This window comes from Yoonia sp. 67-2 (genome assembly GCF_035117555.1).
GTDB lineage: Bacteria > Pseudomonadota > Alphaproteobacteria > Rhodobacterales > Rhodobacteraceae > Yoonia.
Map to the genome: position 1 here is coordinate 500624 of NZ_JAYKPK010000001.1, position 57671 is coordinate 558294.

52 protein-coding genes and 1 tRNA gene (1 of these 53 cut by a window edge) are annotated in these 57671 nt (G+C 60.3%); 19 read left to right on the forward strand and 34 right to left on the reverse strand.

Annotated elements, in window-relative coordinates; genetic code table 11:
• Positions 1-126: 126 nt before the first annotated feature.
• From VOY09_RS02600 to chvE, 7 genes are all read right to left on the reverse strand, one after another.
• Complete coding sequence (locus VOY09_RS02600; protein ID WP_322892444.1) at positions 127-1635, reverse strand: aldehyde dehydrogenase (NADP(+)); 1509 nt, start codon at positions 1633-1635, stop codon at positions 127-129.
• 11 nt (positions 1636-1646) lie between these two features.
• On the reverse strand, positions 1647-2564 hold the full coding sequence (locus VOY09_RS02605) for a dihydrodipicolinate synthase family protein (RefSeq protein ID WP_322892443.1): 918 nt from the start codon (positions 2562-2564) through the stop codon (positions 1647-1649).
• Between the two features lie 9 nt (positions 2565-2573).
• The gene (locus tag VOY09_RS02610; protein ID WP_322892442.1) at positions 2574-3488 is read right to left on the reverse strand and encodes a Gfo/Idh/MocA family oxidoreductase; all 915 of its coding nucleotides are present in this window, start codon (positions 3486-3488) and stop codon (positions 2574-2576) included.
• A complete protein-coding gene (araD, locus tag VOY09_RS02615) occupies positions 3488-5230 on the reverse strand; it encodes an L-arabinonate dehydratase (RefSeq protein ID WP_322892441.1) in 1743 nt (580 codons plus the stop codon). The genes VOY09_RS02610 and araD overlap by 1 nt, the downstream gene beginning before the upstream one ends.
• 21 nt (positions 5231-5251) lie before the next feature.
• Positions 5252-6481 (reverse strand): multiple monosaccharide ABC transporter permease, encoded by a 1230-nt coding sequence (mmsB, locus tag VOY09_RS02620; protein ID WP_322892440.1) that lies wholly within the window; start codon positions 6479-6481, stop codon positions 5252-5254.
• Complete coding sequence (gene mmsA / locus VOY09_RS02625) at positions 6478-8016, reverse strand: multiple monosaccharide ABC transporter ATP-binding protein (RefSeq protein WP_322892439.1); 1539 nt, start codon at positions 8014-8016, stop codon at positions 6478-6480. Before mmsA ends, mmsB begins: the two co-directional genes overlap by 4 nt.
• An 82-nt stretch (positions 8017-8098) precedes the next feature.
• Positions 8099-9148 carry a multiple monosaccharide ABC transporter substrate-binding protein gene (gene chvE / locus VOY09_RS02630; RefSeq protein WP_322892438.1) on the reverse strand — a complete coding sequence of 350 codons (1050 nt, stop codon included), beginning with the start codon at positions 9146-9148 and terminating at the stop codon, positions 8099-8101.
• Positions 9149-9287: 139 nt separating this feature from the next.
• Between chvE and VOY09_RS02635 the strand changes: the two genes are divergently transcribed.
• Both VOY09_RS02635 and VOY09_RS02640 read left to right on the forward strand, forming a co-directional pair.
• The gene (locus VOY09_RS02635; protein ID WP_322892437.1) at positions 9288-10202 is read left to right on the forward strand and encodes a LysR family transcriptional regulator; all 915 of its coding nucleotides are present in this window, start codon (positions 9288-9290) and stop codon (positions 10200-10202) included.
• A gap of 93 nt (positions 10203-10295) precedes the next feature.
• Positions 10296-12341 (forward strand): NADH:flavin oxidoreductase, encoded by a 2046-nt coding sequence (locus VOY09_RS02640; RefSeq protein WP_322892436.1) that lies wholly within the window; start codon positions 10296-10298, stop codon positions 12339-12341.
• 72 nt (positions 12342-12413) lie between these two features.
• Here the strand turns inward: VOY09_RS02640 and VOY09_RS02645 are convergent, their stop codons facing one another.
• From VOY09_RS02645 to VOY09_RS02665, 5 genes are all read right to left on the reverse strand, one after another.
• A complete protein-coding gene (locus tag VOY09_RS02645; RefSeq protein ID WP_322892435.1) occupies positions 12414-13145 on the reverse strand; it encodes a peptidase in 732 nt (243 codons plus the stop codon).
• 32 nt (positions 13146-13177) lie between these two features.
• On the reverse strand, positions 13178-13975 hold the full coding sequence (locus VOY09_RS02650) for a transglutaminase family protein (protein WP_322892434.1): 798 nt from the start codon (positions 13973-13975) through the stop codon (positions 13178-13180).
• Entirely contained in the window at positions 13975-14916 is a 942-nt protein-coding gene (locus VOY09_RS02655; RefSeq protein WP_322892433.1) for an alpha-E domain-containing protein, read from the reverse strand. Before VOY09_RS02655 ends, VOY09_RS02650 begins: the two co-directional genes overlap by 1 nt.
• A 1-nt stretch (position 14917) precedes the next feature.
• Positions 14918-16342, reverse strand: a complete 1425-nt coding sequence (locus VOY09_RS02660; RefSeq protein WP_322892432.1) for a circularly permuted type 2 ATP-grasp protein — start codon at positions 16340-16342, stop codon at positions 14918-14920.
• A 96-nt stretch (positions 16343-16438) separates the two neighbouring features.
• Entirely contained in the window at positions 16439-17758 is a 1320-nt protein-coding gene (locus VOY09_RS02665; protein ID WP_322892431.1) for an ATP-binding protein, read from the reverse strand.
• A gap of 41 nt (positions 17759-17799) precedes the next feature.
• Here VOY09_RS02665 and VOY09_RS02670 point away from each other — a divergent pair, with 41 nt between their 5' ends.
• Positions 17800-18726: an MBL fold metallo-hydrolase gene (locus tag VOY09_RS02670; RefSeq protein WP_322892430.1), complete on the forward strand. Its 927-nt coding sequence runs from the start codon at positions 17800-17802 to the stop codon at positions 18724-18726.
• 69 nt (positions 18727-18795) lie between these two features.
• Positions 18796-18870 (forward strand) — tRNA-Asn (locus tag VOY09_RS02675).
• A gap of 112 nt (positions 18871-18982) precedes the next feature.
• Here VOY09_RS02675 and VOY09_RS02680 read toward each other — a convergent pair.
• The 3 genes from VOY09_RS02680 to VOY09_RS02690 form a co-directional block, all read right to left on the reverse strand.
• Positions 18983-21247, reverse strand: coding sequence for a TRAP transporter fused permease subunit (locus VOY09_RS02680; RefSeq protein WP_322892429.1), 2265 nt, complete (start codon positions 21245-21247; stop codon positions 18983-18985).
• 111 nt (positions 21248-21358) lie between these two features.
• Positions 21359-22339, reverse strand: a complete 981-nt coding sequence (locus VOY09_RS02685; RefSeq protein WP_322892428.1) for a TAXI family TRAP transporter solute-binding subunit — start codon at positions 22337-22339, stop codon at positions 21359-21361.
• 245 nt (positions 22340-22584) lie between these two features.
• On the reverse strand, positions 22585-24951 hold the full coding sequence (locus tag VOY09_RS02690) for a methyl-accepting chemotaxis protein (protein ID WP_322892427.1): 2367 nt from the start codon (positions 24949-24951) through the stop codon (positions 22585-22587).
• A gap of 183 nt (positions 24952-25134) precedes the next feature.
• Between VOY09_RS02690 and VOY09_RS02695 the strand changes: the two genes are divergently transcribed.
• The 3 genes from VOY09_RS02695 to VOY09_RS02705 all read left to right on the forward strand — a co-directional run bounded on the left by VOY09_RS02695 (position 25135) and on the right by VOY09_RS02705 (position 28355).
• The gene (locus VOY09_RS02695; protein ID WP_322892426.1) at positions 25135-26001 is read left to right on the forward strand and encodes a DMT family transporter; all 867 of its coding nucleotides are present in this window, start codon (positions 25135-25137) and stop codon (positions 25999-26001) included.
• Positions 26002-26162: 161 nt separating this feature from the next.
• Positions 26163-27305 carry an OmpP1/FadL family transporter gene (locus VOY09_RS02700; protein ID WP_322892425.1) on the forward strand — a complete coding sequence of 381 codons (1143 nt, stop codon included), beginning with the start codon at positions 26163-26165 and terminating at the stop codon, positions 27303-27305.
• Between the two features lie 114 nt (positions 27306-27419).
• Positions 27420-28355, forward strand: a complete 936-nt coding sequence (locus tag VOY09_RS02705) for a DMT family transporter (protein WP_322892424.1) — start codon at positions 27420-27422, stop codon at positions 28353-28355.
• Here the strand turns inward: VOY09_RS02705 and lpxB are convergent.
• The 12 genes from lpxB to pyrH all read right to left on the reverse strand — a co-directional run bounded on the left by lpxB (position 28278) and on the right by pyrH (position 39969).
• Positions 28278-29414 (reverse strand): lipid-A-disaccharide synthase, encoded by a 1137-nt coding sequence (gene lpxB, locus VOY09_RS02710; protein ID WP_322892423.1) that lies wholly within the window; start codon positions 29412-29414, stop codon positions 28278-28280. The genes VOY09_RS02705 and lpxB overlap by 78 nt on opposite strands.
• Positions 29411-30289: an LpxI family protein gene (locus VOY09_RS02715; protein WP_322892422.1), complete on the reverse strand. Its 879-nt coding sequence runs from the start codon at positions 30287-30289 to the stop codon at positions 29411-29413. The genes lpxB and VOY09_RS02715 overlap by 4 nt, the downstream gene beginning before the upstream one ends.
• Complete coding sequence (lpxA, locus tag VOY09_RS02720; RefSeq protein ID WP_322892421.1) at positions 30289-31071, reverse strand: acyl-ACP--UDP-N-acetylglucosamine O-acyltransferase; 783 nt, start codon at positions 31069-31071, stop codon at positions 30289-30291. Before lpxA ends, VOY09_RS02715 begins: the two co-directional genes overlap by 1 nt.
• The gene (gene fabZ / locus VOY09_RS02725) at positions 31071-31532 is read right to left on the reverse strand and encodes a 3-hydroxyacyl-ACP dehydratase FabZ (RefSeq protein WP_322892420.1); all 462 of its coding nucleotides are present in this window, start codon (positions 31530-31532) and stop codon (positions 31071-31073) included. Before fabZ ends, lpxA begins: the two co-directional genes overlap by 1 nt.
• Before the next feature lie 67 nt (positions 31533-31599).
• Positions 31600-32127 (reverse strand): OmpH family outer membrane protein, encoded by a 528-nt coding sequence (locus tag VOY09_RS02730; protein WP_322892419.1) that lies wholly within the window; start codon positions 32125-32127, stop codon positions 31600-31602.
• A complete protein-coding gene (gene bamA, locus VOY09_RS02735; RefSeq protein ID WP_322892418.1) occupies positions 32127-34433 on the reverse strand; it encodes an outer membrane protein assembly factor BamA in 2307 nt (768 codons plus the stop codon). Before bamA ends, VOY09_RS02730 begins: the two co-directional genes overlap by 1 nt.
• A gap of 111 nt (positions 34434-34544) precedes the next feature.
• A complete protein-coding gene (rseP, locus tag VOY09_RS02740; protein WP_322892417.1) occupies positions 34545-35879 on the reverse strand; it encodes an RIP metalloprotease RseP in 1335 nt (444 codons plus the stop codon).
• Positions 35880-35883: 4 nt separating this feature from the next.
• On the reverse strand, positions 35884-37053 hold the full coding sequence (gene dxr, locus VOY09_RS02745) for a 1-deoxy-D-xylulose-5-phosphate reductoisomerase (RefSeq protein ID WP_322892416.1): 1170 nt from the start codon (positions 37051-37053) through the stop codon (positions 35884-35886).
• Positions 37050-37853 carry a phosphatidate cytidylyltransferase gene (locus VOY09_RS02750; RefSeq protein WP_322892415.1) on the reverse strand — a complete coding sequence of 268 codons (804 nt, stop codon included), beginning with the start codon at positions 37851-37853 and terminating at the stop codon, positions 37050-37052. Before VOY09_RS02750 ends, dxr begins: the two co-directional genes overlap by 4 nt.
• 2 nt (positions 37854-37855) lie before the next feature.
• Positions 37856-38581, reverse strand: a complete 726-nt coding sequence (uppS, locus tag VOY09_RS02755; RefSeq protein WP_322892414.1) for a polyprenyl diphosphate synthase — start codon at positions 38579-38581, stop codon at positions 37856-37858.
• Between the two features lie 24 nt (positions 38582-38605).
• Positions 38606-39169 carry a ribosome recycling factor gene (gene frr, locus VOY09_RS02760; protein WP_322892413.1) on the reverse strand — a complete coding sequence of 188 codons (564 nt, stop codon included), beginning with the start codon at positions 39167-39169 and terminating at the stop codon, positions 38606-38608.
• 74 nt (positions 39170-39243) lie between these two features.
• Positions 39244-39969 (reverse strand): UMP kinase, encoded by a 726-nt coding sequence (gene pyrH, locus VOY09_RS02765; RefSeq protein ID WP_322892412.1) that lies wholly within the window; start codon positions 39967-39969, stop codon positions 39244-39246.
• A 103-nt stretch (positions 39970-40072) separates the two neighbouring features.
• Here pyrH and miaA point away from each other — a divergent pair, with 103 nt between their 5' ends.
• The 3 genes from miaA to VOY09_RS02780 all read left to right on the forward strand — a co-directional run bounded on the left by miaA (position 40073) and on the right by VOY09_RS02780 (position 43613).
• On the forward strand, positions 40073-40966 hold the full coding sequence (gene miaA, locus VOY09_RS02770; RefSeq protein ID WP_322892411.1) for a tRNA (adenosine(37)-N6)-dimethylallyltransferase MiaA: 894 nt from the start codon (positions 40073-40075) through the stop codon (positions 40964-40966).
• 63 nt (positions 40967-41029) lie between these two features.
• Positions 41030-41845 (forward strand): helix-turn-helix transcriptional regulator, encoded by an 816-nt coding sequence (locus tag VOY09_RS02775; RefSeq protein WP_322892410.1) that lies wholly within the window; start codon positions 41030-41032, stop codon positions 41843-41845.
• A gap of 106 nt (positions 41846-41951) precedes the next feature.
• Positions 41952-43613 carry an ABC transporter substrate-binding protein gene (locus VOY09_RS02780; protein WP_322892409.1) on the forward strand — a complete coding sequence of 554 codons (1662 nt, stop codon included), beginning with the start codon at positions 41952-41954 and terminating at the stop codon, positions 43611-43613.
• 6 nt (positions 43614-43619) lie between these two features.
• Here VOY09_RS02780 and VOY09_RS02785 read toward each other — a convergent pair whose 3' ends face one another.
• Positions 43620-44186, reverse strand: coding sequence for a lytic transglycosylase domain-containing protein (locus tag VOY09_RS02785; RefSeq protein ID WP_322892408.1), 567 nt, complete (start codon positions 44184-44186; stop codon positions 43620-43622).
• A 152-nt stretch (positions 44187-44338) separates the two neighbouring features.
• Here VOY09_RS02785 and VOY09_RS02790 point away from each other — a divergent pair, with 152 nt between their 5' ends.
• Both VOY09_RS02790 and VOY09_RS02795 read left to right on the forward strand, forming a co-directional pair.
• The gene (locus VOY09_RS02790; protein ID WP_322892407.1) at positions 44339-44839 is read left to right on the forward strand and encodes a single-stranded DNA-binding protein; all 501 of its coding nucleotides are present in this window, start codon (positions 44339-44341) and stop codon (positions 44837-44839) included.
• 6 nt (positions 44840-44845) lie between these two features.
• On the forward strand, positions 44846-45151 hold the full coding sequence (locus tag VOY09_RS02795) for a hypothetical protein (RefSeq protein WP_322892406.1): 306 nt from the start codon (positions 44846-44848) through the stop codon (positions 45149-45151).
• A 152-nt stretch (positions 45152-45303) separates the two neighbouring features.
• Here the strand turns inward: VOY09_RS02795 and aroB are convergent, their stop codons facing one another.
• Positions 45304-46413 (reverse strand): 3-dehydroquinate synthase, encoded by a 1110-nt coding sequence (gene aroB / locus VOY09_RS02800; protein ID WP_322892405.1) that lies wholly within the window; start codon positions 46411-46413, stop codon positions 45304-45306.
• The gene (locus VOY09_RS02805; RefSeq protein WP_322892946.1) at positions 46410-46967 is read right to left on the reverse strand and encodes a shikimate kinase; all 558 of its coding nucleotides are present in this window, start codon (positions 46965-46967) and stop codon (positions 46410-46412) included. The genes aroB and VOY09_RS02805 overlap by 4 nt, the downstream gene beginning before the upstream one ends.
• Before the next feature lie 150 nt (positions 46968-47117).
• Between VOY09_RS02805 and VOY09_RS02810 the strand changes: the two genes are divergently transcribed.
• The 4 genes from VOY09_RS02810 to VOY09_RS02825 are packed head-to-tail and all read left to right on the forward strand — an operon-like array spanning position 47118 to position 51064.
• Positions 47118-47264, forward strand: coding sequence for a hypothetical protein (locus tag VOY09_RS02810; protein WP_322892404.1), 147 nt, complete (start codon positions 47118-47120; stop codon positions 47262-47264).
• A gap of 46 nt (positions 47265-47310) precedes the next feature.
• Positions 47311-48777 carry a hypothetical protein gene (locus VOY09_RS02815; protein ID WP_322892403.1) on the forward strand — a complete coding sequence of 489 codons (1467 nt, stop codon included), beginning with the start codon at positions 47311-47313 and terminating at the stop codon, positions 48775-48777.
• 14 nt (positions 48778-48791) lie between these two features.
• Positions 48792-49712 (forward strand): tyrosine recombinase, encoded by a 921-nt coding sequence (locus tag VOY09_RS02820; RefSeq protein ID WP_322892945.1) that lies wholly within the window; start codon positions 48792-48794, stop codon positions 49710-49712.
• 50 nt (positions 49713-49762) lie between these two features.
• The gene (locus VOY09_RS02825; protein ID WP_322892402.1) at positions 49763-51064 is read left to right on the forward strand and encodes an HlyC/CorC family transporter; all 1302 of its coding nucleotides are present in this window, start codon (positions 49763-49765) and stop codon (positions 51062-51064) included.
• A 48-nt stretch (positions 51065-51112) separates the two neighbouring features.
• On the opposite strand, the gene VOY09_RS02830 is transcribed toward VOY09_RS02825, so the two are convergent.
• The gene (locus VOY09_RS02830; RefSeq protein ID WP_322892401.1) at positions 51113-52612 is read right to left on the reverse strand and encodes a helicase HerA-like domain-containing protein; all 1500 of its coding nucleotides are present in this window, start codon (positions 52610-52612) and stop codon (positions 51113-51115) included.
• Positions 52613-52996: 384 nt separating this feature from the next.
• Here VOY09_RS02830 and VOY09_RS02835 point away from each other — a divergent pair, with 384 nt between their 5' ends.
• Complete coding sequence (locus VOY09_RS02835) at positions 52997-53593, forward strand: invasion associated locus B family protein (RefSeq protein ID WP_322892400.1); 597 nt, start codon at positions 52997-52999, stop codon at positions 53591-53593.
• Position 53594: 1 nt separating this feature from the next.
• On the opposite strand, the gene VOY09_RS02840 is transcribed toward VOY09_RS02835, so the two are convergent.
• The 3 genes from VOY09_RS02840 to lpxD all read right to left on the reverse strand — a co-directional run bounded on the left by VOY09_RS02840 (position 53595) and on the right by lpxD (position 56190).
• The gene (locus tag VOY09_RS02840) at positions 53595-54806 is read right to left on the reverse strand and encodes a beta-ketoacyl-[acyl-carrier-protein] synthase family protein (RefSeq protein ID WP_322892399.1); all 1212 of its coding nucleotides are present in this window, start codon (positions 54804-54806) and stop codon (positions 53595-53597) included.
• Positions 54806-55066: an acyl carrier protein gene (locus VOY09_RS02845; RefSeq protein WP_322892398.1), complete on the reverse strand. Its 261-nt coding sequence runs from the start codon at positions 55064-55066 to the stop codon at positions 54806-54808. Before VOY09_RS02845 ends, VOY09_RS02840 begins: the two co-directional genes overlap by 1 nt.
• Before the next feature lie 62 nt (positions 55067-55128).
• The gene (gene lpxD / locus VOY09_RS02850; RefSeq protein WP_322892397.1) at positions 55129-56190 is read right to left on the reverse strand and encodes a UDP-3-O-(3-hydroxymyristoyl)glucosamine N-acyltransferase; all 1062 of its coding nucleotides are present in this window, start codon (positions 56188-56190) and stop codon (positions 55129-55131) included.
• A 252-nt stretch (positions 56191-56442) separates the two neighbouring features.
• Here lpxD and VOY09_RS02855 point away from each other — a divergent pair, with 252 nt between their 5' ends.
• Both VOY09_RS02855 and VOY09_RS02860 read left to right on the forward strand, forming a co-directional pair.
• A complete protein-coding gene (locus VOY09_RS02855; protein WP_322892396.1) occupies positions 56443-57012 on the forward strand; it encodes a YcbK family protein in 570 nt (189 codons plus the stop codon).
• Positions 57013-57186: 174 nt separating this feature from the next.
• On the forward strand, positions 57187-57671 hold the 5' end (the start) of the coding sequence (locus tag VOY09_RS02860) for a putative monovalent cation/H+ antiporter subunit A (protein ID WP_322892395.1). It continues 1774 nt past the right edge of the window; 485 of the gene's 2259 nt are visible here — the first part of the coding sequence; the start codon lies at positions 57187-57189; its stop codon lies off the right edge, out of view.

The following is a 57671-nucleotide window of genomic DNA, read 5'->3' on the forward strand; positions in this document are numbered from 1 at the left end:
TCTTATTTTCAGCCTTCACAGAGAAGACGACGAGAACGACGAACAAACCGCCGATAATAAAAACCCACTGGCGGCTTCGTCGGTCCCAATCTGACATCCCCCCAAAGGCTGACAAAGCGCGGTTTGTCAGCCTTGCGGCAGCAGCCCTTCCGGCAGGTTCTGGTAGCACACCGGCCGGAGGAACCTCCGGATTGACAGCGTCCCGACTGATGTCGCGCCGAAATTGGTCGAGGCTGGGTATGGCCCGCCATGCACCATGCTGTCGGCCACCTCCACCCCGGTCGGGAAGCCATTGGCCAGCACGCGGCCTGCCTTGCGTTCCAGCACCGGCATCAGCCCTTTCGCCTGCCCGATATCGCCGTCATCCAGATGCAGGGTACAGGTCAACTGCCCCTGCAGGGACCGCGCGATCTCGTCCATTTGGGCGGCATTGCGGGCGCGGATAATGAGGCCAAGCGGGCCGAACACCTCTTCCGCCAGTGTGTGATTGGCCAGCCAGATATCGGCGCTGACGTCATAAAGACCGGGATTGGCATTGCGCCCCGCGCTTTCAGCGGCCAGCAAAGCGGTCACACCCGCACTGCCTGCCACGACGTCACTGCCCTTGCGATAGGCGCTGGCGATGCCATCCGACAACATGACTTGCGCGCTGACCTCTTGCAACGCAACAGTTGCTGTCGCTGCGAAAGCATCGGCATCCGGACCGTCGATCAGGATCGCCAGGCCGGGATTGGTGCAGAACTGCCCTGCCCCCATAGTCAGACTGCCCGCCCAGCCTTTGGCAATCACCTCGCCGCGTGCGGCCAAGGCCTGCGGTAGGATGAACATCGGATTGACGCTGCCCAATTCGCCAAAGAACGGGATCGGCTCTGGCCGCGCGGCGCAAAGATCGAACAAGGCGCGCCCGCCGCGCAGTGACCCGGTAAAGCCGACAGCCTTGATCAGCGGATGCGTGACCAGCGCGCCACCCATCTCATGCGCGCCGCCTTGGATCAGCGAAAATACCCCGGCATCCAGCCCGCAGGCGGCAACAGCCGCCGTGATCGCATCGCCGACCAATTCGCCGGTACCTGGATGGCCCGGATGTCCCTTGGCCACAGCCGGGCAGCCAGCGGCCAGCGCCGCCGCCGTGTCACCCCCCGCCACCGAAAAGGCGAGCGGGAAATTCGACGCGCCGAACACCGCCACCGGGCCGATCGGGCGCTGCATCATCCGCAGTTCCGGCCGGGGCATCGGCTGGCGGTCGGGCAAGGCCGGGTCGTGGCGTTGATCCAGATAATCGCCCTTGCGAATATGATCCGCAAACAGGCGCAATTGCCCGGTGGTGCGGCCGCGTTCGCCAGTCAGCCGCGCCTCTGGCAGACCGGTTTCCTGCGCGCCGATTTCGGTGATCGCATCGCCGCGGGCGTCGATTTCTGCGGCGATCCGCTCCAGAAAATCCGCGCGCTGATCACGGCTGGTGGCGGCATAGCTTTCAAACGCGGCCTCTGCCGCCTCGGCGGCTTCGGCGACATAGGCGGGGGTGCCTTCGCTGAAGTCATGCGCCGGGCCATTGGCCGGGGTCGATGTGAAACGGGCGTCACTCTGAACGCGGGCACCGGCGATCAGATGCGCGCCATGTGGAATATGTGTCATAGTGTAGTCCTTTATTTGCCCCAGCGCAGGGCGATCAGATCGAGTTCACCGGCCAGATCCAGCAGGCGGGTCCGGGTCCGGTCGCTGAGCGGTTTCAGCGGGTGCCGGACGTAATCGGATTTGATCACGCCACCAGCCTGCATCACGGTCTTGGCCGCGCGCAACCCACATTGCCGGTTTTCATGATTGATCAGCGGCAAGCAGCGTTTCCATTGATCCAGCGCCGCATCCGTATCACCGGCGCGATATTGCGTCACGATGGGCCGGATCTGTTCGGGCAGCAAGGCCGATGTCATCGTCCCGGTGCAACCGGCATCCAGATCGGCCAGCAATGTCACCGCCTCTTCGCCGTCGAAGGGCCCGACGATATCATCACCGCCCGCCGCGATCAGCGCGGCGAGTTTGTCGGCGGCAAAGGGCATTTCCAGCTTGAAATAGCTGACCTGTTCCAGTTCCCGCGCCATCCGGGTCAGGAACGGTACCGTCAGCTGACAGCCCGACAAAGGCGCATCCTGCACCATGATCGGGATGTTGATCGCCTCTGAAATGGCCTGAAAATGTTCGAAAATCACCGGCTCCGGCGGCACGATCCCGACGCCATGATAGGGCGGCATCACCATCACCATCGCCGCCCCCAGCGCCTGTGCATCGCGGGCGCGTTTGACGGTGATGTGGGTGGCAAAATGGCTGATCGTCACGATCACCGGCACCCTTCCTGCCACATGCTCCAGCGACAGCCGCATCAGATCGGCGCGTTCGTCATCGGACAGCACGAATTGTTCGGAGTAATTCGCCAGAATGCAGATCGCATCGACGCCTTGGTCGATCAGACAATCCAGCACCCGGCGCATACCGTCATGATCGACGGTGCCATCGGCGTGAAACGGGGTTGGGGCGACCGGCAGGATACCAGTTAAGGGCGTTTTCATCACAAATCCTCAGAATTCAAAAGGGTCAACAAGAACGCGGTCACCGATCACGAAACAATCGGTGACAAGGTCCATCGGGCGGGTATCGAGTTCCGACTGGCCTGCGCGAACAAGCTCCGCCATGCGGGCATAAAGCCGGGGATATTCCCCGCTCAACGCGGCCTCGGGGGCGGCCTGTGCGGCGCCGTCAATCGTCATATCAGCACCGCCATTGTGCAAGGCCAGCGTGCCGGCATCGGTCACAATCTCGATCGTCCATGTTTGCGGGCCTTCCTGACGCCAGTCGAAATCAGCGCTGATATTGTCGGAAAATGCCAGCTGGGCGGCAATCGGCGTGTCCCGGTTGGCCGGGATTTCTAGCCGCGCCTGCAACAGATGCACCGGATCAGGCAAAATCTCGGTCAGGATCGACAGGGCGTTGATGCCGGGGTCAAAGACGCCCATGCCGCCGGTCTCGAACACCCAATCCTGGCCGGGGTGCCATTTGCGGACATCCTCACGCCAGGTAATCTGGCCTGAGAGCACCTTTTTTCCAGCGAGCCAGGCTTTGGCAGGCTCCACCATTCGCGCCTCGCGGCTGTGCCATGTGGCGAAGATACCAACGCGGGCGCGCCGCGCGGTTTCGGCCAGCACCTCGCAGGCTGACAGCGTTGCAGCGGGCGGTTTTTCCAGCATGACATAGCGGCCTGCGCGCAGTGCCGTCAGCGCATAATCCGTCCGCGCCACCGGCGGCAGGCAGAGCGATACCACGCGGATATCGCTGCGTGCGTCCAACATTTCTGCCAGATCGGCGAAGGCTTCGACGCCGTCCACACTGCCGTTGCGCGAAACCGTGGCGACCAGATCCCAATCGGGCGAGGCCTGCAAAGCAGGCACATGCTGGTCCAGCGCGATCTTTCCTATTCCGACCAATGCAATTTTCATCAATGCGAATCCCGGCCAACCGGCGCGCCACGGCAGCCTTTGAGGAACCCCAGATCAGCGCCGGTATCAGCGCCTTCCACATGCTGGCGGTGCAGCCAGGCATATCCTGTATTTTCCTGCCCCGCCGGTGGTTGCCATTTTGCCAGACGCGCCGCCAGTTCGGCCTCTGACACATCCAGATGCAACCGGCGTTCGGCAACATCCAGCGTGATCATATCGCCGTTTTGCACCACCGCCAGCGGACCACCGGCCGCCGCCTCTGGCGCGGTATGCAGCACCACGGTGCCATAGGCAGTGCCCGACATCCGCGCATCCGAAATCCGGACCATATCGGTGATGCCTTTCTTGAGGATCTTCGGCGGCAGACCCATATTGCCGACCTCGGCCATACCGGGATAACCCTTTGGCCCGCAGTTTTTCAGCACCAGCACGCAGGTTTCGTCGACATCCAGATCGGGATCATTGATCCGGGCTTTGTAATCATCGATATCCTCGAACACGACAGCGCGGCCCTTGTGTTGCAACAGATGCGGCGAGGCGGCTGATGGTTTCAGCACCGCTCCCGCTGGGGCCAGATTGCCGCGCAGAACGACGATCCCGCCTTGGGCGGTCAGTGCCTTTTCCACCGGCAGGATCACGTCCTCATTATGGTTTTCGACATGGCGCAGTTCATCCGCCACCGGCCCGCCGGACACTGTCAGCGCATTTTCATGCAGCATCCCCGCCTCCATCAGGCGGCGCATGACGACGGGCAGACCACCGGCGTAGAAAAACTCCTCCATCAGATATTTGCCCGATGGCATCAGATTGACGATTGTGGGCACATCGCGCCCGCAACGATCCCAGTCATCCAGCGTCAGATCGATACCGACGCGGCCCGCGATGGCCAGCAGATGGATCACCGCATTGGTAGAGCCACCGATGGCGGCATTGGTGCGGATCGCGTTTTCAAAGGCGTCTTTGGTCATCACATCGGATGGTTTCAGATCATCCTTGACCATCTGCACAATCCGGCGGCCCGACAATTGCGCCATCACCCGGCGGCGACTGTCCACGGCAGGGATTGCAGCATTGCCGGACAAAGCCATGCCAAGCGCCTCGGCCATGCTGGCCATCGTGCTGGCGGTGCCCATCGTATTGCAGGACCCGGGCGAGCGGGACATCGACGCTTCAGCCTCCAGAAACGCCTCTGGCGTCATCTCGCCGGCTTTGACCGCCTCGGAAAACTTCCACAGATGCGTGCCAGAGCCGACACGTTCACCCCGGAAATAACCGTTCAGCATCGGCCCGCCGCTGACCACGATGGACGGCAGGTCCGTCGAAGCGGCCGCCATCAGCAGGCTCGGCGTGGTCTTGTCACAGCCCGCCAGCAGCACACAGCCATCCATCGGCAGACCGCGCATCTGCTCCTCGATCGCCATCGCGGCCAGATTGCGGAACATCATCGCCGTCGGGCGAAAGCCGGATTCCGACGCCGAAAATGCGGGCACTTCTACCGGCAGGCCACCGGCCTCGTAAATCCCGGCGCGGACCTTTTGCGCCAGATCGGCCAGATGCGCATTGCAGGGCGTGAGTTCCGACCAGGTGTTCATGATCGCGATCACCGGGCGGCCATCGAACATATCATGTGGGATGCCCTGATTTTTCATCCAGCCGCGGTGGTAAATCTGGTCGCGGCCGGTGCCGCCGAACCATTCCTGTGTGCGCAGCTTGCGGGGCCAGATTGCGGGGGTAAATGCCATATCTTTGATCCTGCCTATGCGCTAAACGCGTTTGCTTTTGTTGTAGACGTCGAAGATCACAGCGGCGAGCAACACCAGACCCTTGATCATCTGCTGGTAATCAATACCGATCCCCATCAGGGACATGCCATTGTTTAGCACCCCCATCAGGAAGGCCCCGACCACGGCGCCGACGATCTTGCCCACGCCACCCGACATTGACGCACCGCCGATAAAGGCCGCTGCGATCACGTCGAGTTCCAGCGCGAAACCCGCCTTGGGTGTCGCCGTATTCAGCCGCGCGGCAAAGACCAGACCCGCCGCCGCCGCCAGCACGCCCATATTGGTAAAGGCCAGAAAGGTCAGACGTTCGGTCTTGATCCCGGACAACCGTGCCGCCTTCACATTGCCACCCACGGCATAGATCTGCCGCCCAATCACCGTGTTTTCGGTCAGGAAAGCATAGATGATCGTCAGCACACCCATGGTTAGCAGCACATTTGGCAGACCCCGGAAACTGGCAAGCTTGTAGGTGATGAAAATCAGCGCGGCCGCGACGACCGTATTGCGGATGACAAAGAAGGTGAAAGGTTCTTCCTCGGTTCCATATTGGCGGTTGCTCGCACGTTTGCGCAGGCCGAGTGTCACGATGGCACCCGCCGCGACAATGCCCGCCACAATCGCCAGCACGTTGACAGCGCGCGCACCAAACAGCGCGGCCAAGCCCAAGCCCCAGCTTTCGGGAAACGGATCAGCGATAAAGCCCGTTGCGATGACCTGAAATTCGCGCGGGAACGGGCCGATGGATTGCCCTTGCAGCAGCCACAAAGACAGGCCACGAAACACCAGCATACCCGCCAAGGTCACGATGAACGATGGAATCTGCCAATAGGCGATCCAATAGCCTTGCACCGCGCCGATGACACCGCCGGTGATCAGGCAGATCACCACCGCCGGGAACAGCGGCATGCCCATCGACACGATCAGCACCGCCGCCAGCGCGCCCACAAAGCCCATGACCGATCCGACCGACAGATCGATATGACCCGCGACGATGACGATCAGCATCCCCAGCGCCATGATGATGATATAGCTGTTCTGCAACAACAGGTTGGTGATATTCACCGGGCGCAGCAAAGTGCCGTTGGTGGTGATCTGAAAGAACACCATCACCGCGATCAGCGCCAGCAACAGGCCATATTCGCGCAGGTGATTGACCAGATAGGTTTTCATATCGGTGCCGGGGCGTGCAGTTTCGGTTATGTCGGTCATGCCGTGCTTCTTTCTGTATGGGTGACGATCATCGACATGATGCTTTCCTGACTGGCCTCTGCGGCTGTCAGTTCGCCCATGAATCGTCCTTCGTTCATCACGTAAATCCGGTCGCACATGCCCAGAAGTTCCGGCATCTCGGATGAAATCATCACGACGCCTTTGCCTTGGGCGGACAGATCATTGATCAGCCCGTAGATTTCAAACTTGGCCCCGACATCGATACCGCGGGTCGGTTCATCGAGGATCAACACCTCTGGCCCCGAGAAAAGCCATTTCGACAGGACGACCTTTTGCTGATTGCCGCCTGACAGGTTCATCACCTTCTGAAACACGCTGGGCGCACGGATATTCATGCTTTTGCGATAGGTCTCGGCGACCTGCGTCTCGCGCGCTTCGTTCAGCAAGCCATTACGCGCAACGGCGTTCAGATTGGCCAGCGTGATATTGCGCTGAATTGAATCGTCAAGGATCAGCCCAAGCGATTTGCGGTCTTCGGTTACATAGGCCAGCCCTGCGGCAATCGCTTCGCTGACATTGCGCAGGCGGACAGGTTCACCGCGCATCCTGACCTCGCCCTGAATATCGCGGCCGTAGGAGCGGCCGAAAATGCTCATCGCCAGTTCCGTGCGCCCTGCCCCCATCAGCCCGGCAATGCCGACTACCTCGCCTTCGCGGATGTTGAAGGATACATCACGGATGGCAAAGCGTTCGGGGAAATCGGGATGCCGCACGGTCCAGTTATCGATCTCCATCAACATCGGCCCGGCGCGGCGCGGACGATCAGGATAGCGCGCCGCCATATCGCGGCCCACCATGTCGCGCACGATGCGGGCTTCGGTAATCTCGTCTTTGTCGGCATGCATCGTGGACACAGTCGCACCATCGCGGATGACGGTGATCGTATCGGCGACCCTGCGGATTTCGTTCAGCTTATGGCTGATGATGATCTGTGTCACACCGCTGGCCTTGAGTTCCAGCATCAGGTCCAGCAGCGCGGCACTGTCGGATTCCGACAAGGCGGCGGTCGGTTCATCAAGGATCAGCAGGCGCACATCCTTGGCCAGCGCCTTGGCGATTTCGACCAATTGCTGTTTGCCGACGCCCAGCTTTTCAACCCGGGCCGTGGGCGCATCGCTCAGCCCGACACGGGCCAGCAGATCACGGGTGCGGCTTGTGGTTTCATGCCAGTTGATGCAGCCTTTCACCGCGATCTCATTACCCAGAAACAGGTTTTCTGCGATGGACAAAAGCGGCACCAAAGCCAGTTCCTGATGGATGATGATGATCCCGCGCGCTTCGCTGTCCTGAATCGACTTAAACTCGGCCAGCGCGCCGTCATAATGGATTTCACCCTCATAGCTGCCTGCGGGATAAACTCCGGACAGGACCTTCATCAGGGTGGATTTTCCGGCACCGTTTTCGCCGACAACGGCGTGAATTTCACCTTCGGTGACCGATATCGACACATCATCCAGTGCTTTCACACCCGGAAAAGTCTTTGATATCGCGCGCATTTCAAGCAGGGGCTGCATGTTCTTGGCCTTTTGCCAGCGGGGGGCAGTCTGCGCGACAGGCGCGCAGACCTTCCATTTCAGATGTCAGTGATGTGCGGGATTACTGCAGTTGCTCTGCGGTGTAATAGCCCGACCCGACCAGGACTTCTTCCCAGTTGGAGTCATCGACCGACACAGGCTCCAGCAAATAGCTTGGGACCACAAGTTCACCATTGTCATAGGTTTCGGTGTCGTTGATTTCAGGTTCCGACCCGGACAACAGCGCATCCACCATGCCCACGGTCACGCGGGCCAGCTCGCGGGTGTCCTTGAACACGGTCGAATATTGCTCGCCGGCCTGAATGGATTTGATCGACGGGACTTCCGCATCCTGACCGGAAACGATGGGCATCGGCAGATCGCCGGACCCGTAACCCACACCTTTCAGCGAAGACAGAATACCGATCGACAGACCATCATAAGGCGACAGCACACCATGCACCTGATCTTCGGTGTAATGGGCCGACAGCAGGTTATCCATCCGGGCCTGCGCCACAGCACCATCCCAACGCAATGTGCCGACCGTATCCATGCCCATCTGGCCGGATTTGATCACGACATCGCCCGCATCAATCGCTGGCTGCAGGATCGACATCGCGCCATCATAGAAGAAATAGGCATTGTTATCGTCAGGCGAGCCACCGAACAATTCCACATTGTAAGGGCCTTCGCCAAAGCGTTCTTCGAGCCCGGCCATCAGCGATGAGGCTTGTTGCACACCGACCTGAAAGTTATCGAAAGTCGCATAATAGCTGACATACGGGCTGTCGCGGATCAGCCGGTCATAGGCGATCACCTCGACGCCGGCGAAATGGGCGTTTTCCAACGCGTTCGACAGGGTCGTGCCGTCAATCGCGGCGATGACCAGCACGTTGACACCATTGGTCACCATGTTTTCGATCTGGGCCAGCTGGTTGGGAATGTCATCTTCGGCATATTGCAGGATCGTGTCGTAACCGGCTTCTTCGAACTGGGCGACCATTGCCTGCCCGTCCGAGATCCAGCGTGCGGATGATTGTGTTGGCATCGCGATGCCGATCAGACCTTCGGCCATAGCACCCGTGGCCAGACCCGCCCCGATCACGGAGGCGGTTATCAATTTCAATGTCATGTCGTGCTCCTCCCAGAGACCTGCTGCGACCCGGTTACACTCATATCAGATGGGGCAGCGTCGATAGGGATAAGAAGAATTGACATGCGTATCAAATCATAAGATTGATAAAAAGCATTACATAAATGGTATGACGTTCATGTCTTTGGCCCGATTCAAACCCTCTGCCCTGCGTCTGCTGTTGCGGGTCGCCGAAACCGGCAAGCTGCAACTGGCGGCAGAGATGTTAGCCATCTCGCAGCCCGCCGCATCACGTATCCTGGCCGAAGTCGAAACCGAAATCGGCGCCCCGATCTTTGAACGCCTGCCGCGTGGCATGTTGCCCACCGATCTGGGCACCTCTGTGCTGCGGCGCTGTGCCCGAATTCTCGCCGCATATGAGGATATGGACGGTGAAATCAGCCGCTTGCGCAGCGGTCAGGCGGGCAAAGTGCGGATCGGTGCGGTCACCGGCCCCGCTGTCGGCTATGTCATGCCCGCCCTGCGCCGGATCTGGGCAGAGGCCCCCGATATCGAGGCGACCGTGCATGTCGCCCCTTCCGTCGATCTGGTGCGCGGGCTGGAAGAACGGCATTTCGATTTCATCATCGCACGCCTGCCCATCGGCCATGACGCGACTGATCTGGACCTCACCCCCGCCCGCAGCGAACGCGTGGCCTTGCTGGTGCGCCGGGCCCATCCGCTGGCAGGTCAGCCCGGCTGCAGCATGGCCGATCTGCGCGGCCATGAATGGGTGATGCAGGAACGCGGTGCGCCGATCCGGCAGGCGGTCGAAAACGCCTTTTCCCGCGCCGGTCTTGGCCTGCCGGGACGGGTGATCAACAGCTCTTCCCTGCTGGTCGCGCTGGCCGCCTTGTCGCAAGGCGATGCGATCACCCCGCAAGCGCAGGAAGTTGTGGATCTTCTGACACATGAGCATCTTGGCATGGGGCTGGTCACCTTGGATGTGGCCCCTGATATCATGGTGGAACCCTATTTCATCATCCGCCACCGGCACCATACCGCCACGCCTGCTGTCGCACAGGTCTATCAGCATGTGCTGGCGCATCTCTGACGCCGGTTATCGCGGCTGCAGTGTCGCTGCCGGGGCTGGACATCAGGCCCTGCGCGGTCAGGATCAGAGGACCCAATCGCGCAGGAGAATCCGATGTCCACCGACCCTTTGTTGCAGCCTTACCAGCTTAAACATCTGACCCTGCGCAACCGGATCATGACCACCAGCCATGAACCTGCCTATCCCGAAGACGGGATGCCGAAAGAACGCTACGCCGCCTATCATGCCGAACGCGCCAAGGCCGGTGTCGCGCTGACGATGACCGCCGGGTCAGCGGCCGTGTCGCGCGACAGCCCGCCGGTGTTTAACAACATCCTCGCCTATAAGGATGAGGTCGTGCCGTGGATCAGGCAATTGACCGATGCCTGCCATGATCACGGCTGCGCGGTGATGATCCAACTGACGCATCTGGGCCGGCGTACTGGCTGGGCCAAGGGCGACTGGCTGCCTTCCGTCTCCTCCTCGCGGCACCGGGAACCGGCGCATCGCGCCTTCCCGAAACTGGCAGAGGATTGGGATATCGCGCGCATCATCAGCGACTTTGCCGATGCGACCGAAAGGATGCAGGCTGGCGGCATGGACGGGATCGAATTGCAGGTCTACGGTCATCTGCTGGATCAGTTCTGGTCACCGCTGAGCAATGATCTGGACGGGCCTTACGGCGGGCAAAGCCTCGACAGCCGGATGCAATTGTTGCTGGACGTGCTGGCGGCCTGCCGCAAACGCGTGGGCAATGATTTCATCATCGGCCTGCGCTACACGGCGGATGAGGCGGCAGCGGGCGGCATCACGCCTGAAGAAGGCATCGCGATCTCCAAACGTCTGGCCGCGACCGGCATGGTCGATTTCCTCAACGTGATCCGGGGGCGCATTCATACTGATCCGGCGATGACCGATGTCATCCCGGTGCAGGGGATGAAAAGCGCCCCGCATCTGGATTTCGCCGGTGCGGTGAAACAGGCGACCGGCCTGCCCACATTCCACGCCGCCCGCATCCCCGATGTGGCGACAGCGCGGCATGCCATTCAGGCGGGTCTCTTGGATATGGTCGGCATGACTCGCGCCCATATGGCCGACCCGCATGTCGTGCGGAAAATCATCGCAGGGCGCGAGGATGACATCCGCCCCTGCGTCGGGGCCACCTATTGTCTCGACCGGATCTATCAGGCGGGCGAGGCTTTGTGCATCCACAACCCGGCCACCGGCCGCGAATTGACGATGCCGCATGATATCCCGCCCGCCCCCGCAGCGCTCAAGGTTGTGGTCATCGGCGCAGGACCGGCAGGGTTGGAGGCCGCACGCGTTGCCGCCGCGCGCGGGCATGAGGTGACCGTATTCGAGGCACAATCCGACCCCGGCGGTCAGATCCGCCTAACGGCACAGAACCCGCGCCGGCGCGAAATGATCGGCATCATCGACTGGCGGATGTCACAATGCGCCGCGCGCGACGTGACGTTCCATTTCAACACCTGGGCCGAGGCGGATGATATCACCGCCCTGACCCCTGATGTGGTCATCGTGGCGACGGGCGGCCTGCCCAATCTGCAACTCTTCGAAACAAAACAGGATCAGACGCTGGCAGTCAGCGCCTGGGACATCATCTCTGGCGATGTGAAACCGGGACAGGATGTGCTGATCTATGACGAAAGCGGCGACCACCCCGGCCTGATGGCGGCAGAGGTGGCGGCGAATGCAGGCGCATCAGTCGAGGTGATGACACCCGACCGCACCTTCGCCCCCGATATCATGGGCATGAACCTTGTGCCCTATATACGCGCCTTGCAGGACAAGGATGTCACTTTCACTGTCACCCGCCGCCTGTTGGATATCACGCGCGACGGCAACCGGCTGCGGGCGACAATCGGCACGGATTACAGCGGTTTCACATCAGAAAAGACCTATGACCAGATCGTGGTCAATTACGGGACCCTGCCGCTGGATGATCTCTATTTCGACCTCAAGCCGCTGTCATCCAATCGGGGCGAGGTTGATCACGACGCACTGATCGCAGGCCAGAAGCAAAGTATCAAAACCAACCCGACCGGCACATTCCAATTGTTCCGGATCGGAGATGCGGTCAGCGCCCGCAATACCCATGCCGCAATTTACGATGCACTTCGTCTGGTAAAGGACATCTGACCATCTTCAGAATAAAAGTATCCCCGCGCTGCGCGCATCGGGACAAGTAAGGTGGATGTCAATCCACCTTACCTACACCTTATACGACGGAAGGTGCTGAAACGCTTCTTTCAAAGCATCGCCCCAACCGTTTGAAATCGCCTGATAAACCTCGTCATCTTCATCAATGCGGATGGTCCGGCCAGCGGCAAAACTGTCCTTCTCATAGATCTGCAAATCAAACGGCAACCCGACCGACAGGTTCGATTTCACCGTGGAATCAAACGACACCAGCAGCAATTTCACCGCGTCTTCATAGCTCATGTCAGCATCATAGGCGCGCACAAGGATCGGTTTGCCATATTTCGTTTCACCGATCTGGAAAAACGGCGTGTCATGGGTGATTTCGATGAAATTCCCCTCGGGGTAAATCAGGAAAATCGTCGGCAAGCCGCCCTTGATCTGGCCACCCACCACGACAGAGGCAGAAAATTGTTCCGCCGATTGCTGCGCGCTTTGGGCACTATCGGCAATCACCTCTTTCAGCGTGGCCCCGACAAGGCGGGCCACCTGAAACATCGTCTTTTCGCGCAGGATGCTGGGATCGCGATCCTCGGTCGTGACCGATCGTTCGCGCAACAGGCTGACCATCGCCTGCGTGGTGGCAAGATTGCCCGCCGTCATCAGCGTGATCATCCGCTCATTGGGCACATGCCAATGGAACATCTTCTTGCTTGTCGAAAAATTGTCAACGCCCGCATTGGTGCGGGTATCCGACATGAACACAAGCCCACGGTTGAGCTGCATTCCAATACAATATGTCATGGCTTTGCCCAGTTCAATTCAATACAGAATCACTACTGCTGAACCTGCAAAGATACAATCAATGTCTCATTCGACGGACCCATCCGCAGACCTTTGACAGGCGCGGCACAGCTGGCATCGCGGCCAGAGGCGACACGGACATATTTCTCATCCGGCGATACCCCGTTCGAGATGTCGAACCCGACCCAGCCGAATCCGTCGATATGCGCCTCCGCCCAAGCATGGGCAGCATCCTGATCGACGATGTCATTGATCATCAGATAGCCGCTGATATAGCGCGCAGGCACACCTTTGGTGCGCAAGGCGGAAATAAAGATCTGCGCGTGATCCTGACAAACCCCGGCGCCGATCTTGATCGCCTGTTCCGCCGTGGTATCGGCATTGGTCACGCCGGTCTGATAGGGCAGCGCATCACGGATCGCATTGGACAGATCATGCAGGGATGCAATCGGGTCCTTGAATTTGCCCAAAGCGCGCGCCAGATCGCGCACCCCTGCCCCCGGCGCTGTCAGCGGTGTGGTCTGTTTGAAATGCCACAATGGCGCGCGGCCATAGACCGGCCCCAGGATGCCCGCCTTGTCATGCGTAGTGACCTGACCAGAGGCCGTGATATCCACCGCCTCGGTCCCCGGAATCACGCTGACCAGATCGGTGTGATTGCCGTAATGGTCCTGATAGCTGGCCTCGATCTTGCCGCCGGTGATATCGATCTGCCAGTCATCGACAGTCTGCATCACATTGCTCAGCGGGCGCAGCCGCAGCTTTTGCAGCGCGAAATCGACCGGCATATCATAGGCATAGCTGGTCTTATGGGTGATATTGAGTTGCATCAGTTGTTAAACCTGTAGTCGATCTCGATCTGCATACCGATCGCCGCAGTATCGTCCAGAATTGACCCCACAAATTCATGCAGCCCTTCGTCAAAGATGGACCCGATGTCGCGGTCTTTCAACCTTGCGTGCATCTTGCGTGCCATCTCATGCGATGGTTTCACCTCGCCGTAATCCTTGGCCAGATGATCCAGATTTTCCACCAATTGCCGCGCGCAATGGCTCAGCGACCGGGGCATCCGCCCGTCAAGGATCAGGAAATCGGCAATCGCGGGGGCTGTGAAGTCATCCTCGACCGCCCAGCGGAACGACCGATGCGCGGACACCGACCGCAGGATCGTTTCCCACTGGACGTTATCCATCCGGCTGCCGACAAAGCTGGGCGAAGGCAGCAACGCGTAATATTTCACGTCAATGATCCGCGCTGTGCTGTCGATCCGTTCGATAAAGGTGCCAAGACGGCAGAAATCAAAGATATCATTGCGCAGCATGGTCCCTACCAAAGCGCCACGCACCAGCGCCGATTGTTGTCGGATCGTCGCCAATACGGCAGGCAATTCCGTTTCCGGGATCGGCCGTTTGAGCACATCTGTCAGCACCATCCAAGTCTCATTGATGGCCGCCCAGACTTCGGTCGTCAGAGCGGTACGGACCAGACGCGCATTGTCGCGCGCGGATTTGGTCACCGACAAAACCGATGACGGGTTATTTGCATCGCGCAGCAGGAAATTCACCACATTCGCACTGGTGTATTTATCATGCCGCTCTTCAAATTCCTGCCGCGCGGCAGAGGTGATGATGACGGATTTCCATTCTGATTCCGCGTCATTGGACCGGGTCAGCGCAATGCGGAACCCTGCCTCGATCAAACGCGCTGTATTCTCGGACCTCTCAAGGAACCGGAACATCCAGTAAAGACCGCCTGCCGTTTTTCCCAACATGTCAGTCTTCCAATATCCAAGTGTCTTTTGTGCCGCCGCCCTGGCTCGAATTTACCACCAGCGATCCGGCTTTCAGCGCGACGCGGGTCAAACCACCCGGCGTGATATTCACCCCCGACGGCGAGACCAGTGCGAAAGGCCGCAGATCCACGTGGCGCGGGGCGAGGCCTTTTTTGGTGAAGATCGGCACAGTGGACAGCGACAAGGTTGGCTGCGCGATATAATTGCTCGGGTTTGATTTCAGCTTGGCCGCGAAAGCCGCCAGTTCCTTTTTGCTTGCCGCCGGGCCGACCAGCATGCCGTAACCGCCCGATCCATGCACTTCTTTCACAACAAGATCAGCAAGGTTATCCAGCACATATTTCAGCGCATCAGATTCTGAACAGCGATGCGTTTCAACATTCTTCAGGATCGCACGTTCGCCAGTATAGAACTCAACGATATCCGGCATATAGCTATAAATCGCCTTGTCATCTGCCACACCCGTGCCGGGCGCATTGGCAATCGTGATATTGCCCGCGCGGTAAACATCCATGATCCCCGGCACGCCGAGCATGGAATTGGGGTTGAACGTCATCGGATCAAGGAAATCATCATCGACCCGGCGATAGATCACATCGATCTGCTTGTAGCCACGGGTCGTCCGCATAGCGATATGGCCATCAACCACACGCAGGTCATGGCCTTCGACCAGTTCCACACCCATCTGATCGGCCAGAAAGCTATGTTCGAAATAGGCGGAATTGTGAATGCCAGGGGTCAGCACCGCGACTCGCGGCCGCCCTTCGCAGCTTGCAGGCGCTGATGCTTCCAGCGACCGGCGCAGGCTCTTGGGGTAATCGCTGACCGGCTTGACCTTGATCTTGCTAAACAATTCCGGGAACATCTGCAGCATCGTCTCGCGGTTTTCCAGCATATAGCTGACACCGGACGGCGTGCGCGCATTGTCTTCCAGCACATAGAAATCATCTTCACCGGTGCGGACGATATCGGTGCCGACGATATGGGTATAGACCCCACCCGGCGGGTTGAAATCCATCATCTGCGGCAGAAAGGCGGCATTCTTGGCGATCAGGTCAATCGGGACGATGCCTGCCTTCAAAATCTCCTGCCGGTTGTAGATATCATGTAAAAAGGCGTTGATCGCCCGGACCCGTTGTTCGATCCCGCGTGACAGGCGGGACCATTCTCCGCTCGACACGATCCGCGGCACCAGATCGAACGGGATCAGCCGTTCTTCGGCGTCGGATTGGCCGTAGACGTTAAAGGTAATCCCCGTGCGTCGGAAAAACGCCGATGCCTCTGCTGCTTTTTTGGCAAGCCGGTTATTGTCCTGCGACGCAAACCATTCATCGTAATCCACATAAGGGGGGCGTGCGCCTGTGGCGCTGATCATTTCATCGAAATGGGTGTTTTCATCATTCATAACTTAAACCTACCGGGTTCTGCACAGAGCGCAATGATATAACCGCGCGCGTTATTTTAAGTTCCGGTCACTTGCTTAAATTTTAAGCACAACACCCTAGCGGCTGATCACCAGCTCTGCTTTCAACCCTCCAAGCGCCGCACTTTGCCCCAGCCGCAGCACACCACCATGGCTGCGCGCAATATCCGCGACAATGGCAAGGCCAAGGCCCACGCCGCTGCCCTTGTCCTGATTGCGCGCAGGGTCCAGCCGGACGAAAGGGCTGATCGCCTCGTCATATTGCTCCGGCGGAATGCCCGACCCGTCATCTTCAACCCAAAAGCGCACTGCGCGTTCGGTCACCTGCACGCCGATCTCTGCCCGGCTGCCATAGCGCAACGCATTGCCCAGCAGATTGTCCAGCGCCCGCCGGATCGCCAGAGGGCGCAGATTGACGGGCACCTCCGCCCCCTCAATTGCCGCAAGGCTGACAGGCTGACCCATACGGGTCGCATCATGCAACACCGCGCGCACGATATCCCCCGGCACCACCCGTTCCAGATGATCCGCCGCATCACTGCGGGCGAAATCCAGAAATGTATCCAGCAGCTTTTGCATGTCATCGACATCGCGCAGCAGATCCTCCGCCTCGGCATCATCCAGCATTGACAAGCCCAGCCGCAGCCGGGTCAGCGGCGTGCGCAGGTCATGGCTGACACCCGACAGCATCATCGTGCGGCTCTGCGTCTGCCGTTCCAGCCGGTTGCGCATATCAAGAAAAGCCATGCCAGCCGCGCGCACCTCGACCGCGCCGGTGGGCGAAAACGGTGTGATCCTGCCTTTGCCATAATCTGCTGCCGCCTGCGCCATCCGCTTGATAGGGCGCAATTGATTGCGCAGGAACTGATAGGCGATGATCGTCATCAGCCCGCCCATCACGATCATGATGACCAGCAGTTGATGCGGGTTCGATGCGGACATCCGCCTGCGGCTCAGATCCATTTCCAGCAGCCCGTGCCGTGTCTGCACCCAAAGCGTGACGCGCCCGCGATCAGCCAACGACACCACCTGCACCGCATCAATCCCCTCGCGCAGTGTGTCCATGACCGTCGCCCCGGTCAGATCGGCAAAAGGGTTGATATCGCGGTCCGGCACATCGTCGGCTGGCAATTGCGTCCGGATCTGCAACGCCCGGCCCAAAGGCGCGATGGCCCGGCGCGCGCTATCGATGTTGTCGGCATCATTGGCGGTGTCGATGATGAATTGCAGATCGATATTCACAGCACTTGTCATCAGCTGCGTCACACCATCAAAATGGCGCTGAATAAAGACGACGGAGACCAGCAATTGCAAAAACACGACCGGAAACACCAGGATCAGCGCCGCCCGCGCATAAATCCCGCGCGGCATCATGTTCTTGATCCATCGCCAGTTCATGGCGCAACGCTAGCCTGCATCGCCCCCGGCGAAAAGTGCCGATGAACGCCGCCCCCACCTTCGCGCCCCGGACCGGGCTGCCAGTGATGCTGCGCGATGATCTGGCGCTGGTGCTGGCACCCAACCCGTCACCAATGACCCATCTGGGCACGAACAGCTATATTCTGGGCGGCGACAGGCTCGTCGTGATCGACCCCGGCCCGGCTGAACCGGCGCATCTGGCGGCTTTGCTGCATGTGATCGGCGACCGCGCGGTGGATTATATCTGCGTCAGCCATAGTCATCTGGACCATTCCGCCCTCGCCCCTGCCCTCTCCGCCCGGACCGGCGCGCCGGTCTGCGCCTTTGGCGACAGCACCGCAGGCCGCAGTGCCGTGATGGCGAAACTTGTCGCACAAGGCATGACAGGCGGCGGCGAAGGGATCGACCATGACTTTCGCCCTGACCTGCTGCTGGCAGATGCGGATGACCTGCACGGCGACTGGGGCCGGATCACCGCGATCCATAACCCCGGCCATATTGGCAATCACCTCTGCTTTGCTTGGCAGGACGCGCTGTTTTGTGGCGATCACGTTATGGGCTGGGCCAGTTCACTGGTGTCTCCGCCCGACGGTGATCTGACCGATTTCATGGCCTCTTGCCGCAAACTCGCCCGCCTGCCTGCCACCATATTCTATCCCGGCCATGGCGCGCCGGTCAGTGATCCGCAAGCGCGCCTGCAATGGCTGATCGATCACCGGCTGGGACGCGAGGCGCAGATCCGCGCCGCCCTCGCCCAAGGCCCTGTCACCGCGCGGGACATCACAGCACAGGTCTATGGCGTTCTCGACCCGTTGCTGCTGCTGGCGGCAGAACGCAACGTAATGGCGCATCTGATCGACCTGACCCAACGCGGCCTTGTCAGTGCCAAACCGGCAATCGGTGAAGCGGCCATTTTTGCCATTTCGGGGGTCAATCAGCCAATGTGACAGGAATTTGAAAAACCGGCCAAAAGCCTCTGGACGGCGCGGAATCACATTGCTATACGCACCCCATGTTCCGACGTAGCTCAGCGGTAGAGCAGTTGACTGTTAATCAATTGGTCGTAGGTTCGATCCCTACCGTCGGAGCCAATTCCTCTTATAATTGAGATAGCTACACAAAAGCCGCCCAACAGGGCGGCTTTTGTGTTGTCGTAATCCCAATAGAAAAGGGCGCGCTTTCGCGCACCCTCTCATGTCTTGTTTAGTCAGCGCGTCCCTGCACCACGGGGCCCTTTGATCCTGGCGCAATAATGCCGTTGACGAAGACCAGCGCCACGGCCATGGCCAATCCGATCAGATCGGTGACAAGCCCACCCGAAATCATGCACAGCGCCGCCACCAGCAAAGCCGCCCTGATCAACGGTCCGGCGCTTTTGCCCCAGAGCCAGCCTTGGATCGAACAGGCCAGCAGGAACACACCGATCATGGCCGTGGTCAGCGATTGTGCAATCTGAAGCCAAGGTGCATCCATCAACAGCGCGCTGTTGTAAAAGAACATGAACGGCACGATGAACGCGGCCAGACCGATCTTGAACGACGCCACTGATGTGGCCATCGGGTCTGCGCCGGAAATCCCCGCCGCCGCATAACTCGCCAAGGCCACAGGGGGCGTGATGGCCGACACAACGGCAAAGTAGAACACAAAGAAATGCGCCGTCAGCGGGTCAATTCCGAGCCGGATCAGGCCGGGTGCAACAACCGATGCGGCCACCGCATAGGCTGCTGTTGTTGGCATCCCCATCCCCAACAGGATCGCGATCACCATGGCGAAGAACAAGGCCAGCAATTGACTGACCCCGGCCAGCCCCAGCAGCAATGCAGAGAATCTGGCGCCCACCCCTGTCAGGGAAATCACACCGACAATGATACCGGCACAGGCACAGACCGCGATGATCTGGATCGACATCGTCCCCGCCAGATGGAAGGCATAGGCCACCGACCGCAGCCCCATCCGGTAAGGTGTCAGCCAGCTGACCACGGCGGCTGCCGCTGTCGCATAGGTCCCGGCGCGGATCACCGAATAGCCCATGAACAAGGCGGCGATCAGGATAATGATCGGCAGGAACAGGAAGACCTGTTTCAGCATCGCCTTGACCTTCGGCAGATCCTCGGACCGCATGCCTTTCATCCCGAGCCGCGCCGCCGACAGATCCACCATGAAATAGACCGAAGCGAAGTAAAGGATCGACGGGATGATCGCCGCAATCGCGATCTCCTGATAAGGAATGCCCGTGATCTCGGCCATGATAAAGGCACCGGCACCCATGATCGGCGGCATGATCTGGCCCCCGGTCGAGGCCGCAGCCTCGATCGCGCCGGATGTTCGCTTGTCATAGCCGACCTTATGCATCAGCGGGATCGTCAGACTGCCGGTGGCCACCACATTGCCCGCCGAGGTGCCGTTGATCATGCCCATCAGGCCCGATGCAAAGATCGCCACCTTGGCCGGGCCGCCGCGCTGACGGCCGGTCAGGGCAAAGGCGAAGTTAATGAAATATTCACCCACTTTAGAGGCCTGCAGGAAAGCCGCAAAGATGATGAACAGGATGATATAGGTCGATGACACGGCTGTTGTCTGGCCCAGAATGCCGACATCAGTGTAAACTTGGCTGAAAAACCGCTGCAAGGCGATCTGCGGGGAATTCAGGACACCGGGCGCCAGATGGCCCAGCCAGACATAGACCAGAAAGATCCCAGCGATGATCGGCAGTGCCAGCCCGGTGACCCGCCGTGTCAGTTCCAGGATCAGCGCGGTGCCCGCGAGGCCCGCCAGCGAAATCCCCAGCGGCGCAAAGGATGTGCCGGTCGAGGCGCGGATCGGTGTGTTGAAAATGGTGATCAGATAGCTTGCCACCGCGATCCCTGCGACCAGCAGCACCAGATCGGCAGGGTTGATCCGGTCGCGCGGTCGCTGATGGACCCAAGACAGCACGATGCCGCCGAACGTCGCCACCAGTAGTGGGATGCCGAAAAGCCAGCGTTCGTTGAACAGGATGGTCGGGTCCATCCCGTTCCATGCCGTGCCCGAGGCGATCAGGCTTTGGAACCAGAATGACACGCCGAGCGAGAACACCGCCGGCACCATCAGCGCATAGGCCAGATAGGTCAGCATCCGGTCGCGGCCATCTTCTGTGCGGTCGACAAAGGATGTGCCCGAAAACATCAGGAACCCAAGGCAGGTCGCCCCGGCGATATGCAGCGTCCGGTAGGTCCAGGATTCCATCGGCAATTGCGGCAGGAAGGGGATATTCACCAGACCGCCCGTCATGTTGCGGATCGACAGGCCGTTCAATGCCGCGATGTGAAGAAACGCATAGATCGCCAAAGCACCAGCGACGATCCAATAGGTCCGGCCTTCGTAAAGGCGGCGGTTATATTCAATGACTTCCTCATCGGCACCCGTGCCGACCAAGGGCCCGGTGTCATCATCCAGGGCGGTGGTGTTTGAAAGATCGGCGCGTGTCATGGTGCATGTTCCCTGAAAATCCCGGAGGTTGCGCCCCGGTATACTTGCCGGATGTTGGCCACCCGGTCTGGTCGAAAAGGGCCGGTGCTGTCTGCGCCGGCCCTGTTAGTCTTATTGCTTGATCATATCCACTGGAATGTCTGCGCCGTTTTCAACGAACCAGCGCGCGGCACCAGGGTGCCACGGGATCACCGTGTTTTTGTCCCAGTTTTCAAAGATCGTGGTCTCAGCCGAGGAATGAACCTGCATCATCCGCTCATTGTCTTCCATGACCACGCGGGTCGCTTCATAGACAAAGCTTTCCGGCAGATCACAATTGACGATGGCAAAGTTCCACATCGACACAGCTGCCAGATCTTCGGTCAGGCTGGCGTAGGTCCCGGCAGGAACGTCGAAATTCGCGACCGGAAACAGCTCTGTCATCATCGTGCGTTCTTCGTCGGTGAACGGGATGATATTGACGTCAGTCGATGCTTCAAGTTCGGCCACCTGTGGGATCGGCACACCGGCTGCAAAGGCGATCACGTCGATCAGACCATCCTGCATCTGGCCGCCCAGATCGTTCCAGCCGCCGTTGCGGCGATCAAATTCGACCCCCAAAGCGGTCAGCATTTCCGGGAAGTACACGTCAGCTGTCGCACCCGATGGGCCGAAACCAACGCGCGATCCGGCCGGGATCTCGCTCAAGGATGTGATGCCGGAGCTGGCAAGGGCGACCGCGTGGAACGGTGTTTCATACATTGGGAAATGCGCGCAGACATTGGTCATTTCCAGACCCGGTGCCAGCGGGCTTTCGCCTGCGATGCTGACCTGTGCAGGGCCCATTGTGGTCATGCCAAGGGCTGCTTCGCCGGTATGGACCAGCGCCATGTTCTGCATCGGGCCGCCGGTGACTTCGGCGCCGCCGGTGACGCCCAGTTCTTCGGCGATCAGGTTGGCATAGCCCGACCCGTAGACAAAGAATGTGCCGCCCTGCGACGCAGTCCCCACGGTAAAGCTGGTCGGCCAATCGGTCCGGTCAACCTCTTGCGCCACTGCGGGCAGTGCCGCAGCCAATGCGATGGCAGATGTGCCAAGAATGGATTTAATCATCGAATTCCTCCCAGATGAATGAGCGCTGAATGCAGCTGCGGAACGCCCGTCTGCATGCGCGATTAGTCGTGCGAAAATAGCGGCGGAACCTGTCTTGTCAAACTGTTATAACGCCGACGGCCCATATTTCATGTGCGATCCGGGCTGTGTGGCGCGGTCATCCCTGCCGCGGCCTGCGCCTTGTCGTCGCAGCATCCGGGCCTGCGGTTGCCCCGCTGCCCGGACCTACACGTCATGCGGGCGTTTCAGAAATCCTCCCAGCCATCGGTCTTGGCCGCAGCGCGCCGCCCGGTGGTGCCGGTCATCGCCGCGGCTGGCGCAGGCCGGGCCGGATTGGTCCCCGCAGCGCGCGATTTGCCCTGCAAAGGATGCAACGGCATGATGTTATCGGCCGTTTGCAGATGCTGGCCCTCTTCAGCCAGCCGGAACCGGGCCACAAGATCGGCCAGATTACCCGCTTCGGCATTCAAAGCATGGCTGCTGGCGGTGGCTTCTTCGACCATCGCGGCGTTTTGCTGGGTGACCTTGTCCAATTGCGTGACGCCGATGTTGATTTCGGCAAGCCCGGTGGATTGTTCCTCGGCACCTGCCGCGATTTCAGACACCAGGCCCGAGATATGGCCGATATGTTTGGCGATCTTCGTCAGGGCATCACCCGCCTGCCCCACCAGCCCGACGCCGGTTGTGACCTGATCAGAACTGCCTGCGATTAGCGTCTTGATCTGTTTGGCGGCTTCGGACGAGCGTTGCGCCAGCGCTCGCACCTCTGACGCGACGACGGCAAAGCCGCGCCCGGCCTCGCCCGCCCGGGCCGCCTCGACCCCGGCATTGAGCGCGAGAAGGTTCGTCTGGAAGGCAATATCGTCAATCACACCGACAATCTGCGAAATTTCACCCGAGGAGCGTTCAATGGCGGTCATCGCGGCCACCGCCTTATGGACGACAGGTTCGCTGGCATCGGCATCATCGCGGGCGCTGGCGACGATGTTTTCCACCTCGCGCGCGCCATTGGCGGCGGATCGGACGCTGGCTGTCAGCTCGTCCAGTGCCGCGGCGGTCTGTTCCAGCGTGGCGGCCTGATTTTCAGTGCGGCGCGACAGATCGTCTGAGGCGCTGCTCATCTCATGGGCGCGTTCGCGGATGCCCACGGCGCTGTTGACCACCGACCCGACCGTGCCGTGCAGATTGGCCACCGTGCGGTTATAATTGTGACGCAGCTGTTCATAGGTTTCATCGAACGGCGTGTCGATTGTCGCGGTCAGGTCACCATCCGCCAGCGCAACCATCGCCTGGCTGAGTTCATCGACCACGCGGGCCTGTTCGGCCTGCACCAGTTTGCGGTCTTCCTCCGCCGCGTCAGAGGCGCGCAGCTTGTCGCGAAAATCGACCAGCACATGCGACAATTGGCCCAGCTCATCACTGCGGTTGGTATCTGCCACCTCGAAATCATAATCGCGGTCAGAAACCCGCACCATGCCCTGCCGCAGCCGGTCCAGCGGGCGCAGCACCGACCGCGCCGTCCACAGGCCAAGCACGGCAGCGATCAGCATCACGATAGCGCTGATCACCAGCATCTTGTCGCGCACGGCGATCACCGGTTCCATCACCTCTGACAAAGCTGTTTCACCGACGAGGCGCCATTGCGTCCCAAAGACATTGATTTCGACCACATCGGCCATCGCAGGCGTGCCTGCTATACCGGGGATATTGGCAAGGAACACCGAACTATCGGTCAATGCGGCCTGTGCCTGCGGCTGGTCAGACATATCCAGCCCGGCCTCAAAGCCATTTTCGAGCCGCGAATGGCTGCGCGTCTTGCCATCGGCACCAATCACATAGACCTGCCCGGTTTCCCCCAGACCGACGGGATTATTGACCACATCGTCGATTTCATGGGCTGATACCTGCACCGCAACCACGCCAGTCAGCGCGCCAGCATCATTGACGACCTGCGCGGCGAGAAAGGCAACAACGCCATCCTGCGCGGGTGCGTAATCGCTGTATTCAACGCCGTAAACCTGATCGGCTGTCCCGTCGAGCGCGGCACGAAAGGCCGCGCTGAGCCCGGTATCGCGGAACGTGCCGGTCTGCACATTGGTCGCCAGATCCTTGTTCTTGGCATAGGAATAGATCACGTCGCCCGCCGGATTCATCAGGATGATGTCATCAAACCCGTCAATCTGTGCCTGCGTGCGAAAGAACGGATGAAACTGGCCGTGCTGCGTATTATAGGGAAATTCCGCGACAGCCTGATCGAGCAGGTATTTTTCGCCCTGCGGATGCGGGTTGCTGTCGATGAATGCGGCGCGGATCTGTTCGGGGTTCCCAAGCAATGTGTAGGACGACCCCAGCAATCGCGTGGCATTGATGACGGATGGCGAGCTGCTGAGGCTGCGCAGATCGGTCTGCAATTGATCATACCATCGTTCGACGGATTGACTGCGTTCTTCGGTCAGCACCTCCAGCTTGCGTTCCATCAGATGCAGGAAACTATGGCGGAAATCGACATAGCCAAGCACCGCCACCACGACCGAGGCACAAAGCCCGATACTGGCGATGATGACAGGCAGTTTTCGTGACAGTGAGATTGAATTTAACGATAGCATACGCATGTGACGCCTCTTGATGCCGGATGAAGTTCGTAGCGTTATCGCATCAAGCAATTAAAATAAGTTTAAGCGCCCGAACGCTCCCTCGCCTTGTCCGGCAAGGCCGGAATCCGCGCCAGATCGCAGCTTGCAAAAGCGGCTGGGGCTGTCACAAAAGAGCAGCTTTCCCAATTCAGGTACTTTGTGATGACGACTACTGTGCAGGCCGCGCTCTGGATGATCGGCGCGATTGTGGCTTTTACCACGATGGCGATCGGCGGGCGCAGTGTCAGTGCCGAACTCGATACGTTCGAACTGATGCTTTATCGCAGCGTGATCGGGATTTTCATCGTGCTGGCGGTCGCGGGTTATGCGGGGACGCTGCACCAGATCCGCGCGCAAAAGCTGGGGCTGCATTTCGTGCGCAATGTCTGCCATTTCATCGGGCAGAATCTGTGGTTCTTCGCGATCATGACAATCCCGCTGGCGCAGGTTTTCGCGCTGGAATTCACCACGCCGATCTGGGTGTTGCTGCTGTCGCCATTGATCTTGCAGGAACGGCTGACCGGGATCGGGCTGATCGCGGCACTGATCGGTTTTGTGGGCATCCTCATCGTCGCCCGCCCTGACCCCAGCAATATGAGCCCCGGTCTACTGGCCGCTGCGGGCTGTGCGGTATTTTTCGCGTTAAGCGCGATCTACACCCGCAAGCTGACCCGGACCGAAAGCGTTACCTCGATCTTGTTCATCCTGACCACATCGCAAGCCGTCTTTGGCCTGATCTGCGCAGGTTATGATGGCGATATCGCCGTGCCGTCGCTGGCGCTGATGCCTTGGGTCGTCATCATCAGCATCGCAGGTCTGGTCGCGCATTTCTGCCTGACCAAGGCGCTGGCTATCGCCCCGGCCAGCACAGTCATGCCGATGGATTTCGCGCGTCTGCCGACCATCGCTGTGGTCGGCATGGTGCTGTATAACGAACCGCTGGAACTGCTGGTCTTTGTCGGTGCTGCGCTGATCTTTCTGGGCAATTACGTCAATATCCGGCAATCCCGGCGGGCGATGGCAAACTGAACTGTTCGGTTCATAAATTACCCATCATCAGGTCGTTTCATAATAAAGTTACGCTACGGCACAGAGCGATGCTGACGTCGGGTCATTAATTGACGCAGGTGCAGCGGCCTCCTTATCCATATTGGATATCAATGTGTGATATTCATGGGGGGAATAATGGTATGAAAACCACACTGACACTGGGGGCAGCCCTGCTGCTGACAACATCGATGGCGCATGCGGGCGGAATTGAACGCGCGGTGCCGTCCATGGCATTGTTGTTCGAGGATGGAAATTATCTGGAATTGTCATTCGGCCATGTCACGCCCAATGTAAGCGGGACGCAGGCGATCACGCTGGGTGCCGGGTCGCGCGCGGGCGCAAGCTCTGGCAATGTGACCGAGGATTACAGCCTGTTCGGCTTTAGCTATAAGAACCAGATCAACGACAATATGGCCATCGCGCTGATCATCGACGAACCTTATGGCGCGAATGTCAATTATGCTGCCGATACGGATTACGCCTTTGGCGGTGGTCTGTCACCTTTGGGATCGACCGCGACGATTGAAAGCACCGGCATCACGGCATTGCTGAGCTATGAGATGCCGAACAATGTCACGGTCTATGGTGGCCCGCGCGTTGTGCGCACCGCTGGCGAAGTGGCCTTGTTCAACGGCTATACGATGGATTCCTCGCGCGAGACCGACTTTGGCTATGTCGTCGGTGCCGGCTGGGAACGGCCTGACATTGCAGCACGTGTGTCGCTGACCTACCACAGCGCTGTGACCCATGATTTCCGCGCCGATGAATTTGCCCCCGCCCTTGGTGTGACGGTCCCGACAGAGTTCACGACGACCATTCCGCAATCACTGACCCTTGAAGGTCAGACCGGGATCGCCGCCGACACATTGCTGTTCGGGTCGATCCGTTGGGTGCAATGGAGCGAATTTGACATCTCTCCCACAATCTATGGCCAAGGTCCCGGCAATCCGACTCTGGTTGATTACGACGATGATGTCGTGACCTATAATCTTGGCGTCGGGCGTCGTTTCAGCGATCAGTGGTCGGGTGCGCTGACCGCGGGCTATGAGGCGAGCAATGGCGGTTTCTCGGGCAACCTTGGTCCGACCGACGGCAACACAGCACTGGGCGTCGCGGCGACCTATACGATGGGTGACATTCGTATCACAGGTGGCGTGCGGCATATCTGGATCGGCGATGCAGAAACCGCGGCACCGGCACCCGTACCGGCTGGCACGACTTTGGGCAATTTCGATGACAATTCGGCCTGGGCGCTTGGTCTGCGGGTTGCCTACAACTTCTGATCCGAGGCGCTGAACCTGCCGGAAAACCCCGCCCCTTACTGGGCGGGGTTTTTTCGTTGCATCCCCGCATGATCCGGGTTGCGCTTTGCGGTGCAAAGCAGTCAATTCCCCGCCATGAGACCATTGCAGAAAACCATGTCGGGCCGCGCTTGGGCGGAATTATTGTTGCTCTCCCTGATCTGGGGGGCATCGTTCCTTTCGGTGCATGTCGCACTTGAGGAAATCGGGCCGCTGACCTCGGTCGCGCATCGTACCTTCTGGGCGATGCTGATCCTCTGGGCCTATGTCGCGCTCCGCCGCCTGCCCTTGCCGCGCAATCCGGCGATCTGGGGCGCGTTCTTGATCATGGGTCTGCTGAACAATGTGATCCCGTTCAGCCTGATGGCCTGGGGGCAATTGTATATTGAAACCGGGCTGACGGCGATCATGAATGCCTCGACCGCGATATTCGGGGGCATCACGGCGGCAGTGTTTCTGGCGGATGAGCGGATGACATTGCGCAAGGCGATTGGCGTCGGCCTTGGGTTCTTTGGCGTCGCCACGGCGATTGGCCTGTCGGCATTGACGCAGTTTGATATCCGGTCCTTGGGGCAATTGGCAGTGTTGGGCGGTGCTTTCAGCTATGCCATGGCAGGCGTCTGGGCGCGCAAAACGCTGGCCGGGCTGACGCCGCAGGTCGCGGCGGCGGGGATGCTGGCGGGGTCGAGCCTGATTGCTGTGCCGCTTGCCTGGGCGCTGGAAGGGCCGATCAGCCTGAACCTGCAGCCGCAGACATGGGCCGCCATCGGATATTATGCGGTCGTGGCGACAGCGCTGGCCTATCTGCTCTATTACCGCGTGCTGGCAATGGCGGGCAGCGGCAATCTGATGCTGGTCACCTTGATGGTCGCGCCCATCGCGATCACCCTCGGCGCTGTCGTGCTGGGCGAAGCTTTGCCGCTGCGCGCCTATGCCGGTTTCGCGCTGCTGGCCTCAGGTCTGGTGATCCATGATGGAAGGCTGGTCAAGGCCGTCCAGCACCGCCTGCGCCGCGCGCAGGCCGGGGGCTAGACCACCGCGCCCGAGCCTGTCCATCGTGGTATCCATCGCGGCCTGCTGTGCCGTGGGGTCCGACAGCACGGACAGGACGGCATCGGCAATAGGTCCGGGCTGGCAGGCCTTGCCGATGAATTCTGGCACTGTGCGGGTGTCGCTGACCAGATTGACCAGGGTGACGGTATCAACCAGCAACATGCGGCTGATGATGATCCGGCTGAGCCAGGCCATATCATAGGCGATCACCATCGGCGTGTTATTGGCGGCCAGTTCCAGCGACACCGTGCCGGACGCAGCAAGCGCCACATCAGCGCGGCGGAACCACGCGGGTTTGTCCGGCGAACCGGGCGGCAGCACAGTGACAGGCACGGGCCAGTCGTGGGCCTGCACCAAATCATGCACATTGGCGGTGGTCGGAATGATGAAGCGCGCATCGGGGATTTGCGCCGCGATCCGCGCCATCGCCTGCCCGAACCGGGGCGCGAGGCGGCTCACCTCCCCCTTGCGACTGCCGGGCAGAACCAGCACGGCAGTGCCGGGGCCAAAAGCTGCAGCCTCCTCGGCGCTGGCAATGTGATCAGTCACCACCGGATGGCCGACAAAATCGCAGCGCATGCCTGCGGCCTGCATCAAGGGCGGCTCGAACGGGAACAAGGCCAGCACATGGTCGATATGCTGCGCCATATGCGCCGCGCGTTTGGGCCGCCATGCCCAGACCGTGGGGGCGACGTAATGCACCGTCCGGATGCGCCTGCGCGCCTTGACCAGTTTTGCCACACGCAGGCAGAAATCGGGGCTGTCGATGGTGATCAGCACATCGGGTGCCGTGTCGACCACAGCATCGGCCATCTGGCTGATCCGGGCTTTCAGCGCGAAATATTTCGGCAAGATCTCGGCCAACCCCATGACCGACAATTCATCCATCGGAAACCGGCTGACCAGACCTTCGGCCTGCATCAGCGGCCCGCCGACGCCGTCAAACGTCACATCCGGGCGCAGCTGTTGCAGCCCCGCCATCAGCGCCGCGCCGAGCTTATCGCCCGAGGCCTCGCCCGCGATGACGAAAACCTTCATGCGCCGCCCTTTGGCCGGACCCAGAAACAGGCCCCGGCGCGTCCCAGAATATCGGTGATCTGATCGGGGTTCAGCACGATCACGCCGCCCGCCTCGACCACGATGCCCGCTAATCCGGCGGCGACAGCGCCACGCGCGGTTTGCGGCCCGATGACGGGCAGATCGGCGCGGCGATCCTGATCGGGTTTGGGTGCTTTGAACAGCACAGCGCCGCGCGCATCAATCGGCGCACCATCGGCCCCTGACAGCCATTCCGCAGCACCGCCCAAAAGCGAGCCCATCGCATCGACCGCACCCCAAAGCGGGTCATCGCCGGGGGCAAAGCGTGCGATCATCGCATCGGTGCCTTGCGCATCTTCGCGCGCGATCACCCTGCCCTGTTGTACGATACAGGCCTGCCCGACATCCGCGCGGCCCATCGCGGCGATGGTCTGTTCGCCCAGCACGGCATCCAGCCGGATCTGTGGCGACACCGCACCTGCCAGAATGCCCGGCGCAGGCAGCAGATCAGGGGCCAGCTCATGCACGGCGATGATATTGAACCCGGCATTTTCCAACATCGCGATCACGCCACGCAACGCGCCATCATCGCCTTTACCCATAGCCGCTTGCAATTTTGCAACCAGAGGGGTAGTTGCCGCGTCGATCTGCGCCGGATCAATCGGCGGGCGTTTTACCGCGCCAGCCATGCAGATATCGGTGACGCCGCGCGCGGCCAGATCGGCCAGAAAACTGCCCAGATGTTCAATCCGAAAGGTCAGATCCGGCGTGATCTGCGGCGGAAAGCCCGCCAGCGCACAAATCAACGGTCGCACAGGCAAGCGCGCCAGCAGCGCGGGCGGCAGATCACCTGTACCTGCGATCAGCGCCAGCATCAGCCGGGCGTCAGGAAATTGCGGTCGGACGGGCCCAGGATGAAGCGGACCATATCCTGCACATAGGGGCTGGCGCTTTCGTCGCCCAGCTTACGGGCACGGTCCTGAAAATTGCCTTCGCCATCTTTCAGCATCTGGAACGCGGCCCGCAGGGCGGTGATATCCGCGCGATCAACGCCTTTGCGTTTCAGCCCGACAAGGTTCAGCCCGTCCAACACGCCGCGTGGGGCCTGCACCAGACCATGCGGCACGACATCGGCGGTGACCATGGTCACTGCCCCGATAATCGCGCCCTGCCCGATCCGGACGAATTGATGCACGCCACACAGACCGCCGATGATCACGTCATCCTCGATGATACAATGGCCCGCGACCGCAGAGGAATTGACGATGATCACCCGATTGCCGATCTGCGCGTCATGGGCGACATGGCAGCCCGCCATCAACAGGCAATCATCGCCGATGCGGGTGATCCCGCCGCCCTGCGCCGTGCCGGTGTTGATCGTGACATGCTCGCGGATGCGATTGCCTTTGCCGATGCGTAACTGGGTCTTTTCACCGCCGAATTTCAGATCCTGCGGGATTTCACCGATCACGGCGAAGGAAAAGATCGTGCAGCCGTCGCCGATATGGGTGTCACCCTCGATCACCACATGGCTTTTCAGCACCACGCCGTCGCCCAGCACGACATCCGGGCCGATCACGCAGAACGGACCGATGCTGCAATCCGCACCAATCTGTGCGCCTTCCGCGATCACCGCAGAGGGGTGAATGCCCACCATCAGCCTTGCATATCCATCATCGCGGTAAATTCCGCCTCGGCGGCCAATTCGCCATCGACCGTAGCAATCCCTTTGAAACGCCAGACCTTGCCGCCGGGTTTACCGCGAGTGGTGGTGATCTTCATCTCAAGCACATCACCCGGCACGACCTTGCGGCGGAATTTGCAGGCGTCAATCGCCATGAAATAGACCAGCAGGTCACCATTGATAAGGCCCAGAGTCGTGCCGACCATGACGGCGGATGTCTGGGCCATCGCCTCGACAATCGTCACACCGGGCATGATCGGGTTGCCGGGGAAATGGCCCTGAAAATAGGGTTCGTTCATCGTGACATTCTTGATGCCGGTAGCCGAAGTGGTCCCGTCGATGCTATGCACCTTGTCCACCAGCAGAAACGGATAGCGATGTGGCAGGATTTTCTGGATCAGCTGGATATCGGCTGTGGTCACGGGGTCGGACATGGTTTTTCCTTGTTCTTGCAGCTTTGACACCCTGACTAGCAAGCCACGCGCGGCACGGCAAGCATGGCTATTCTGCGCCGTCGCCCAGCTCTGCATCGATGCGCGCGACGGCATCGTCAGTGATATTGGCGGCACGGACGGACAGGATCACATTGCGCTGTTCCAGCACCATGGCAGCGCCGCGTTCGATCATGATATTGGCGACAATCGCCTGCACCCGTTCTTCAAAGGCGGCGCGGGCGCGGGTCGCCTCGGCCTGCAATTCCACGGTCTTCGCCTCGCGGTCGCGCCGTACCTCTTGCACGCGGATGTCAAAGGCTGCTGCTTCGTCGCGGAACACGTCAGCGTCCATCGTGGCGCGGCGTTGGGTCAGGCTGCGTTCTTCTTCGGTCAGCTGCGCGACGATGGCGTCATTCTCCGATTGCAATGCGGCTGTCTTCTCGGCCAGATCAGCGGAAATGCGGCGGCCATATTCGGTTTCGAAAAACAGCCGCTCGCTGTCGATGATCAGGACCTGCGGCCCGGATGGCTGTGGCTGGGCTGCTGCAGGCAGCGCCAGCAGCAGCCAGACAATCATCGCGCGCCAGAGCATCATCAGAAGCTGGTCGAGATCGTCACGTCAAAGAACCGTGTTTCATCGCGGTCCTGCACGTCAAGCGGTTCGGTGAAATTGAACCGCAACGGGCCAATCGGTGTTGTCCAGAAAATCGAGGCACCGATCACCGACCGCCCGGTAAAGCTGTCATAATCAACCTGTGTGCTGTCATATCCGGTTTCCCAGACCGAGCCATAGTCAAAGAACACGCCACCAGACAACCCGTATTCACTGGGCAGACCCAGCGGGAATTCCGCTTCCAGCCGGGCGACGGCATAGGCATTGCCACCCAGCGCATCGTCAAAAGGTTCGACGGAGCGCGGGCCAACCCCGCCCGCTTCGAACCCGCGCAGCAACCGGCTGCCAAGGAAGAAACGGTCAGTGACCCGGCTTTGTCCTTCCTGATAGCTCAGATAGCCGCCTTCGACGGTGGCACGCAAAGTCACCTCTTCGTTCAGGATCATGCGTTCGGCACCGGCCAGCGCTGTGGTCTTGATGAACTGGCTGTCACCAAAGCCGAATTCCTGCCCAAACCGTAGAATGACCCCGGCGGTCGGGTCCAGCCCGGTGCGGCGGTTGTCAAAGGTGTAAGTATAGCCAAGCGAATTGGTGGTGACGGCACCGATATTCGCTTCGTCGCGGATGATCGGGCTGGCATCGTCCGACACGCCGGACAGATCGGTATAGTTGAACGCGTAAAACAGGCTCAACCGGCCGTTTTCACTGATCGGAAAGGCCAGTGACGGGCTGAACCGGAAGGCGGCGGTGTCATAAAGCGCGTTTTCATTGTCGGTTTGCAGATAGGACAATTCAATGCCGCCGCGCAGATCGCGGCCCAGCAATTGTGGTTCGGCAAAGCGGAATGAAAAGCGCTGGTTCGTTGCCGCGGTCGAGACATCGAAATCCAACCGCTGACCGCGCCCTTGAAAGTTGCTTTGACCGTAAGAGGCCAGCAAGCCCAGACCCGTATCCGTATTGTAGTTCGCGCCAAAGGACAAAGTGCCGGTCGGACCTTCGGTCACTTCGACATCGACGATAACCTGATTTTCGCTGGAGCCCTGCCGTGTTTCGACGGCAGCATTCTGGAAAAACCCAAGGCTGCGGATCCGGCGCGCGGAATCGGAAATTTCGCGCGGGTTGAACGGATCGCCTTCGACAACGCGGACCTGATTGCGGATCACCCGGTCAAGCGTGGTGCTGTTGCCCTGAATGTCGATCCGTTCGACGAAAACGCGCGGACCTTCGGTCAGCACGTAATTCAGATCCAGCGTCAGATCACGGTCATTGCGGGTGATCCGGGGTTCGACTTGGACAAAGTTGATGCCCTTTTGCACGGCCAGCCGTTCCAGACGGGTGATATCGGTATCCACCGGCACCGGCGAATAGACCGCACCGGCGCGCACCCGGATCGCATCCTGAAAATCGGCAGGATCGACGCCTTCGATGGCGCTGCTGACGGTGACATTGCCGAAATTGAACCTTTGCCCTTCGCGCACATTGAAGGTCACCAGATAGGCATCGCGTTCCGGTGTCAGGGTGACATCAACATTCTGCACTTCGAAATCGGCATAGCCGCGCGAGCGGTAGAAATCGGTCAGCAATTGCCGGTCCTGCGCGACCCGGTCGGGCGAATAGGTGTCGCGCGTCACAAGGGCACGCAGAAAGCCCGCCTGTTTGGTGTCCAGCACGCGGCGCAGACGGTCGGCCGAATAGGTGCGGTTGCCAAGAAAGGAAATCCGCTCAATCTCGGTCACGCCGGATTCGGTGATTTCAAACACCAGATCAACGCGGTTTTCCGCCAGACGGATGATGCGCGGTGTGACCACGGCATTGATCCGGCCCTGGCTGGCATAGGCCTGCGTGATCGCGGCGGTATCGGCCTCGGCCTGCACCGGGTTAAAGGCGCGGCGCGGTTCGGATTGCACCAGGCTCAGCAATTGCGCGTCACGCAGGCGGCTGTTGCCTTCGATGCTGATGCGGTTGATCGTTGGGAATTCGACAACGCGAATGACCAGAGTGCCGCCTTGCGGGATCACTTCGACAGTTTCAAACAGGCCCGATTCCCGGATACGCTGGGTCGCATCGTTCAGCTCGGCGGTACTCAGCGCCTCGCCCGCGCGCAGGCCCGCAAATGTCAGGATCGTGCCATCGGCAACACGCTGGTTACCTTCAATGGCAAAGCTGCTGAAAGACTGGCTTTGCCCGCTGGCAGGCCCCGTGGCCAGAACGGCCATCCCGGCCACTGTTGCGACCACGCGCGCCGTTGCCACGCCATGCGCCCAAGCGCGCCCACCAATTTTCTGCATTTCGACCGCCTGTCCTGAATTCCCAGTTGCAAACGGAGTAGCTGGATTGATTGTCGTTGTCAAAAAGACAAAACCATAGCGACCGTTTGATTTCCGCTGATTATCGCCGGTTCAGGGACAAAAGATTGTGTCATTGAGCACAGTAAAGGACATCATCGTCAGGATCAGCGCCAGACCAAGGAACATGAACACCTGCACGGCGCGGTCGCTCGGCTTGCGCCGGGTCACCGCCTCATAGGCATAGAACATCAGATGGCCGCCATCCAGCACCGGGATCGGGAACAGGTTGATCAGGCCCACCGCCGCCGACAAAGCCCCGATAAACCAGATGAAACTTTGCGTGCCTTGCCGCGCCATTGACCCGCTGGTTTCGGCAATGCCGACCGGGCCAGACAAGTTACAGGTCGAAATTTGCCCGACGATGATGTGATGCAGCGCGGAAATGGATGTGGTCGCCGTATTCCACAACCCTTCGGCGCCAAGCCGTGTCGCCTCGAAAAGCCCCACGCTTTCGGTCTGCGCATCGAAAAAGAATTGCCCGGTGATCCCGATCCGGTAGGTCTGCGCGAACCCGCCACCCGGCTGCGGTTCATCCGTCGCGCGCGGCGCAAGCGTGACATCGCGGGTTTCGCCGCCGCGCCAGATTGTCAGGTCCAACGGCGCACCTTCGGCAGCAATCACCCTTTCCTGCAATTGGCGGAAGGCAAAGACCGGCGCGCCATCAACCGCCGTGATCACATCGCCGATCCGCAGCCCGGCATTATCCGCAGCAGACCGCGGTGCCAGCGCCGAAATCAGCGTCGGCATCAGGTAAGGCCCGGTCACATCAATCTGCTGGCCGTCACGGATGATCGTATAGGTCAGCTCTTCCTGCAACGGCAGCAATTCAAGCAATGACTCCTGACGGTCGGTATCGTTGAACGGGATGCCTTCAATAGCGATGATCTGGTCGCCGCTTTGCAATTCGGTTGCAAATTGCGCGGGCAGATCGCGGGCCTGACCAAAGGTCACCGGGTCAATCGTGCGGCCCTGATACATGATCGAGCCGGTAAAGATCGCGATGGCGAGGATGAAATTAAATACCGGCCCCGCCGCAACGGTCAGCACGCGCGCCCAAAGCGGCGCGCCATTCATTGTCTGGCGCGCAAATGCCGGATCGACGCTGTTGTCAGACCCGACACTGGCCGCATTGGCATCGCCCAGAAATTTGACATAGCCGCCCAAAGGCAGCGCCGCGATCTGCCAAAGCGTGCCGTGTTTGTCCATCCGGCTATAGATCACCGGGCCGAAGCCGAGCGAGAACACCTCTGCCTTGATGCCGCACCAGCGGCCGACGATGTAATGGCCATATTCATGGATCGCCACGATCACCGACAAGGCGACGACAAAAGCCACGATCATGAAGGCGAAATTGCCAAACATCGGCACGAATTGCGTCAGATCCACGGTGTCACCCTAATGTCTTAATGATTTCGCCCGCATAGATCCGGGCCAGCCTGTCGGCCTCTAACACGTCATCTAGGGTCATGTCCCGCGATTGCAGCCCACCTTGCGATGACATTTTGTCGAGCGTCCCTGCAACGACCGCCGACATCTGCAAAAAGCCGATATCGCCCGCGATGAACCCATCCAGCGCGCGTTCTTTTGCCGCATTGAACACAGCGCCGGATAAGCCCCCGGTTTCCATGACAAATCGCGCGAGGGCTAAAGCAGGATATCGATCCTCATCAGGGGCCTCGAACGTCAGCGATCCGATTTTCGCCAGATCGAGCCGTTCGACCGGCAGATGTTTACGCTCCGGCCAGTGCAAAGCATAGCCAATCGCGTGGCGCATATCCGGCGGGCCGACATGGGCCATCAGCGCGCCATCGTTGAAACCAACCATCGCGTGGATCAGGCTTTCGCGATGCACCAACACCTCGATCATGCTGGAAGGCAAGCCAAAGAATTCTTTGGTTTCAATCAGTTCCATCGCTTTATTGAACATCGACGCGCTATCAATCGTGATCCTTTGCCCCATGTCCCAATTGGGATGGCTGGACGCCTGCGCCAAAGTCGCCGTTGCCAGTTGCTCCTTGGGCCAGTCGCGGAACGCGCCACCGCTGGCGGTGATGATGATCCGTTCGACGGCTTTCATATCCTCGCCCGTAAGTGCTTGAAAAACAGCGGAATGTTCGCTGTCCACCGGCAGGATTGTGGCCCCCGCCGATCTTGCCCGCGCCATCAGCAAAGGGCCAGCGGTGACAAGGGATTCCTTGTTCGCCAAGGCCAATGTGGTGCCATGATCCAGCGCCACCATCCCCGGCATTAGCCCTGCCGATCCAATGATCGCGGACAGCGCCCAATCAACAGGCCGCGCCGCAGCCTCGGCAATGGCACCGTCACCAGCGGCGACGTCGATGCCAGTGCCGGACAATGCGGATTTCAATTCGTCATAACAATCAGGATAACAGGTCACCGCAAGATCGGCGCGTAACGCCTTGGCATCATGTGCCAATTGCGCGACGTTTCGGCCACCCGTCAAAGCCACGACATCATATTTCTCCAGATCGCGCGCGATCAGATCCACCGCGCTTTGCCCGACCGATCCGGTTGCGCCGAACAAAGTGATCCGCCTCAAAACGCGACTCCGGGGATGTCGAAGATATCGGCGATGACGATCATGAAGATCGCCCCACCCAGCAAAGCATCAAACCGGTCGAACAAGCCGCCATGGCCGGGGATCAGGGTGGAGCTGTCCTTGACCTTCATCCGGCGTTTCAAAGCGCTTTCCGCGATATCGCCCATCTGCCCGGCAAAGCTGAGCGCCACCGACAATGGCACGATCACCAGCCCGACATTGGTGAACAAGGTGAAAAGATAGCCCGCAAGCGCCGCGCCGAGCCAGCCTGCAACCGTTCCGGACCATGTCTTCTTGGGGCTGATCTGTGGCCAGAATTTCGGCCCGCCCAGACTTTTCCCGACGAAATAGCCGAAAATATCGGTGACGATCACCACCACCATCAGCCACAGGATCCATGTGAAACCGAAATCATTGCGGAAATGGACCAATCCCCAACCGGCCAACTGAATGCCAAAGGCGAAGATGAAAAATGTCTTGATCTCGGTGCGCAATTGCGTGGCCCCGATCACCGGCGCGATCAGAAACATCAGCAAGGCCCAACTGCTGTCATAGGTCAATTGTCCCGACATGACCGAGGCGACCAATGCCGCCAGCAACATGCCTTTGGTCGGTTCCGCCGGGCGGATCATCATCCACAATTCCCAGACCATGATGGCAGAGACGAAGACCACCAGCATCTGAAACCAGACGCCGCCCAAGATCACGCCCGCCGCGCCCACCGCCGTCATTGCAGCGCCCGAGGCAAAACGGATCGTCAGATCATCCCATTTCGCAGGGTTCGGTGCCGCCCCTGACATGATCAGGCCAGCACAGCGCCAAAACGACGCTCACGCTGGGCATAGCGGGCAAGCACCCGGGCGAATTCAGCCGCCGTGAAATCCGGCCAGAGCGTATCGACAAATTCATATTCCGCATAGGCCGATTGCCACAGCAGGAAATTGGAAATCCGCGCCTCGCCGCTGGTGCGGATCACCAGATCGGGGTCGGGCAACACATGGGTGTCCAGAAACCGCGCCAGCGTTTCGGCATCGACATCCTTATGGGTCAAGCGGCCCATCTCGATCTCATAGGCCAGACGTTTGGCGGCGCGGGTCACTTCATCCCGGCCGCCGTAGTTCAGCGCGATGGTCAGATGCACCAGATCATTGCCAGCGGTCAGCAGTTCCAGATTATCCATCAGGCTGACCAGCTTGTCATCCAGACGGATGCGGTCACCGATAAACCGGACGCGCACGCCGCTTTCATGCAGATCCATCGCCTCGCGCTGGATATATTTGCGAAACAGGGTCATCAGACCTGCGACTTCGGTCTGGGTGCGTTTCCAGTTTTCCGTCGAAAAGGCAAACAGCGTCAGATATTTGACCTTCTGCGCCGGACAGGCCTTGAGGATTTCGCGCACCCGGCGCGCACCCGCATGATGGCCCAGCAGCCGGGGACGCCCGCGCTGCTGGGCCCAGCGGCCATTGCCATCCATGATGATCGCCACATGGTTGGGGCCGCACGTTTCGTCACTGTCCTGGCGCATAGCGGCCCCTCTTGTCGCAGGCGTTTACACCTGCATGATTTCCGCTTGCTTGGTCTCAAGCGTTTCATCGACGGTCTTGATATGGGCGTCGGTGATTTCCTGCACCGTGGTTTCCCAGAATTTCTGGTCATCCTCGGACAGGCCATCGCCCTTGGCCTTCTTGATCTGGTCCATGCCGTCGCGGCGCAGGTTGCGGATCGAGACCCGCGCGCTTTCGGCATAATTGCCCGCGACCTTGGTCAATTCGCGGCGCCGTTCTTCGTTCAGTTCGGGGATCGGCAGCATGATGATCGTGCCGTTGAGCTGCGGATTGATCCCCAGCCCGCTGTCGCGGATCGCCTTTTCGACCTTGTTCACCAGGCCCTTGTCCCAGACGTTGATCGTCACCATCCTTGGTTCCGGCACGTTCACCGTGCCGACCTGGTTGATCGGCGTCGGCGATCCGTAAGCATCCACCATGATCGGTTCCAGCATAGAACCAGAGGCGCGCCCGGTGCGCAAAGACGCCAGTTCCACCCGCAGATTGGCAATGGCCCCGTCCATGCGGCGGGCCAGATCATCGGTATCAAGTTCAAAATCGTCAGACATGGTCTATTCTTCCTTCGCAGTCACGCTGCGTTAACTTTCTCTAGGGCAATGCCGCCCGGTTGTATAGCAAAGCGTTAATCGCGCACGGTGGTATAAGTCCCCTCGCCCGCCAAAATCCCCTTGAACCCGCCCGGTTCATCCAAAGAGAACACAATGATGGGCAGATCATTGTCGCGCGCCAAGGCGATGGCGCTGGCATCCATCACGCCCAAATGCTTTTGCAGCACCTCGTCATAGCTGACCACATCGTAACGGACCGCATCGGCATGTTTGACCGGGTCTTTGTCGTAAACGCCGTCAACCTTGGTGCCTTTAAAGATCGCTTCGCAATTCATCTCATTGGCGCGCAGGGTCGCGGCGGTGTCTGTGGTGAAATAGGGGTTGCCGGTGCCTGCGGCAAAGATACAAACCCGCTTTTTCTCCAGATGTCGCACGGCGCGGCGGCGGATATAGGGTTCGGCCACTTCGTTCATCGTGATGGCGGAAATCACGCGGGTATGGATGCCCAGTTCTTCCAGCGCCGATTGCATCGCCAGCGCGTTCATCACCGTGGCGATCATCCCCATGTAATCGGCGGTGGTGCGTTCCATCCCTTGGGCAGAGCCTTGCAAGCCGCGAAAGATATTGCCGCCACCGATGACCATGCAAATTTCGACGCCCATATCATGGACGGATTTGACCTCGCGCGCGATCCTTTGCACCGTCGGGGGATGCAGGCCAAAGGCGGTATCGCCCATCAGCGCCTCGCCCGAGATTTTCAGCATGACGCGTTTATAGGTCGTTTGGGCAGGTTCGGTCATGGTGTTTCCTTGTGGCGCGGGTTCGTGCGCAAAATGTCGTAAAACGGCCTCGGGTTCAATGCCGCTTGTCACAATATGCAGGACCCGTCAGTAAGGGCGCGTCATGATCAAGATTACCCCAGATAAACCCGTGCTGATCGCAGGCCCCACCGCCTCGGGCAAATCCGCGCTGGCGTTGCAGATTGCAACGCGGCAAGGCGGCGTGGTGGTGAATGCCGATGCGTTGCAGGTTTTCGCAGGCTGGCAGATCCTGACGGCACGACCGGGTGCCGATGATCTGACGCGCGCGCCGCATGCGCTTTACGGTCACGTCCCCTTTGATGCGCCCTATTCCGTGGGCCATTGGCTGCGCGATCTGACCCCTTTCCGGCAATCCGGGCCGCGCCCGATCATCGTCGGCGGCACCGGGCTGAACTTTTATGCCCTGACCCAAGGGCTGGCCGATATCCCCGCCACGCCCGATGATCTGCGCACGACAGCCGATCTGATCCCCCTGCCCGATCTGATCGCCGGGCTGGACACAGTGACATTGTCGCGGATCGATCACCAAAACCGGATGCGAGTGCAGCGCGCTTGGGAGGTGCAGCAGGCCACGGGCCGGTCCCTTGCCGATTGGCAGGATGCCACGCCTGCGCCGTTGTTGCCGCTGGCGGATTGTGTCGCGATCACGCTGGATGCGCCGAAAGACTGGCTGGACGACCGGATCACCCGGCGCTTTGATCAGATGCTGGCGCAGGGCGCGCTGGACGAAGCCCGCGCCATGCTGCCCCATTGGGACCCCGCGCATCAATCATCCAAGGCGATTGGCGCGCCGGAACTGATTACGCATTTGCAGGGCCGGATGACACTGGATGACGCGCGAGAGGCCGCGATCATCGCCTCGCGCCAATATGCCAAACGGCAGCGGACATGGTTCCGCGCAAGGCATAAGGATTGGCATCACCTGCCCGCCGATCAGTTTGATAATTCTGCCACAATTTCATTGTCTACGGATTAGCGGATTGTCCGCACCGGACTTTCCCGACAGAATCACCTGCGTTTCTGGTATGAAGGGTTTGTGATGAATATGATGCATCAGGCGCCGCAGGCGCTGGCGCTTTCGCCGTTGACCCATGCCGGTGCCGCGATGCGCTGGCGCAATGAGGCGATGCGCAGCCATCCCACCGGGCGGTTGATCCTGATCAGCAAAGGTCAGGGCCGGATCACCGTCGCCGGGCTGACGAATGGCTATAGCCCCAATAACCTGATCTATCTGCCGCCCCAGACCATGTATGGGATCGAGGTTGGCCCCACCACCCACGGCCAGATCCTGACCCTGCCCGATCATACGGACTGGCCCGCCCAGCCGGTGCATCTGCGCCTGCTCGATGTCTGGTTGCAGAAAGAGGCGGTGCAATATGTCGAACAGATCGAAAAGGAATTGCAGCCCGCAGGCAATCCGAAAGCGGCGGATCACTGGCTTGGGTTGCTCGCGATCTTTGTCGGCAGGCAGGCGCGCGCGCAGATCGCCACGCCCAATGACAGCCGCCGCGACAGCGCCGCAGCCAAGCTGGTCGCGCGCTATACCCATCTGATCGCACGCGATTACCGGCTCGACCGCAGCGTGGCGAGCTATGCCGCTGAACTGGGCGTCACGCCCACCCATCTCGCGCGCAGTTGCCAGCAGGTGGCACAACGTTCGCCTCTGGCCTTGCTGCATGATCGCATCCATTATGAGGCCTGTGTGCTGTTGCGCGATACCCAGATCCCGATCAAGGATATCGCCGCATTGCTCGGCTTTCAGTCCGCCGCCTATTTCACCCGCAGTTTTCAGGAAAAGGCCGGGCAGACACCGTCCAGCTTCCGGCGCAGCAGCGCTCGCCTGCCAACACGCTGACGCAAGCGCGGGATTGTGCAGAAAATCGCAACGATTTGATCGGGCTTTGCTGACAGCGTAGCCGGTCTGTGTCAGGTTGCGCCTGACCCTGCCTGAAGGAGCCGACATGACCACGCGATCCCCATCCGTGCATCCGATTGCATTGCAATACAGCCGCGATGCCGCTGCCGGTAAGCTGAGCCGCCGCGCCTTTCTGGCGCGCACCACGGCGCTGGGGGTATCTGCCTCGGCGGCCTATGGTTTGCTTGGCCTGAGCGCACCGGCGCAGGCGCAGGATGTCCCGCGTCAGGGCGGCACATTGCGGATGCAGATCGAAGTGCGCGCCTTGAAGGACCCGCGTGTCTTTGACTGGCCGCAACTGGCCTTTGTCACCGCAGGCTGGCTGGAATATCTGGTCGCCTATGAAAATGACGGCAGTTTCACGCCAATGCTGCTGGATAGGTGGGAGGTGAATGATAACGCCACTACCTATATCCTGCATATTCGCCCGGGCGTGACATGGAATGACGGCACGCCCTTCACGGCGACGGATGTGGCGCGCAATATCACCGGCTGGTGCGATACCAGCCTGCCCGGCAATTCCATGGCCGCACGCTTTGCCGTGCTGGTCGATCCCGCGACCGGGCAGGCGCTGGACGGTGCCATCGAAGTCATCGATGACCTCACCGTGCAGCTGAACCTGCCAGCACCCGATATCACCCTGATCGCCGGCATGTCGGATTACCCTGCCGCGATTACGCCCGCCGGGTTTGACCCTGACACGATGCTGGAAAACCCTGTCGGCACCGGCCCCTATCTGCCCGAAAGCCTGATCGTGGGCGCGTCCGCCGTGCTGGTGCGCAATGCAGATCATGACTGGTGGGGCTATGCGGCAGAAAAAGGCGCCTATCTCGACCGGATCGAATATCTTGACCTCGGCACCGACCCCACGCGCTGGGTCGAGGCGGCGATGGCCGATCAGATCGACATGACCTATGAAACCGTCGGTGATTTCGTCGATAGTTTCACCGCGATTGACTGGGAGGAATCGGCCGTTGCCTCATCCTCGACCATCGTGATCCGGCCCAATCAACGGGCCGAGGTGGATGGTATCCGCCCCTATGCCGATAAACGCGTCCGGCAGGCGATTGCCATGGCCGTGGATAATGCGATCTGTCTGGAACTGGGCTATGCCGACCGGGGCGAGGTGGCGCGCAACCAGCATGTGGGCCCGATGCACCCCGCCTGGGCCGATGTGCCCGGCTTGCCGCATGACCCGGCGCGCGCGCTGGAATTGATCACAGAGGCCGGGATGGCCGATTTCGAGATGGAGCTGATCTCGATCGACGATGATTGGCGCAAGAATACCACCGATGCGGTCGCCGCCCAATTGCGCGACGCCGGTTTCAATGTGCGCCGCACCTCCATCCCTGCCGCCACATTCTGGGCCAATTGGAGAGAATATCCTTTTTCCTCAACCGATTGGGGGCATCGTCCGATTGATACCCAGATCCTTGGGCTGGCCTATCGGTCTGGTGAGGCCTGGAATGAAAGTGGCTTTGCCAATCCAGAATTCGACGCCCTGCTGGCCGAGGCCAACGCCCTACCCGATGCCGACAGCCGCCGCGCGGTGATGGCGCAATTGCAGGCGATCATGACCGAAGAAGCAGTGACGCTGCAACCTTACTGGCGCACGATGTATCGCCATGCCAAGCCGGGTTTCCTCGGGTGGGACATCAATATCGCCTATCTGCCGCAATTATACCGGCTGGGCCTGAAAGACGCGTAAAGCGGCCTATTGGCCCCAGACAGCAACCACATAGGTCTGGGTTTCGGCAAAAGGCGGGATACCGCCATGCCGCGCCACAGCCCCCGGCCCCGCATTATAGGCCGCAAGCGCCAGCGGCCAACTGCCAAAGGCCTGATGCTGCATCCTCAGATAGCGCGCGCCGCCGTCCAGATTGGCGGCAGGATCGCGCGGATCAACGCCCAGATCGCGCGCCGTTTCCGGCATCAGCTGCGCCAGCCCGATGGCACCTTTGTGTGACACAGCCTGCGGGTTCCAGCCGCTTTCCTGCTGGACCAGCCGCAGGAACAGATCCTCTGGCACGCCGTGGCGCAGGGCCGCGCTGCGCGCCAGTTCAAGATAGGGGCCGGTATAACGGCCCTGATAGCTGGCCATCGGCGGCGGCACGATGGCCCGGGGCGGTTGCAGGCTGACCGAACGGGAATATTGCTGTGCCGCACGGCTGTCGAGCAATTTGGTCTGGTTTTGAAACAGCGCGGCGCGGTCCTGCCCTGCCGCCGCTTGCGCCATAGCGCAAAGGGCCAAAACTGCGGTTATTCTGGTAAAGGATTTCATGTGAATAAGCCTCTGAACAGCGACAATCTAGCTGAATGACGCCGATTGGCCAAGCTACGAAAATCTTTGACCGGCGTTAAACCGCGCTTAACCTTGTTGTGGTAAAGCGGGTCTGTCACAAAAGCGCGAATAGAATCGAAGGAGATGCCATCATGGCCGGATCAGTGAACAAAGTTATTCTTATCGGCAATCTGGGTGCCGATCCTGAAATCCGCAGCTTTCAGAATGGCGGCAAGGTGGCCAATCTGCGCATCGCCACGTCAGAAACCTGGAAAGACAAGAACAGCGGTGAACGCCGCGAAAAAACCGAATGGCACACGGTTGCGATCTTTTCCGAAGGTCTGGTGCGGGTGGTCGAACAATATCTGAAAAAAGGCGCTAAGGTCTATATCGAAGGCAAGTTGCAGACCCGCAAATGGCAGGATCAATCCGGCGCGGACCGCTATTCCACCGAGGTGGTGATTCAAGGTCTGGGCGGCACGCTGACTATGCTTGACGGTCGTGGCGAAGGCGGCGGCGGTGGCGGTGGCGGTTATTCCGGCGGTGGCAGCAGCGGCGGCAATCAGGGCGGCTATGATGACGGCGGCTATGGTGGCGGCAGTCGCGGCGGTCCATCGGGCGGCAGCGATATGGATGATGAAATTCCGTTTTGATGCCGGATGAACATCGCGCCTGAATTCCAGATCCTGATCCTCAACGCGGTGATCCTCGGGATCGCCTATCTGGGGATCTATCCCGGCCTGCAGGAGAAAACATTGCAGCGGATGATCGCCGTTGATCTGGTGCTCACGACCCTCGCCCTGACCGTGGCGGGGGCTTTGTTCTGGGGCTCAGATGTGGCGTTTAATATGTTGTTTTTCAATGTGAATTGGGCTGTCTTTACCATCCTGACATTGATGCTGATGGAAGCGCCGCTGTTCTATGTCTTCGCCCGCAAGCATGGGATCAGCCTGACAGGCCGCTGATCCGCCCGCTGCGCGGACGGAGCGCGCCGCGCGGGAGTATTTGGACCAAAGCGAGCGAACCTTCCCCGCGGGGAAGGTTTTGACCATCGTTCGCGAACGCTCACAGAGTCGTGGTTATCTTCCCCGCGGGGAAGGTTTCAGCCCCTGCCCGCTCAGGATCGCAGCGCGTCGCGCAGCAGATCGAGCACGGCCTCACCCGGCACATCGGATGTGATGAACGCATCACCGATCCCGCGCGCAAGGATAAAGCGCAGCTTGCCGTCCTGCACTTTCTTGTCCTGCCCCATCAGATCCAGCAGCGCCTCTGCCCCCGGCAGATCGCCTTGGATGTCGCTTATATCGACCTTCATCCCCATCGCCCGCAGATGGGCGCGGATGCGGCTGGGGTCTTCCTGGCTGCACAGACCCAGCCGGGCGGAAAGTTCAAACGCCAGCGCACAGCCGATGGCGACCCCTTCGCCATGCAGCAGCCGGTCGGAATAGCCGGTCGCGGATTCCAGCGCATGGCAGAATGTATGGCCGAGGTTCAGCAGCGCCCGGTCGCCCTGTTCGGTCTCATCGCGCTGGACGATATCCGCCTTCATTTCGCAGGACCGTGTGACGGCGCGCACCCGCGCATCCATATCGCCTGCGGCCATGCCGGGCGCAGATGTTTCCAGCCAGTCGAAAAAGGCCGCATCACCCAGCAAACCGTATTTCACCACCTCGCCATAACCCGCGAGGAAATCCCGTTCCGGCAAGGTGCCCAGCAATGCGGTATCTGCCAGCACCAAGGCCGGTTGGTGAAACGCGCCAACCAGATTCTTGCCATGCGGCGAATTGATCCCGGTCTTGCCACCGACCGAACTGTCGACCTGCGCCAAAAGGCTGGTCGGGATCTGCACGAAACGCACGCCACGCCGCAGGATCGCGGTGGCAAAACCCGCCAGATCGCCGATCACCCCGCCACCAAAGGCGATGACGCTATCCTTGCGTTCGACCTTTTGCGCCAACAGCCATTCGGTGACATGTTCGAGCTGCGCCCAGCTTTTGGTCGCCTCTCCGGGTGGCAAGGCCAGCGCGGCAGAGGTCAGACCCGCAGCCGACAGAGCATCCTGCAACGCGGCCAGATGCAGGTTTGCGACATTTTCATCGGTGATGATGCAGACATGCCTGCGCCCGCCCAATGCCGCCAGATGCGCCCCCGCCTGCGCGATCACACCGGGGCCGATATGGATGTCATAGGCGCGGCCGGGCAGATCGACATGGACTTTGGTGGTCATAACGTCTCCAGAATATCGGGGCGGCCGGCCAGCAGGCGCAGCGCGCTTTGTGTGGTTTCCTCGATCGAGGCGTGAAAGCTGATCGGCAGGCGCAAACCCGCCTCGGCATAGGTCGCACGTCGCTCATCCAGCAGGCGGGCCAGCGTGCCTTTGGGGTCAGGGGTGCGCAGCAGCGGCCTTGTGTCCTTTTGCCGGACCCTTTCCCACAATGTGTGCAGATCAGCATCCAGCCAGACCGCAATCGCATCGCGGGCAATCATCGCGCGGTTTTCGGCGGCCAGAAAGGCCCCCCCGCCGGTCGAGATGATGCCGGGCGCACCGGTCAGCAACCGGCGCAGCACCTCGGTCTCGCGGGCGCGGAAAAAGGTTTCACCATCGCGGGCAAAGATTTCGGGAATGCTCAGCGCGGCGGCCTGTTCAATGGCACTGTCACTATCGACAAAGGGCACCGCCAAGGCCGTAGCCAGCGCGCGTCCGATGGCGGTTTTCCCCGCCCCCATCATGCCCACCAGGACCACCTTGCGCCTGAGCCGATATGCTGCGCCCGGCACCATGCCGTTCCCCTTTGCTGCCTTGTCGGCCATCACATGCCGAATTGTAATATTTCTGAATGAATGCCGTGATCTTGTCGGAAAGACCATATATAAACGCAAGATAGGTGGCGTGCAGACCACAGATCAGGGCACAGTAAATCGGGGCAGGCAATGTGGCGACTTCTCAAGGCGATCTTCTTTCTGGTGATCCTGCTGGCAATCGGCTTTGTCGCCTATGCCTATCTCGGGCCGATGCTGTTTCCCGCCGATTTCGCAGCCCCCGCACAAGAGGTAAACCGCCCTGTCACGCTTGAATAACACCAGCGCATTGGCGTTTTGCGCTGTGCTGGGAATGTCACCTGTCATGGCACAGGACCCGCTGTCATCGATTGACTGGCTGTCGGCCGAGGCCGTCACCGCGATTACGCCCGATGAAGCCCCGGTCGCCGACAGCGCCATCGCGCCCGAGATCAGCGTCACACCGCTGGACCGGCTGTCAAAGGACCCGGTCGGGCTGTTGCCGACCGATGTCACCGGCCTTCCGCGCAATATCTGGGCCGCCAGCAGCGAAGACACGCTTGTCGAACTGGTCAGTCTCGACCGGCGCGAATCGCTGCCTGCAATCCGCGAATTCGTCAAAGTGCTGATGCAGGCCGAAGCCGACCCGCCGATGGGGGCAGGCCCGGATGGCGCCCTGTTTCTGGCGCGGGTCGATAAGCTGGTCGAACTCGGCGCAGTCGAACAGGCCAAAGCCTTGGTCGAACTGGCCACGCCCGATACCGGCCCGGTGTTTCAGCGCTGGTTTGACGTGTCCTTGCTGATGGGCACCGAAGACGCCGCCTGCCGGGCGATGAATGATATGCCCGCGCTGGCCCCCAGCTATATGGCGCGGGTGTTCTGTCTGGCGCGTGGGGGCGACTGGGCGGTCGCGGTCTTGTCGCTGAACACGCACCGGGTGCTGGGCGATATCAGCGCTGCGGAAAGCGACGTGCTGGAACGGTTTCTGGACCCCGAATTATTCGAAGGCGAACCGGATTTGCCGCAGCCAAATGTGGTGACACCGCTGCTCTTCCGCCTGCATGAAGCCTTTGGCGAACCTTTGGTCACCGCCAACCTGCCGCTGGCCTTTTCGCATGCCGATCTGCGCGGCAATAATGCCTGGAAGGCCCAGTTGGAAGCGGCAGAGCGTCTGGCACGTCAAGGGGCTGTGTCGGAAAACGTGCTGCAGAATTTCTATACAGCGCGCACGCCCGCCGCCTCTGGCGGGATCTGGGACCGGGCCGCGGCGGTGATCCGGCTTGATGAGGCCGTGACCGCAGGCGATGCACAGGCTGTGTCGCGCGCGCTGCCGGCCGCCTGGGATGCGATGAAACAGGCCCGCACCGAAGTGCCTTTTGCCAAGCTCTACAGCGCCGCCTTGCAAGAGATGGATCTGGAGGGCGAGGCCTGGCATATCGCCCATCGCGTCGGGCTGCTGTCTGCCGATTTCCGGGCCGTGGCCGATAATCTTGTGGCCGATGACGACGGGTTTGACGCCTTTCTGATCGCCATCGCAACCGGCCAGCCAGAGGATGTGCCGGTCACATCACCCCGCGCTTTGGCCATTCAGGCGGCCTTTGCCGGTGCCCCGGCCCCGCCTGAACTGCAATCTTTGGTGGCCAATGGCAAAACCGGCGAGGCGATGTTGCGCGCTGTGATCCTGTTCAACGAAGGCTATGCCGGTGACGCGCGGTCGCTGACCGATGCTTTGGCTTTGTTCCGGCTGGTCGGGCTGGAGGATGTCGCGCGGCAGGCGGCCTTGCAATTGATGATACTGGACCGCGCAACGTGACCAGCCCCGCTGCCATGGCCCGCTGGGTGCAGACGTTTTTGCAGGCCCAGGCGGCGGAACTGGATGCGGCGACCAATACGCAACTGGCCTATGCCCGTGATCTGCAAGTCTTCGCAGACTGGCTTTCGGACAAGGGCCTGCATTTCATGCAGGTCACGCAGGACCAGATCGAAAGCTATCTGATTGATTGCGAGGCCGAAGGGCTGGCGAAATCCACCCGCGCGCGCCGGTTGTCGGCGATCAAGCAATTGTTCCGTTTCGCCTTTGACGAAGGCTGGCGCGCGGATAATCCCGCGATGCAGATCAAAGGGCCCGGACGCGCGCAGCGCCTGCCCAAGACGCTTGAGCTGGCCGAGGTGGACCGGCTGCTGGACGCCGCCCGCGCCAGCAAGCGTGATGCCCTGCGCAATACCTGCCTGATGGAATTGCTTTACGCCACGGGGATGCGGGTGACCGAACTGGTCAGCCTGCCGGTGGCCGCTGCACGCGGCGATCCACGGATGTTGCTGGTGCGCGGCAAAGGCGGCAAGGAACGGCTGGTGCCGCTGTCGCCGCCTGCCCGCGCGGCGATGGCCGCTTATCTGGCGGCGCGGGATGCGGATGAAGAGGTGGCGCGCAAGGCAGGCAAGCCCGCGTCGAAATATCTGTTCCCATCCCATAGCAAGGCCGGGCATCTGACGCGGCACCGCTTCTTTGCCTTGATCAAGGAATTCGCGGTGACTGCCGGGATTTCGCCCGCACGCGTGACACCGCATGTGCTGCGCCATGCCTTTGCCACGCATCTGCTGGCGGGCGGCGCTGATCTGCGGTCGATCCAGACGATGCTGGGCCATGCCGATATTTCCACGACCGAGATCTATACCCATGTGCTGGACGCGCGGCTGAGCGAGCTGGTTTTGCAACATCATCCTTTGGCAAAACCGGACAAGGCTTGATCCGGTCCGGCGCGCAGGCGATAAGACAAAAAACCACCTGAAAGCATATGATGGAACCCGCGACACTCGACGCTACTTTCTGGGCCACGGCTGGGGCTATTGTTGTCCTGCTGATCCTTTCGGCCTTCTTCTCTGGCTCTGAAACAGCATTGACCGCCGCGTCGCGCGGCAAATTACGCTCTGCCGCTGACAAGGGATCGACCGGCGCGGAACGGGCGCTGAAAGTGACTGAGGACAATGAACGGCTGATCGGGTCCGTCCTTCTGGGCAATAACGTCGTCAATATTCTCGCGACATCTCTGGCCACGGCTTTGCTGACGACGATTTTTGGCCAGAACGGCGTGGCCGCCGCGACCTTGATCATGACCTTGCTGGTCTTGATCTTTTCCGAGGTGCTGCCGAAAACCTTTGCCATCACCAACCCTGAAAAGGTGGCCTCGCTTGTCGCCCGCCCGATTTCGGTGATCGTGCTGGTCTTTGCGCCTGCCGTCACTGCCGTGCGGTTCCTGGTGCGCGGCGTGCTTTATATGTTCGGGGTGCGGACCGACCCCAACAGCAATATTCTTGCCGTGCGCGAGGAAATCGCCGGGGCCTTGCAGCTGGGCCATTCCGAAGGGCTGGTCGAAAAGGAAGACCGCGACCGCGTCTTGGGCGCGCTTGATCTGAATGAACGCACCGTGGAAGAGGTGATGCTGCACCGGTCCGGCATCGAAATGGTCGATGCCGATCTGCCGGCCGAGGATATTCTGGCGCAGATCCTGCAAAGCCAGCATACGCGCCTGCCGCTGTATCGTGACAACCCCGAGAATATCGTCGGCGTGATCCATGCCAAGGATCTGTTGCGCGCCATGCAGAAATTGCTGGGCGGGGGCGAGGTCGATGGTCAGGGGCTGGCCGCCTTTGACGTCATGCGCGTCGCGATGGAGCCTTATTTCGTGCCCGAAACCACCACGCTGGGCGATCAGATGCGCAATTTCCTCAAGCGCAAAACACATTTCGCGCTGGTCGTGGATGAATATGGCGGGCTGGAAGGTCTGATCACGCTGGAAGATATCCTTGAGGAAATCGTGGGTGAAATCGCCGATGAATTCGACGAACACGCGCCCGATCAGATCGAGGCCACCCCTGACGGGGCCTATATCATCGATGGCGCGATCACGATCCGCGACCTGAACCGGGCGCATGACTGGCAATTGCCCGATGATGAGGCCAATACCGTCGCCGGTCTGGTGATCCATGAGGCGCAGATGATCCCCGTCGTGGGGCAGGTGTTTTCCTTCCACGGTTTCCGGTTTGAAGTGTTGGCCAAGGAAGAGAACCGGATTGCGACGTTGAAAATACGGCAGTTGTAAGGGGTGGATGAGGTCCCGGAGCGGGTCCGGGACTGCGTGGGGTGCCCCTTACCGCCCTTTGAACAAGGTGCCGAGGATGCCGCGCACGATCCGCTGCCCGGTTGCGCCGCGCAACTCGCGGGTCACAGCATGGGTCAGCGCGCTGCGCAGATTATCAGGGCGAGGATCTGTGCTGACCTTCCCCGCGGGGCGATAGCGGCGGGCGCTGTTGAATTCGCGGTCTTCCGCGACATCCTCTGCGGCCTGTGCGGCAGCAACAGTGCGCCGGGCCAGCATCTCGAACGCAGAGTCGCGGTCAATCGTGGTATCATATTTGCCCGCCATCGGTGACGCGGCGAGGATCGCCGCGCGTGTGGCCGGGTCAATTGTCCCCAGATGCGATGCGGGCGGGCGGATCAGCGTGCGTTGCACGATTTCGGGACTGCCTTTGGCATCCAGAAAGGATGTGACCGCCTCGCCTGTGCCGACCTGCTGGATCGCATCTGCGGTATCGAAAGCCGGGTTGTCGCGGTAGGTTTCTGCGGCGGATTTCAATGCCTTACGGTCATTGGCGGTGAAGGCGCGTAAGGCGTGCTGCACGCGGTTGCCCAACTGGCCCAGCACAGTCTCTGGGATGTCGTCGGGATTTTGCGTGACAAAATAAACGCCCACGCCCTTGGACCGGATCAGGCGGGCGACCTGTTCGACCTTTTCCACCAGCGCGCGCGGCGCACCGTTGAACAGCAGATGCGCCTCGTCAAAAAAGAACACCAGTTTGGGTTTGTCGGGGTTGCCGATTTCAGGCAGGTTTTCGAACAATTCCGACAGTAGCCAGAGCAGGAAAGTGGCATAAAGCCTAGGCGAGCCGATCAACTGATCGGCGGCCAGAATATTGATCTCGCCCCGCCCGTCGCGCAGGCGCATCATATCAGCCAGATCAAGGGCGGGTTCGCCGAACAATGCGGCACCGCCCTGATTTTCCAGCACCAGAAGCTGCCGCTGGATCGCGCCGATCGAGGCTGTCGCGACATTGCCATAGCGCAGCGACAGGTCCTTTGCGTTCTGGCCTACGAACACCAGCAAGGCTTGCAGGTCTTTCATATCGAGAAGCGGCAGGCCTTCTTCATCGGCCACGCGGAAGGCGACGTTCAGCACACCTTCCTGGACATCACTCAGGTCCATCAGTCGGGCCAGCAGAAGTGGCCCCATTTCAGCCACGGTCGCGCGGATCGGATGGCCTTGCTGGCCAAACAGGTCCCAGAACGTCACTGGAAAAGCATCGTATTGCAGATCCAGCCCGATGGTCGCGGCGCGTTTGATGAAGGCATCGTGCAATGTGCCGTTCGCCGATCCGGCCTGCGCCAGACCGGACAGATCGCCTTTCACATCGGACAGGAAGACCGGGACACCGGCAGCGGAAAATCCTTCGGCCATGATCTGCAATGTGACCGTCTTGCCGGTGCCGGTCGCGCCCGCGATCAGCCCGTGGCGGTTGGCCTTGGCCAGCAGCATGACCTGCGGGTCGGCATGATCCGCGCCGCCGCCGCCGATGAAAATATGTTCCGACATGCCTGCCCCTTTGCGCAAACCTGACCCCAAAATACATTCTTAACCTTTCTGTGCCAGATTGATTCTGCCGGGTCTGCGATGCGGGTCAGGCTATTCTCCCTGTAAGACTGGCCGCGCCTTCGGGTGCGGCTTTTTTTGGCATGGCGTGGTGGCGGGTCCGGGGCCAAAAGACGGATTGAATTTTGGTTGACCTTCACGCAGCCATTGCGTAGTTTTTGCGCAATAGTCGGCCAAGTCCGGCAGGGAGAATAATCAAAGGGTCCGGAAACGGGCCCTTTTTTTTGGATAATTGTCAGCGAAAGACCGCCAGAGATGTGGTTTTTATTCCTGACTCTGCTGTGCAGCCATGTTACGTCATCCACCAAACAAAACAGGATTTTTGCGATGCGCACGACCTTTACCGCACTGACGATGGCCGGCTTGCTGGCTTTTGGCACGCAGGCTTTCGGGCAGGATGACGCCCCGGCCGAAACGGAAACTCAGACACCGGACGCTGTCCTTGAACTGGGCGAGGCTGTGGAACCCAGCGAAGGCCAGATTTATGTCTCTGACAATTTTGGCGATTGGGAATTGCGCTGCATCCGCGCGCCCGAGGGCGAAGAAGACCGCTGCAATATGTATCAGCTGCTGGAAAATGCCGATGATGCGCCGGTTGCCGAATTCAACCTGTTCCGCCTGCCCGAGGGTGGACAGGCCGTTGCCGGTGCCAATGTCGTGGTGCCGTTGGAAACACTGCTGACCCAGCAATTGACGCTTGCCGTTGATAGCGGTGAGGCGCGCCGCTATCCGTTCAGCTTTTGCAACGCGGCAGGCTGTGTTGCCCGGATCGGCTTTACCCAGACCGAGGTTGATGCTTTCAGAAACGGTGTCTCCGCGACCCTGCGTGTGGTGCCTGCCGCGTCACCGGATGAAGAATTCCTGCTGACCATGTCGCTGTCCGGTTTCACCGCCGGGTTCGACACGCTCGACCCGGTGGAATAACCTAGCGGAATTTGCGCAAGGCCAGCACCGCGTTCAGCCCGCCAAAGGCGAAAGCATTGGACAGCGCGACGTCGACTTCGGCGTCGCGCGCCACATTCGGCACCACATCTAGCGCACATTCAGGATCGGGTTCTTCATAGCCGATGGTCGGCGCGATGACACCGTCACGCAGGGCCATGATACAGGCCAGCAATTCCACCGCCCCGGTGCCGCCGATCAGATGACCATGCATGGATTTGGTGGATGAGATCATCAGCTTATCCGCATGCCGCCCGAAAACATCAGCGACAGCCGCGCATTCGGTTTTGTCATTGGCCGCGGTGCCGGTGCCATGCGCGTTGATGTAACCCACGGAATCCTTGGGAATGCCCGCATCCCTGACCGCCCCGGCAATCGCCCGTGCCGCCCCCTGTTTGGACGGCATCACGATATCAGAGGCGTCCGAGGTCATGGCAAAGCCAATCACCTCGCACAGGATATCGGCGCCCCGGGCGCGGGCGTGATCGTAATCTTCAAACACAAAGACTGCCGCACCTTCGCCTTGCACCATGCCGTTGCGGGTGGCAGAGAACGGACGGCAGCCGTCCCGCGACATCACGCGCAGCCCTTCCCAGGCTTTGATACCGCCGAAACACAGCATGGATTCCGCGCCGCCGGTGATCATCACCTTGGTCATGCCGCAGCGGATCATGCTGAACGCCTGCCCCATCGCATGGTTGGACGAGGCGCAGGCCGTGGCCACGGTAAAGGTCGGGCCCCGCAGGTTCCATTCCATCGACACATGGGAGGCCGCGGCATTGTTCATCAGCTTGGGCACGATGAACGGATGGACGCGGTTTTTGCCTTCTTCATAAACCGCGCGGTAATTTTCGTCCTGCGTGGTCAGCCCGCCGCCCGAGGTGCCAAAGATCACGCCGGACTGATCCGCGAGCGCGCCGTGAAATTCCAGCCCCGATTGTCCGACCGCCTGCCGCGCGGCGAGCAGCGCGAATTGCGTGAACCGGTCATAAAGTGCGATCTGCTGGCGGTTGAAATGATCGGTTTCCTGATAACCCTTGATCTGGCCGCCGATCTGGATCGCCAGACGGTCGACATCGCGGATATCCAAGGGGCCGATCCCGCAGCGCCCTTCGCGCATCGCTTCAAAGGTGGCGGGCACATCGGCGCCCAGAGGGTTGATCGTCCCGGCCCCGGTAATGACGACACGTGGCATTACTTGGCCTGATCCGTTTGTAATTGTTTGACTGCCGCGATGATCGCGCCGACCGAGGAAATGTCAAAATCGCTTTCCGACGGGTCATTGGCGTTGAACGGGACGGTGATGTCAAATGCCTCTTCAATCGCGAAGATACATTCCACCAGCCCCAGCGAATCGATCCCCAGATCGGCCAGTGACGCGTCCTGCGCGATATCGCCCGGCTCCAGCATGGCCTGATCGGCGATGATGGCGATGATCTTTTCGTCTGTTGTCATGGTGAGGCTCCGTTTCTTGCAGCGTCTATGTAGAAAATGTGACGGTTTCGTGAAAGAGGCGATCAACGCCCGACCAGATCGCGCAAAAGGCGTGGCAGGCGGCGCAGCGCCTTATAGCTGTCGATATGGGTCTGCATCTTTGTCGCCGGATAGCCCATCATCACCCGGCCCGCTGGCACATTGGACAAAACAACCGATCCGCCGCCCAGAACCACGTCATTGCCGATCTTGAGATTATCGGCGATCCCCGCCTTGCCGCCGACGACCACACGGTCGCCGATCACGCTGGACCCGGCGACACCGGCCTGCGCGCACAGCAGGCAATGTGCGCCGATGCTGACATTATGCCCGATCTGGACCAGATTATCGATCTTGGTCCCCTGCCCGACCGATGTCGCGCGGATCGTGCCGGCATCCACCGTGGACCCGGCCCCGATTTCGACGTCATCCCCGATCACGACACCGCCCAGCGAATGAATCCGGTGCCATGTCGGATCATCCGGCGCGGTCATATCGGCGGCGCCCAATGTGTCACGCGCGATTTCGACATTGGAGGGTTGTTCGGTGACGAAGGAAAATCCATCGCCGCCGATCACCACATTGGGCTGCAGAATCACCCTTTCGCCCAAGGTCACCCGGCGTTGCAACCGCGCGCCCGCATGGATCTGGCAGGCTGCACCGATGGTCACCCCTGCGGCGATGCTGACCTGATCGGCGATCCATGTGCCAGCCCCGATGACGGCATTCGCCCCGATCACGCTGAAAGCGCCGATTGTGACATCCGCTGCGATGGCTGCCGTGGGATCGATCAGCGCCTGCGGGCTGATGCCGGTCTGGCCCTGCGGCGCGTCCAGCATCTGCGTCAGCCGCGCCATTGCCAGCCGCGCACGGGGCGCGATGATCGCGGCCTCAAGCCCGAAAGACTGCCAATCGGCATCCGGCCAGACAATGGCGGCGCGCGCCGATCCCTGACGCAACGCCGGGCCATAGGCGGGCTGCATCGCCAGCGCCAGATCATCCGGCCCGGCGCTGGCGGGTTCTGCCGCCTGACTGACCTGCAAATCCAGATTGCCATGGGCCTGAACCCCGAGTGCGGCCGCAATGGCCCGAATGGAATGTGTCATGCTATCCTCTTGCCATCCAGCGCGCATGTAGCCGACCCTGCACGCGATCACAGCACATCAATCATGCAGGGTTCCCACTGAAAAGACCATCTGCGCAAATTATTGCCGATTTTCTTTTCGTTCATCTTTGTCGGATAAACAGCGCTTGGTCAGTGATCAGAATTATGCCATACGTCTGCCACATCCTGGGGGCATGATGGCAATCCGTGAATAAGCGGAAATCAAAGAAAAGCGACGGGACAGGCGCATAATATGGATGAGAACAAGATTTCGGGCATGACCCGACGCGGGCTGTTGGCAGCCCTGGCAGCGACAGCTGTCACAGCAGCACCAACCTATGCCAATGCGCAGGGCTTTCTGCGCGGCGCTGGCGACATTCGCCGCATAGCCATGTTCAACGGACGAACTGGCGAAACTCTTGATACAATTTACTGGATTGAAGGCGAATATATCGCCGAAGCTGTGCGCGAGATCAACATGCACATGCGCGACTGGCGCACCAATGAAGCGGTACAGATGGACCTGCGCACCATCGATATCATGTCCGGCGCGCTGCGCCTGATGGAAACCAATGAACCCTATCTGCTGCTGTCCGGCTATCGTTCGCCTGCGACCAATGCGATGCTGGGGCAACGTTCGGGCGGTGTGGCGCGCAATTCGCTGCATATGCGCGGACAGGCCGCCGATCTGCGGTTGCGCAGCCGGAACATTTCCCAAATGGCAAGTGCGGCGGCGGCATTCAACGCCGGTGGCGTCGGGCGCTACGGCGGGTCCAATTTCGTCCATATGGATTGCGGCCCGGTGCGGACCTGGCGCGGCTAAGACATTCATCCTGTCACGTCATCAACGGCTGCCTTTCCGGCGGCCGTTTTTTGTTGCCGCACCGAAAAAACCGACCAAAACCATGTCGGTTTTCCGTCAAAAAGCCTTGTTTTCTCGGCACCTATCGTTATGTCCATGGCAATCGATCAATTCTTTGCTGACCGGGAATAATACGTGGCTAGTACTTCTTCAAAGACTTGGGTAACCCCCGCCGGCATCATTCCTGTTATCATCGCAGGGGCGCTTTTTGTGCTGCTGTTGCAGGCGCTGCCTGCGGTCGCGAATGGCGATGTTCTGCGCTATGTCTGGCCTTGGGTGCCCAGCCTTGGCGTCAACATCAGCTTTGTGATTGACGGATTGGCCCTGATGTTCGGCCTGCTGATCACCGGGATCGGCGCGCTGGTCATGCTCTATTCCGCCAAATATCTTGCCGGGCATCCGCAACAGGCGCGGTTTTCGCTGTATCTGACCAGTTTCATGCTGGCGATGCTGGGTGTCGTTTTGGCGGATAACCTGTTGGCTTTGTTCGTTTTCTGGGAATTGACGACGATCACATCCTATCTGTTGATCGGCTTTAACCATGACAGCGCGAAATCGCGGCGGTCTGCCTTGCAGGCGCTACTGGTCACCGGCACCGGCGGTCTGGCATTGCTGGCGGG

What these genes read in the sequence shown, in the direction of transcription:
- VOY09_RS02775 (WP_322892410.1), top strand. Translation starts at nt 41,030, where the DNA reads ATGAATATGATGCATCAGGCGCCGCAGGCGCTGGCGCTTTCGCCGTTG.
- VOY09_RS02600 (WP_322892444.1), bottom strand. Translation starts at nt 1,635, where the DNA reads ATGACACATATTCCACATGGCGCGCATCTGATCGCCGGTGCCCGCGTT.
- miaA (WP_322892411.1), top strand. Translation starts at nt 40,073, where the DNA reads ATGATCAAGATTACCCCAGATAAACCCGTGCTGATCGCAGGCCCCACC.
- VOY09_RS02825 (WP_322892402.1), top strand. Translation starts at nt 49,763, where the DNA reads ATGGAACCCGCGACACTCGACGCTACTTTCTGGGCCACGGCTGGGGCT.
- araD (WP_322892441.1), bottom strand. Translation starts at nt 5,230, where the DNA reads ATGGCATTTACCCCCGCAATCTGGCCCCGCAAGCTGCGCACACAGGAA.
- lpxD (WP_322892397.1), bottom strand. Translation starts at nt 56,190, where the DNA reads ATGACACATTCCATTCGGGCCATTGCGGCCGCACTCGGGGTTCAGGCC.
- VOY09_RS02845 (WP_322892398.1), bottom strand. Translation starts at nt 55,066, where the DNA reads ATGACAACAGACGAAAAGATCATCGCCATCATCGCCGATCAGGCCATG.
- VOY09_RS02635 (WP_322892437.1), top strand. Translation starts at nt 9,288, where the DNA reads ATGTCTTTGGCCCGATTCAAACCCTCTGCCCTGCGTCTGCTGTTGCGG.
- mmsB (WP_322892440.1), bottom strand. Translation starts at nt 6,481, where the DNA reads ATGACCGACATAACCGAAACTGCACGCCCCGGCACCGATATGAAAACC.
- VOY09_RS02835 (WP_322892400.1), top strand. Translation starts at nt 52,997, where the DNA reads ATGCGCACGACCTTTACCGCACTGACGATGGCCGGCTTGCTGGCTTTT.
- VOY09_RS02660 (WP_322892432.1), bottom strand. Translation starts at nt 16,342, where the DNA reads ATGAATGATGAAAACACCCATTTCGATGAAATGATCAGCGCCACAGGC.
- mmsA (WP_322892439.1), bottom strand. Translation starts at nt 8,016, where the DNA reads ATGCAGCCCCTGCTTGAAATGCGCGCGATATCAAAGACTTTTCCGGGT.
- VOY09_RS02705 (WP_322892424.1), top strand. Translation starts at nt 27,420, where the DNA reads ATGAGACCATTGCAGAAAACCATGTCGGGCCGCGCTTGGGCGGAATTA.
- VOY09_RS02820 (WP_322892945.1), top strand. Translation starts at nt 48,792, where the DNA reads ATGGCCCGCTGGGTGCAGACGTTTTTGCAGGCCCAGGCGGCGGAACTG.
- VOY09_RS02730 (WP_322892419.1), bottom strand. Translation starts at nt 32,127, where the DNA reads ATGATGCTCTGGCGCGCGATGATTGTCTGGCTGCTGCTGGCGCTGCCT.
- VOY09_RS02645 (WP_322892435.1), bottom strand. Translation starts at nt 13,145, where the DNA reads ATGACATATTGTATTGGAATGCAGCTCAACCGTGGGCTTGTGTTCATG.
- VOY09_RS02700 (WP_322892425.1), top strand. Translation starts at nt 26,163, where the DNA reads ATGAAAACCACACTGACACTGGGGGCAGCCCTGCTGCTGACAACATCG.
- bamA (WP_322892418.1), bottom strand. Translation starts at nt 34,433, where the DNA reads ATGCAGAAAATTGGTGGGCGCGCTTGGGCGCATGGCGTGGCAACGGCG.
- lpxA (WP_322892421.1), bottom strand. Translation starts at nt 31,071, where the DNA reads ATGGTGGGCATTCACCCCTCTGCGGTGATCGCGGAAGGCGCACAGATT.
- VOY09_RS02610 (WP_322892442.1), bottom strand. Translation starts at nt 3,488, where the DNA reads ATGAAAATTGCATTGGTCGGAATAGGAAAGATCGCGCTGGACCAGCAT.
- VOY09_RS02855 (WP_322892396.1), top strand. Translation starts at nt 56,443, where the DNA reads ATGGATGAGAACAAGATTTCGGGCATGACCCGACGCGGGCTGTTGGCA.
- fabZ (WP_322892420.1), bottom strand. Translation starts at nt 31,532, where the DNA reads ATGTCCGACCCCGTGACCACAGCCGATATCCAGCTGATCCAGAAAATC.
- VOY09_RS02685 (WP_322892428.1), bottom strand. Translation starts at nt 22,339, where the DNA reads ATGATTAAATCCATTCTTGGCACATCTGCCATCGCATTGGCTGCGGCA.
- VOY09_RS02815 (WP_322892403.1), top strand. Translation starts at nt 47,311, where the DNA reads ATGGCACAGGACCCGCTGTCATCGATTGACTGGCTGTCGGCCGAGGCC.
- VOY09_RS02780 (WP_322892409.1), top strand. Translation starts at nt 41,952, where the DNA reads ATGACCACGCGATCCCCATCCGTGCATCCGATTGCATTGCAATACAGC.
- VOY09_RS02690 (WP_322892427.1), bottom strand. Translation starts at nt 24,951, where the DNA reads ATGCGTATGCTATCGTTAAATTCAATCTCACTGTCACGAAAACTGCCT.
- VOY09_RS02715 (WP_322892422.1), bottom strand. Translation starts at nt 30,289, where the DNA reads ATGCTGGCGCTGATCGCAGGTACAGGTGATCTGCCGCCCGCGCTGCTG.
- aroB (WP_322892405.1), bottom strand. Translation starts at nt 46,413, where the DNA reads ATGACCACCAAAGTCCATGTCGATCTGCCCGGCCGCGCCTATGACATC.
- VOY09_RS02830 (WP_322892401.1), bottom strand. Translation starts at nt 52,612, where the DNA reads ATGTCGGAACATATTTTCATCGGCGGCGGCGGCGCGGATCATGCCGAC.
- VOY09_RS02650 (WP_322892434.1), bottom strand. Translation starts at nt 13,975, where the DNA reads ATGCAACTCAATATCACCCATAAGACCAGCTATGCCTATGATATGCCG.
- VOY09_RS02810 (WP_322892404.1), top strand. Translation starts at nt 47,118, where the DNA reads ATGTGGCGACTTCTCAAGGCGATCTTCTTTCTGGTGATCCTGCTGGCA.
- frr (WP_322892413.1), bottom strand. Translation starts at nt 39,169, where the DNA reads ATGTCTGACGATTTTGAACTTGATACCGATGATCTGGCCCGCCGCATG.
- VOY09_RS02680 (WP_322892429.1), bottom strand. Translation starts at nt 21,247, where the DNA reads ATGACACGCGCCGATCTTTCAAACACCACCGCCCTGGATGATGACACC.
- VOY09_RS02695 (WP_322892426.1), top strand. Translation starts at nt 25,135, where the DNA reads ATGACGACTACTGTGCAGGCCGCGCTCTGGATGATCGGCGCGATTGTG.
- VOY09_RS02795 (WP_322892406.1), top strand. Translation starts at nt 44,846, where the DNA reads ATGAACATCGCGCCTGAATTCCAGATCCTGATCCTCAACGCGGTGATC.
- uppS (WP_322892414.1), bottom strand. Translation starts at nt 38,581, where the DNA reads ATGCGCCAGGACAGTGACGAAACGTGCGGCCCCAACCATGTGGCGATC.
- VOY09_RS02670 (WP_322892430.1), top strand. Translation starts at nt 17,800, where the DNA reads ATGAACGCCGCCCCCACCTTCGCGCCCCGGACCGGGCTGCCAGTGATG.
- VOY09_RS02840 (WP_322892399.1), bottom strand. Translation starts at nt 54,806, where the DNA reads ATGCCACGTGTCGTCATTACCGGGGCCGGGACGATCAACCCTCTGGGC.
- pyrH (WP_322892412.1), bottom strand. Translation starts at nt 39,969, where the DNA reads ATGACCGAACCTGCCCAAACGACCTATAAACGCGTCATGCTGAAAATC.
- VOY09_RS02785 (WP_322892408.1), bottom strand. Translation starts at nt 44,186, where the DNA reads ATGAAATCCTTTACCAGAATAACCGCAGTTTTGGCCCTTTGCGCTATG.
- VOY09_RS02605 (WP_322892443.1), bottom strand. Translation starts at nt 2,564, where the DNA reads ATGAAAACGCCCTTAACTGGTATCCTGCCGGTCGCCCCAACCCCGTTT.
- VOY09_RS02790 (WP_322892407.1), top strand. Translation starts at nt 44,339, where the DNA reads ATGGCCGGATCAGTGAACAAAGTTATTCTTATCGGCAATCTGGGTGCC.
- VOY09_RS02750 (WP_322892415.1), bottom strand. Translation starts at nt 37,853, where the DNA reads ATGTCAGGGGCGGCACCGAACCCTGCGAAATGGGATGATCTGACGATC.
- chvE (WP_322892438.1), bottom strand. Translation starts at nt 9,148, where the DNA reads ATGACATTGAAATTGATAACCGCCTCCGTGATCGGGGCGGGTCTGGCC.
- VOY09_RS02805 (WP_322892946.1), bottom strand. Translation starts at nt 46,967, where the DNA reads ATGGTGCCGGGCGCAGCATATCGGCTCAGGCGCAAGGTGGTCCTGGTG.
- VOY09_RS02655 (WP_322892433.1), bottom strand. Translation starts at nt 14,916, where the DNA reads ATGTTGGGAAAAACGGCAGGCGGTCTTTACTGGATGTTCCGGTTCCTT.
- VOY09_RS02640 (WP_322892436.1), top strand. Translation starts at nt 10,296, where the DNA reads ATGTCCACCGACCCTTTGTTGCAGCCTTACCAGCTTAAACATCTGACC.
- lpxB (WP_322892423.1), bottom strand. Translation starts at nt 29,414, where the DNA reads ATGAAGGTTTTCGTCATCGCGGGCGAGGCCTCGGGCGATAAGCTCGGC.
- VOY09_RS02665 (WP_322892431.1), bottom strand. Translation starts at nt 17,758, where the DNA reads ATGAACTGGCGATGGATCAAGAACATGATGCCGCGCGGGATTTATGCG.